42 protein-coding genes and 1 pseudogene are annotated in these 44,475 nt (G+C 62.0%); 27 read left to right on the forward strand and 16 right to left on the reverse strand.

Annotation, left to right across the window (positions count from 1 at the left end):
- From VES88_18340 to VES88_18355, 4 genes and pseudogenes are all read left to right on the forward strand, one after another.
- A partial coding sequence (locus tag VES88_18340) for a hypothetical protein (GenBank protein HYN83445.1) occupies positions 1–513 on the forward strand: 513 nt, incomplete at its 5' end.
- A gap of 14 nt (positions 514–527) precedes the next feature.
- Positions 528–782 (forward strand): hypothetical protein, encoded by a 255-nt coding sequence (locus tag VES88_18345; protein HYN83446.1) that lies wholly within the window; start codon positions 528–530, stop codon positions 780–782.
- Between the two features lie 844 nt (positions 783–1,626).
- A pseudogene (locus VES88_18350) lies at positions 1,627–2,162 on the forward strand (reverse transcriptase domain-containing protein).
- A gap of 120 nt (positions 2,163–2,282) precedes the next feature.
- A complete protein-coding gene (locus VES88_18355; protein ID HYN83447.1) occupies positions 2,283–2,666 on the forward strand; it encodes a group II intron maturase-specific domain-containing protein in 384 nt (127 codons plus the stop codon).
- Positions 2,667–2,962: 296 nt separating this feature from the next.
- Here the strand turns inward: VES88_18355 and VES88_18360 are convergent, their stop codons facing one another.
- Positions 2,963–3,628, reverse strand: coding sequence for a tetratricopeptide repeat protein (locus tag VES88_18360; GenBank protein ID HYN83448.1), 666 nt, complete (start codon positions 3,626–3,628; stop codon positions 2,963–2,965).
- A 604-nt stretch (positions 3,629–4,232) separates the two neighbouring features.
- Here VES88_18360 and VES88_18365 point away from each other — a divergent pair.
- Genes VES88_18365 through VES88_18380 form a run of 4 tightly spaced genes read left to right on the forward strand, consistent with a single transcriptional unit; the run spans position 4,233 to position 9,083 of the window.
- A complete protein-coding gene (locus tag VES88_18365; protein HYN83449.1) occupies positions 4,233–4,724 on the forward strand; it encodes a tetratricopeptide repeat protein in 492 nt (163 codons plus the stop codon).
- Positions 4,721–6,493, forward strand: a complete 1,773-nt coding sequence (locus VES88_18370) for a tetratricopeptide repeat protein (GenBank protein HYN83450.1) — start codon at positions 4,721–4,723, stop codon at positions 6,491–6,493. Before VES88_18365 ends, VES88_18370 begins: the two co-directional genes overlap by 4 nt.
- The gene (locus VES88_18375) at positions 6,490–7,419 is read left to right on the forward strand and encodes a glycosyltransferase (protein ID HYN83451.1); all 930 of its coding nucleotides are present in this window, start codon (positions 6,490–6,492) and stop codon (positions 7,417–7,419) included. The genes VES88_18370 and VES88_18375 overlap by 4 nt, the downstream gene beginning before the upstream one ends.
- 26 nt (positions 7,420–7,445) lie before the next feature.
- Positions 7,446–9,083, forward strand: a complete 1,638-nt coding sequence (locus tag VES88_18380; protein ID HYN83452.1) for a glycosyltransferase family 39 protein — start codon at positions 7,446–7,448, stop codon at positions 9,081–9,083.
- Between the two features lie 9 nt (positions 9,084–9,092).
- Here the strand turns inward: VES88_18380 and VES88_18385 are convergent, their stop codons facing one another.
- A complete protein-coding gene (locus VES88_18385; GenBank protein ID HYN83453.1) occupies positions 9,093–10,319 on the reverse strand; it encodes a hypothetical protein in 1,227 nt (408 codons plus the stop codon).
- Between the two features lie 80 nt (positions 10,320–10,399).
- Positions 10,400–11,983 (reverse strand): hypothetical protein, encoded by a 1,584-nt coding sequence (locus VES88_18390; protein ID HYN83454.1) that lies wholly within the window; start codon positions 11,981–11,983, stop codon positions 10,400–10,402.
- 719 nt (positions 11,984–12,702) lie between these two features.
- Between VES88_18390 and VES88_18395 the strand changes: the two genes are divergently transcribed.
- The 5 genes from VES88_18395 to VES88_18415 all read left to right on the forward strand — a co-directional run bounded on the left by VES88_18395 (position 12,703) and on the right by VES88_18415 (position 18,222).
- Positions 12,703–13,857 carry a helix-turn-helix transcriptional regulator gene (locus VES88_18395; protein ID HYN83455.1) on the forward strand — a complete coding sequence of 385 codons (1,155 nt, stop codon included), beginning with the start codon at positions 12,703–12,705 and terminating at the stop codon, positions 13,855–13,857.
- 306 nt (positions 13,858–14,163) lie between these two features.
- Complete coding sequence (locus VES88_18400; GenBank protein ID HYN83456.1) at positions 14,164–15,330, forward strand: helix-turn-helix transcriptional regulator; 1,167 nt, start codon at positions 14,164–14,166, stop codon at positions 15,328–15,330.
- A 271-nt stretch (positions 15,331–15,601) separates the two neighbouring features.
- Entirely contained in the window at positions 15,602–16,846 is a 1,245-nt protein-coding gene (locus VES88_18405; protein HYN83457.1) for an ATP-binding protein, read from the forward strand.
- Between the two features lie 144 nt (positions 16,847–16,990).
- On the forward strand, positions 16,991–17,365 hold the full coding sequence (locus tag VES88_18410; protein ID HYN83458.1) for a BlaI/MecI/CopY family transcriptional regulator: 375 nt from the start codon (positions 16,991–16,993) through the stop codon (positions 17,363–17,365).
- Positions 17,366–17,970: 605 nt separating this feature from the next.
- Positions 17,971–18,222 (forward strand): BrnA antitoxin family protein, encoded by a 252-nt coding sequence (locus VES88_18415; GenBank protein HYN83459.1) that lies wholly within the window; start codon positions 17,971–17,973, stop codon positions 18,220–18,222.
- Here the strand turns inward: VES88_18415 and queG are convergent.
- Positions 18,219–19,268: a tRNA epoxyqueuosine(34) reductase QueG gene (queG, locus tag VES88_18420; GenBank protein HYN83460.1), complete on the reverse strand. Its 1,050-nt coding sequence runs from the start codon at positions 19,266–19,268 to the stop codon at positions 18,219–18,221. The two genes, VES88_18415 and queG, sit on opposite strands and share 4 nt — an antisense overlap.
- A gap of 4 nt (positions 19,269–19,272) precedes the next feature.
- Entirely contained in the window at positions 19,273–19,530 is a 258-nt protein-coding gene (locus tag VES88_18425) for a hypothetical protein (protein HYN83461.1), read from the reverse strand.
- Between the two features lie 294 nt (positions 19,531–19,824).
- Between VES88_18425 and VES88_18430 the strand changes: the two genes are divergently transcribed.
- From VES88_18430 to VES88_18440, 3 genes are read left to right on the forward strand one after another with little or no spacing between them, the layout of a single operon-like run.
- Positions 19,825–20,322, forward strand: a complete 498-nt coding sequence (locus VES88_18430; GenBank protein HYN83462.1) for a metallophosphoesterase family protein — start codon at positions 19,825–19,827, stop codon at positions 20,320–20,322.
- The gene (locus tag VES88_18435) at positions 20,315–20,977 is read left to right on the forward strand and encodes a 4'-phosphopantetheinyl transferase superfamily protein (protein ID HYN83463.1); all 663 of its coding nucleotides are present in this window, start codon (positions 20,315–20,317) and stop codon (positions 20,975–20,977) included. The genes VES88_18430 and VES88_18435 overlap by 8 nt, the downstream gene beginning before the upstream one ends.
- 58 nt (positions 20,978–21,035) lie before the next feature.
- Positions 21,036–21,851, forward strand: a complete 816-nt coding sequence (locus VES88_18440) for a hypothetical protein (protein HYN83464.1) — start codon at positions 21,036–21,038, stop codon at positions 21,849–21,851.
- Here VES88_18440 and VES88_18445 read toward each other — a convergent pair.
- Positions 21,828–22,460 (reverse strand): nucleotidyltransferase family protein, encoded by a 633-nt coding sequence (locus tag VES88_18445; protein HYN83465.1) that lies wholly within the window; start codon positions 22,458–22,460, stop codon positions 21,828–21,830. The two genes, VES88_18440 and VES88_18445, sit on opposite strands and share 24 nt — an antisense overlap.
- Complete coding sequence (locus tag VES88_18450) at positions 22,457–23,659, reverse strand: XdhC family protein (protein ID HYN83466.1); 1,203 nt, start codon at positions 23,657–23,659, stop codon at positions 22,457–22,459. The genes VES88_18445 and VES88_18450 overlap by 4 nt, the downstream gene beginning before the upstream one ends.
- Before the next feature lie 51 nt (positions 23,660–23,710).
- Between VES88_18450 and VES88_18455 the strand changes: the two genes are divergently transcribed.
- The 8 genes from VES88_18455 to VES88_18490 all read left to right on the forward strand — a co-directional run bounded on the left by VES88_18455 (position 23,711) and on the right by VES88_18490 (position 31,432).
- Positions 23,711–24,814 (forward strand): alpha/beta fold hydrolase, encoded by a 1,104-nt coding sequence (locus VES88_18455; GenBank protein HYN83467.1) that lies wholly within the window; start codon positions 23,711–23,713, stop codon positions 24,812–24,814.
- An 88-nt stretch (positions 24,815–24,902) separates the two neighbouring features.
- Positions 24,903–27,002 carry a xanthine dehydrogenase family protein molybdopterin-binding subunit gene (locus VES88_18460; GenBank protein ID HYN83468.1) on the forward strand — a complete coding sequence of 700 codons (2,100 nt, stop codon included), beginning with the start codon at positions 24,903–24,905 and terminating at the stop codon, positions 27,000–27,002.
- Positions 26,999–27,466, forward strand: coding sequence for a (2Fe-2S)-binding protein (locus VES88_18465; GenBank protein HYN83469.1), 468 nt, complete (start codon positions 26,999–27,001; stop codon positions 27,464–27,466). Before VES88_18460 ends, VES88_18465 begins: the two co-directional genes overlap by 4 nt.
- Positions 27,463–28,287: a xanthine dehydrogenase family protein subunit M gene (locus VES88_18470; GenBank protein HYN83470.1), complete on the forward strand. Its 825-nt coding sequence runs from the start codon at positions 27,463–27,465 to the stop codon at positions 28,285–28,287. Before VES88_18465 ends, VES88_18470 begins: the two co-directional genes overlap by 4 nt.
- A 223-nt stretch (positions 28,288–28,510) precedes the next feature.
- A complete protein-coding gene (locus tag VES88_18475) occupies positions 28,511–28,807 on the forward strand; it encodes a type II toxin-antitoxin system Phd/YefM family antitoxin (GenBank protein ID HYN83471.1) in 297 nt (98 codons plus the stop codon).
- Positions 28,804–29,085, forward strand: coding sequence for a type II toxin-antitoxin system RelE/ParE family toxin (locus tag VES88_18480; GenBank protein HYN83472.1), 282 nt, complete (start codon positions 28,804–28,806; stop codon positions 29,083–29,085). Before VES88_18475 ends, VES88_18480 begins: the two co-directional genes overlap by 4 nt.
- Positions 29,085–30,401 (forward strand): allantoinase AllB, encoded by a 1,317-nt coding sequence (allB, locus tag VES88_18485; protein HYN83473.1) that lies wholly within the window; start codon positions 29,085–29,087, stop codon positions 30,399–30,401. Before VES88_18480 ends, allB begins: the two co-directional genes overlap by 1 nt.
- Positions 30,401–31,432: a glycosyltransferase gene (locus tag VES88_18490; protein HYN83474.1), complete on the forward strand. Its 1,032-nt coding sequence runs from the start codon at positions 30,401–30,403 to the stop codon at positions 31,430–31,432. Before allB ends, VES88_18490 begins: the two co-directional genes overlap by 1 nt.
- Positions 31,433–31,446: 14 nt before the next feature.
- Here the strand turns inward: VES88_18490 and VES88_18495 are convergent, their stop codons facing one another.
- A complete protein-coding gene (locus tag VES88_18495; protein HYN83475.1) occupies positions 31,447–32,703 on the reverse strand; it encodes a DUF5996 family protein in 1,257 nt (418 codons plus the stop codon).
- Positions 32,704–32,727: 24 nt separating this feature from the next.
- Here VES88_18495 and alc point away from each other — a divergent pair, with 24 nt between their 5' ends.
- Entirely contained in the window at positions 32,728–33,744 is a 1,017-nt protein-coding gene (alc, locus tag VES88_18500) for an allantoicase (GenBank protein HYN83476.1), read from the forward strand.
- Between the two features lie 11 nt (positions 33,745–33,755).
- Here the strand turns inward: alc and VES88_18505 are convergent, their stop codons facing one another.
- Positions 33,756–34,304, reverse strand: coding sequence for a Uma2 family endonuclease (locus VES88_18505; GenBank protein HYN83477.1), 549 nt, complete (start codon positions 34,302–34,304; stop codon positions 33,756–33,758).
- Positions 34,305–34,486: 182 nt separating this feature from the next.
- On the opposite strand from VES88_18505, the gene uraD reads away from it, so the two are divergent.
- Together uraD and uraH are read left to right on the forward strand one after the other, a co-directional pair.
- Positions 34,487–35,005 carry a 2-oxo-4-hydroxy-4-carboxy-5-ureidoimidazoline decarboxylase gene (gene uraD / locus VES88_18510; GenBank protein ID HYN83478.1) on the forward strand — a complete coding sequence of 173 codons (519 nt, stop codon included), beginning with the start codon at positions 34,487–34,489 and terminating at the stop codon, positions 35,003–35,005.
- The gene (uraH, locus tag VES88_18515) at positions 35,002–35,331 is read left to right on the forward strand and encodes a hydroxyisourate hydrolase (protein HYN83479.1); all 330 of its coding nucleotides are present in this window, start codon (positions 35,002–35,004) and stop codon (positions 35,329–35,331) included. The genes uraD and uraH overlap by 4 nt, the downstream gene beginning before the upstream one ends.
- Positions 35,332–35,376: 45 nt before the next feature.
- Here uraH and VES88_18520 read toward each other — a convergent pair whose 3' ends face one another.
- The 7 genes from VES88_18520 to VES88_18550 form a co-directional block, all read right to left on the reverse strand.
- Entirely contained in the window at positions 35,377–36,732 is a 1,356-nt protein-coding gene (locus VES88_18520; protein ID HYN83480.1) for a sorbosone dehydrogenase family protein, read from the reverse strand.
- Positions 36,733–36,799: 67 nt separating this feature from the next.
- On the reverse strand, positions 36,800–38,014 hold the full coding sequence (locus tag VES88_18525; protein HYN83481.1) for a urate hydroxylase PuuD: 1,215 nt from the start codon (positions 38,012–38,014) through the stop codon (positions 36,800–36,802).
- Positions 38,011–39,396, reverse strand: coding sequence for a hypothetical protein (locus VES88_18530; protein HYN83482.1), 1,386 nt, complete (start codon positions 39,394–39,396; stop codon positions 38,011–38,013). Before VES88_18530 ends, VES88_18525 begins: the two co-directional genes overlap by 4 nt.
- Positions 39,397–39,403: 7 nt before the next feature.
- The gene (locus VES88_18535; protein HYN83483.1) at positions 39,404–39,619 is read right to left on the reverse strand and encodes a type II toxin-antitoxin system Phd/YefM family antitoxin; all 216 of its coding nucleotides are present in this window, start codon (positions 39,617–39,619) and stop codon (positions 39,404–39,406) included.
- Between the two features lie 54 nt (positions 39,620–39,673).
- The gene (locus VES88_18540) at positions 39,674–39,988 is read right to left on the reverse strand and encodes a hypothetical protein (protein ID HYN83484.1); all 315 of its coding nucleotides are present in this window, start codon (positions 39,986–39,988) and stop codon (positions 39,674–39,676) included.
- A 39-nt stretch (positions 39,989–40,027) separates the two neighbouring features.
- Positions 40,028–41,743, reverse strand: a complete 1,716-nt coding sequence (locus VES88_18545; GenBank protein ID HYN83485.1) for a hypothetical protein — start codon at positions 41,741–41,743, stop codon at positions 40,028–40,030.
- Between the two features lie 104 nt (positions 41,744–41,847).
- Positions 41,848–44,394, reverse strand: a complete 2,547-nt coding sequence (locus VES88_18550) for a protein kinase (GenBank protein HYN83486.1) — start codon at positions 44,392–44,394, stop codon at positions 41,848–41,850.
- Positions 44,395–44,475 lie beyond the last annotated feature (81 nt).

The raw sequence follows: 44,475 nt of genomic DNA on the forward strand, positions 1-44,475 counted from the left end.
CGCCGGGTGCAACCGGAGCGACTGGTCCCACAGGTGCGACGGGTGATCCGGGCGCAACTGGAACAGCCGGAACGCCGGGTGCAACCGGAGCGACTGGTCCCACAGGTGCGACGGGTGATCCGGGCGCCACTGGAACAGCTGGAACGCCGGGTGCAACTGGAGCAACTGGAACAGCCGGAACGCCGGGTGCAACTGGAGCGACTGGTCCCACAGGTGCGACGGGTGATCCGGGCGCAACTGGAACAGCCGGAACGCCGGGTGCAACCGGAGCGACTGGTCCCACAGGTGCGACGGGTGATCCGGGCGCCACTGGAACAGCCGGAACGCCGGGTGCAACTGGCGCCACTGGAACAGCCGGAACGCCGGGTGCAACCGGAGCAACTGGCGCAACTGGCGCGACTGGCGCTGGAGCAACTGGAGCAACTGGAGCAACTGGCGCAACTGGCGCAACCGGTGCAACCGGAGCGACGGGCGCGACTGGTACTAACGGAGTCTCCGGCATCCAAGTCGTGACCGCCAGTACCACAATGGCCTCGAGCACGAACGAGGACGTGCTGGTGCAGGCGACAGCAACATGTCCGGCCGGGAAGCGTGTCACGGGCGGTGGGGGCGAAATCACCACGAGCAATACAGATATCCGGAGCCAGGTCGTGATGTTCCGGACATTCCCGACCCCCTCCCCAACATTCAACTCTTGGACGGCCTCGGCAGTTATCATCAGCGGCTTCAGTGGCCAGTCGGTCACGGTGACGACGTACGCGATCTGCGTGAACGCGATCTAGCCTGAACTGAAATCATGTGTTGAACCGCCTCCATGGCCCTTGGCCGTGGGGGCGGTTTGGCGTTTCGGTGTGCCCAGCATGACCATTCACTTGGAGGTGAAAGTCCTCTGGGGAGTTGATCGCAGCAACCCGAGCGAACCGCAAGGTGATGAGCGTGAGCGAGTCACTGAAAGAAGCGGAGTAGCGAGACCTGCGGGCCGACGAACAGGAATCGGATATGAGGCGTGGCCGACAAGGGCGAGCGGGCCGATGGCCGCAAAGCTCTCGCGATCAAGAGTCAGGCTGCGTAGATCCGGCGCTCGTGTAGGGACAGTGAATGGGATTACCTAGGGAGATCTCGCTTTACATCTGAAAGGGTGACGTAGCGTCGGGCAATTGACGCGACGGAGCGAGAAGTCAGCAGAGGCCATAGTAGCGGGGGACTTCGGGGAAGGTGGACCGCTCCACTCGCGAAGGGCCGAACAGAGAGGAGAGCGATACGACCGTGCACCACGCCGAGGTCATGCAGATGTCGAACGCTCAGTTCGAGCTGCCGCTGGAGGACAGGGGTGAAGCCCCGATAGGAAAGCGGAGCGGTGAAACCACGCTGGCGATGCGAGGAGACGTGCGCTCAGCAGACGACGACTTGCAGATGATGGAGCGAGTTGTCGGGCGGAGGAATCTGCTGCGGGCATTGAAGCGCGTGCAGCAGAATCAGGGAAGTCCGGGCGTGGATGGATTGACGGTGGAAGCACTCCCCGCCTATCTGCGTGAACACTGGGGGGTAATCCGCGGGCAATTGCTTGCAGGTCGCTACCAGCCGAGCGCGGTTAAGCGGTGCGAGATTCCGAAACCGGCCGGCGGGATGAGGCAGTTAGGCATTCCGACCGTGCTTGATCGGTTCATCCAGCAGGCCGTGTTACAGGTCTTGCAGCCAGAGATCGATCCCACTTTCTCGGAACACAGCTACGGCTACCGGCCGGGGCGGAGGGCACACGATGCAGTGTGTCAGGCGCAGCGGTATGTGCAAGGGGGCCGCAGATGGGTGGTCGATGTAGACCTGGAGAAGTTCTTCGACCGGGTTAACCACGATGTGCTGATGGGGAAGATGGCGAAGCGGATCGCGGACGCACGGGTGCTGAAACTCATTCGGCGTTATCTCGAAGCCGGAATAATGGTGAACGGGGTGGCGCTGGACCGGTACGAGGGAACGCCGCAAGGCGGACCGCTGTCGCCGCTACTGGCGACGTGCTGCTGGATGAAGTGGACAAGGAGCTTGAGCGGCGCGGGCACCGCTTCGTGCGCTACGCCGATGACTGCAATGTGTACGTGCGGTCGAAGCGAGCGGGGGAGCGCGTGATGCAGGGCTTGGTCAGACTGTACGTCAAGCTCAGGTTACGAGTCAACACATCCAAGAGTGCGGTGGCGCCGGTGTGGGAGCGCGCGTTTCTGGGCTACGGTTTCTGGGTAGCTCCGGGACGGGTGGTCAAACGCCGTGTGGCACCAAAAGCCCTGATGACAATGAAAGAGCGCGTCCGGCGGATCACGAGCCGGAACGGTGGACGCAGCATCGAGCGGGTAGTGGCGGCGCTGCGGAGTTACTTGGTGGGGTGGAAGGAATATTTCCGCCTCGCCGACACGCCCGCAGTCTTTGAGGACGTGGACAAGTGGCTTCATCGCCGGCTGCGCATGCTCATGCTGAAACAGTGGAAGCGCGGGCGGACCATGTATCGAGAGTTGCAGCGTCGCGGAGTCGGCGGAGCTGCTCTTTGGATCGCGGCACGCTACGGGCGAAGCTGGTGGCATGTGGCAGCGCACAAGGCGCTCAACATCGCTCTTCCGGGTCGGTACTTCGAGTCACTGGGCGTACCGCGCCTATGTATTCGCGAAACCTCAATACTCTGAACCGCCGGATGCGGACCCGCATGTCCGGTGGTGTGAGAGGGAAGTAGAGGAGCTATCCTCCTCTACTCCCTATCCCGATTCGTTGTCGCGCTCGTCCTGAATGTAGCCTTACCCAGATGCGGCATCCGCGGTGGCGTTGGGTATCACGCGATCAGCGGCGGAGGAGAGAGCAGCTGCAACGCCTTTTAATGAGAGGTATTCCCGCCACAAGCGCCACTGGAACTGCGGCCGCCAGCTACGCAGCGCCGATAGTCACCTTGTTGAAACTCGCTCATTCCGCTATGGCTCGAGCCTGTCTATCGCCCAAGCCTGGCCCTGGCTGTGTCGGCCGTCGCCCGGTCCTTGATCTTCTCGGCCATCGCGAGAACCTTTTCCCAATACGGTCTCGCTTCCGCTGACTTTCCGGAACGTCCGAGCGCGACTGCAATCTGGTAATTCGCACCATAGTGTGTCGGATTCCTTTCAAGCACCTTCCGAAACTGTTCGGCCGCCAGCGCCGGATCGTTCCGGGTGTACAAAAGGCTCAGCCCTTCACTCATCATCCCCGCCTCGCTGACCGTATCGGGTTGTGCCAAACGCATCCGGGCGGTCTGGGCGGTGACCGTATCCTTTACGCTTTCCGCTGCGCCAAGCACAACTATCCAGATCGCCCGGGCCTCGGCGGGTTTTCCGGCGCGGTCGAGAGCTGCCGCAAGCTGGAAGCGAGCACCATAGTGCGTTGGATTCCGCTGCAAGATCCCACGGAATACCTCCGCGGCTTTGTTGGGATCGTTGCGGTTGACGAGCTCAAGCCCCAGCGCCATTTGGGCAGCGTCTGAATTGAGGTCGGGCATCCCGGTCTGGGCCGAATCGCTGCTCGCGGGCGAGCGATCGCCACATCCCGCTACTCCCGAAGCGAGCGCGACAGCGGCGACGATCACCTTGCCGGGTGAGAGCGGGAAATGAGAAAAGAAGCGGATCATTGATCCCTCAGAATTTGGACAGACCGGTTAAAAGTAGAGACATACCGACTGAGAGGCGCAGTGGAGCGGACAGGCCGACCCATCTCGGTCAAGGTAACAACATAGGCAGTTTATCCCATTAGATGATTATTCCAATCGCCGTTAAAATTGGCGACCAATCCAGAATGACCGGCGCCACGGCTACTGGGTCACGTGGTGCGTTGAGCTTTTGACGTAAGCGACCCCGCCGGCGCGCCGAAGGCATGCTTCAGCGGGGCGACCTCTTAGCACGTGAGCAACGCGAAAGCCTTGAATAGATGATCGAGGCCCTCATAAAGGCCTCTTTCATTCCACGCTCTGCGATGCATATCAATGCCAGCGTCCGTTGTTTCATCGCATTTCAGAACTGCATCCTTATCATTTTGCTGTATGCGTATTGCGTCGAACCGCCGCCGAAACTCCAACCATATCAGGCGCATACTTACTAGCAAATGGGACCCCGGGGGCCAACCTGCCGGGGTTCTTCTTCACACGACCCGAGTACGGTCTCTGATTGCAATTTCGCCGGGCGCTTCTTATCCTTGCCCGATTCGCCTTTTTGACGCACTCAATCGGTAATCCTGCTATGCCAATAGAGCCAGATCGACAGCAATCCGAAGCGAACACTCCAGCTGCCAAACCCTGGTGGCAAAGAGCCGACGTCATCATTGCCGGCCTCATAGTCCTCGCTGTTCTCGTGTATATCGGCCGCGGCCGGGACAACAACCCGCAAACCTCAAACACGCCCGAACCGGTGCCGGCAGCTGCGACTCCGACAGCACCACCGCTGAGCAAGGAAGCTCAGGCAGCCTTCACGCAGGCCACAAACGAAGGGCTGAACTATTACTACAAGACCAAAGAGTACGACAAAGCCGAACAGTCGTTTCGCAAATCGATCGAGATCGCTCCTGACAACGCCGTGGGGTACAACAACCTTGGCAGCGCGCTGAACGATCAAAAAAAATGGGACGAAGCGATCATTGTCCTCAGTCGAGCCGTCGAGCTGGATCCCAACTTCGCCACCGCACGGAATAACCTCGCCTGGGCGCGCGCGCAGAAGGCTAAGCAGGGGCCGTGAGCCGGGAGGCTTCCCGCAGACCCTTCGTCGCTGCGGCCCTCGCCGCCACCGTTCTGATCCTCTCTGCGTATTCCAACTCCTTTCACAACGGGTTTCACTTCGACGAAGCATACCTAATAGTCAATAACCTGTTCATCCGGGACCTCGCGAACATCCCTCGCTTCTTCACGGATGCCCGGACCTTCAGCACCTACCTTCCAAACGCGAACTATCGGCCTCTAAACGCCGTCACGTACGCGTTCGACTACTGGCGTGCCGGCGGCTTGAATCCAGTGCAGTTTCACGTCACCCAGATCGTCCTGCTGCTGGCGACGGGAACGCTGCTCTGGCTGCTCTACCGCCACATCTTTCGCGACACCGGCGAGACCCGCCCGGCCGAAGGGGCCGCGCTGTTTGCGGCCGCGCTCTTCTGCATCCACACGGGCAATACCCAGACAGTCAACTACATCTCCGCCCGCTCCGAATTACTCTCGGGGCTCGGCGTGCTGGGCGGATTCATTGTCTACATCCAGAAGCCGGAATGGCGCCGGTATTACGTGTACCTGATTCCTCCTGCTGTTGGGGCACTGGCCAAGACACCGGCTGTCATGTTCGCGCCGCTATTTCTCGCCTACCTGCTGCTAATCGAACAGCAGCTCGCCCTTGCGGAAATATTCAGTCGGCGCGGCTGGCCGCAGGTGCGCAGCGTCCTCTTTCGCTCGGTGCCAGCGTTCCTCATGGCCGTCGTGATGTACAAATTCGTGGAGGGGATGAATCCCCCCGGCCAGACCTACGGCGGTGGAAGTCGGATGGATTATCTCGCGACCGAAACCTGGGTCTGGGTTCGGTACGTCCGGCTCTTCTTTTTTCCAAGCGGGTTATCAGCCGATACGGATCTCAAGCCGTTCACGAGCTGGCTTGATGCTCGCGTCTTCGCCGGGCTGGTGCTGCTCGCCGTGTCCGTTGTCTGCATGTGGCGCGCGTCGCGCAGCCGTGAGCTGCGACCGGTGGCGTTCGGGATCGCATGGTTCTGGATAGCTCTGGTTCCATCGTCCACGATCTTTCCCATCGGGGAGACCACTAACGACCACCGCGTTTTCTTCCCGTTCATGGGCTTCACCGCGGCCATAGTCTGGTGGGCCGTCGTGCTCTTCCAACGTGCGGCCAGAAAAAACGCGTCATTTCGACGCGCAATCGGAACGTTCGCATTGCCTGCATGCGCGCTGATCCTGGGAATTCACGCGATTGCTACCTACAATCGAAATCGCGTCTGGCTCAATGAAGAAACGCTTTGGGCTGACGTCACGATCAAGAGTCCGAGAAATGGACGCGGTCTCATGAATTACGGCCTCACGCAGATGCGACAGGGTCGTTACACGGTCGCGAGGGACTACTTCACGAGGGCCTACGTATTCAACCCCAACTACCCGACGCTGCATGTTAATCTCGGGATAGTCACGGACGCGATGGGCGACACAGCGGCCGCCGAGGGATGGTTTCTTCGCGCGCTGCACCTCGATCCGAACTATCAAGCGGGACACAGCTTTTATGCCCGCTGGCTCGCGCGTCACGGCCGCCCCAAGGAAGCCATTTCTCACCTCGAGCGAGCCGTTGTTCTCAGTCCCGGCGATCTTGAGGCGCGTCATGCCCTACTCGAGCTCTACGCGGCGACCGGCGATAACGCAAAGCTCGCTTCACTCGTCCGGGACATCCTGGCACTCGCACCAGGCGATTCCGTTGCCCGTGCATACGCGACGAGAATACCTCCGCAAGTGAACGATACACGATGAGCAGGCAAATCACCGAGTCTCCGCGTATTGCCGTGATCGTGCCTTGTTACAACGAGGAGGTTGCAATAGCCACGGTCGTGAAGCAATTCAAGGCCGCGTTGCCGAGTGCGACCGTTTACGTCTACGACAATGCGTCGACGGATCGCACTTCCGATGTAGCCAGAGCTGCTGGCGCCGTAGTCCGCTTCGAGCCGCGGAAAGGGAAAGGGAACGTGGTTCGCCGGATGTTCGCGGACGTGGATGCCGACATTTATGTCATGGTGGACGGGGATGCGACGTATGACGCCGGGTCTGCACTCGAGATGATCGATCGGCTCGCGAGCGGCAACCTCGATATGGTCGTCGCAAATCGCCAATCGGAGGCAGTGGCCGCATACAGAGCAGGGCATCAGTTCGGGAACCGGCTGTTCAACCGGATACTCGAGACTCTCTTCAACAGCTCGTTTCAGGACATCTTTTCCGGTTACCGGGCCTTCTCCCGCCGCTTCGTGAAATCCTTTCCAGCCGCGTCAACTGGTTTCGACATTGAAACGGAGCTGACTGTTCACGCTCTCGAGTTGTCGATGCCTGTCGGGCAGATTGAATCCCCGTATGGCGCGCGCCCGGAAGGCTCGGAGAGCAAGCTCCGCACGTACCGTCACGGCTCGATGATCCTCTGGCGGATCATGATTTTGTACAAGGAAGTGAGGCCGTTCCAGTTTTTCTCGGCGATCGCTCTCATGCTGGCTGTGACATCGACAGTGCTCGTGTATCCAATCGTGGTCACTTACATCGAGACCGGGCTTGTCCCTCGCTTTCCGACGGCAATTCTGGCAACAGGATTGATGATTCTGGCGTTCATCAGCATCACCTGTGGACTCATCCTGGACAGCGGCCGCCGCGGGAGGCGTGAAATGAAGCACTTGCTGTATCTCCAGCAGTCATAGGCATTCAAGCTGACGCGTTCTCCTGAATGGTGAGCTGGTTGCGCAGGCGCGATCCGTGGGACACAGCTACGCTGATTCTCCTCGTTGTGGTCGCCGTAATAATGTTCCTCACGTTTCGCGACTACGGCGTCTCCTGGGACGAGGAGTTTTCCAGAACGCAGGGCACCGATTTCCTCAGGTGGTACACGTCCGGCTTTCGTGATTACTCGATCATGCGGACTCAGTTGGACGAGTACCTGTACGGCCACTTCTTCAACACGATATCCATACTCGTCTCCGATCATTTGCCATTTGGCCCGTACGAGGGTGGCCATCTGGTAATCGCGATGACCGGGCTCCTCGGGATCTTCTTTGCCTACCGATTGGGCAGGCTTCTCGCCGGACCGATGGCGGGATTTCTTTCCGCATTGATCCTGACGCTCACACCGACGTACTTCGGCCACTCGTTCATCAATCCTAAGGACTTGCCATTTGCAGTCTTCTTTCTGGTGGCCGTGTACTATCTGGTTCGGCTCTACGACGAATTACCGGCCCCTCGAGCCCGAGCCGTCGTAGTCACTGGCATTGCGATTGGACTGGCTCTGGGCATTCGGGTTGGCGGAGTCATCCTGTTCGGATACTTGGTAGTGCTGGTCGGCTTGTGGTATCTGGTTCGGTACACTAGACAGCGCTCACTGAGAACAGCCATCGTAGCGACCGACGTTCGCGACACGCTTGTGGCCATGATCCTGATCGTCGCGCTCGCCTGGGCGGTGATGCTGGTCTGGTGGCCATTCGCGCAGCTCGATCCGATCGCGAATCCGCTGGCGGGCATCCAGAAAAGTGCGAGCTACAGTAGCGCCAAGTGGACGAATTTATACCAGGGCACTTACACCCCGGCCGATTCTCTCCCTTGGCATTATCTGCCTGTCCTGTTTCTGGTCATGCTCCCGGAGTATTACGTCGTTGGAATGGTTGCCGGCATCGCTGGTCTCGTGATGCTGATGATTCATAATCGGCATGGTGACGGCAAAGTGAAAACGGACGCCGTCGCCAAGCTCTTGTTCTGCGTGTTCGCCGCACTCTTCCCGCTGGTTGTCGCACTCGTGGTGCGCCCCGTCGTGTACGATGGGACGCGGCTGTTCCTATTCGTCATACCGCCGCTTGCCGTGCTTTCAGGAGTGGCCATATGGTGGCTTCTTTCGCGGGCGCTCCCGCCGATATCAAGGATGGCGGCAGCCTTGCTTCTCGTAGTCATTGCCGCGGCGACAATCATCGACATGGTAAGGCTCTACCCGTACGAGTACGCGTTCTTCAACCGGTCGTCTGGAGGAATTCGCGGGGCCTACGGCCGATTCGAGACAGAATACTGGGGAGTATCGTACAAGGAAGGGGTCGACTGGCTCAGCAAGAATTACAGGCCTGACGCTCCGCCTGCGTCGATTCGTGTCGGCAACACGAGCAACCCATTTCTCACAGGATACTATTTTTCCGCCGACCGACCATCCACCCGGCGCTTTGTCCAGGTCGGACTCGACCAGAATCCGAACGTGATTCTCTCGATCACGCGGTGGAATCAACATCTCAACTATCCGGGCAGGGTATTGCACGTAGTCGAACGAATGGGAACGCCCTTGCTCTACGTGATCGAAACGAACCCTGCAATCGAGGCACCCTCGTCGTGAGCGTTCCTGCTACTGCGGCTTCTCCTGCAGAATCACCTCGAAGTGCTGACGGGTCGCTCTTCCGTTTGCTGGCACCCCCAGATCGTCATCAGGACCCAGTATTACTTCAAGTACCTTGTATCCGTCTTCACCTCCATCCTCGAAGCTGCGGAAGTACGCGTCCTTGAATCCGAGTATGTGTCCGAACTCGTGAACGAGAGTGCCGTGCGCGATCGAATGGGGCCCCAGAATGATGCTCCGTCCGAATAGGTAGGTAAGATTACCGCCGGTAGTGAGCACCGCGCCGTCAGGAGGGAACCGCTTGACGTGCTCGGGAATTACAATGTGCGCTCCGTTCGCCGGCACTTCTCCATTCGGATATAGCTGCGAAGGCCGCACGCGGCGCACATCCAGCATCACCCGGAACTCGTCCTCGCCATCCCGCACGTACCACCCATCCTCGATCGCGGCGCGTGCCGATTCGACGAAAGCAGAATCAACGATGTCGGTGTACAGGGGAACTGAAAGGATCCATTCGTGTGCACTCGGGTGATCGCGCCGCACAAAATCCGGAGTTGCTGATTTTCGAATTGCCTCAGCAATCCGCCGCGTGAGCGAGTCGGCCCGGGCCCGCAGCATACTGTCGCGATGTTCCCCAGCATGTGACAACGAGTCCAGAAGCGCCTGACGTGTCACCACATCATCCTGGAGGATTCGAGCGTCCCTGTAGCGTTGCGTAAATCGCGCGATTTCGCTCTGCCACAGTCGATTGTACTGAACCGTGCTCGCCATCAGCTTCTGGCCGTCAACGAGCTTCTTGTACTCATCGACGATCAGCTGGTACTGGTTGCGTCGGGCGTCGCTATCCGCCCGCACCGCATTATCGAGCCTCGCTTCAAGAGCGGATAGCCGCTGCTCTCCGCGACTGACCATGCTGTCGGTGCGGCTCCAGCTAAAGGGGGAGAGCGTAAAACGTGAAGCGCTTCGGGCCGGGGGCGGATCCGCCTTCAGGATCGGCAGTATCTGATAGCCGAAGGGAACGGGCGCCGGCGGCATGATCGCCTGCCGAAGCTCGGGTGCGTCCTTGTCCAGTGTTGAGCCGAACGTGTTGAAGAAGCGCTCCAACCGTTCCCGATGGACTTGATACCGCTGCTCCACTTCATCACCGCGGCGAAGATAGGGCGCGCGCGCTAGGGTGGTTGGCGTCGCCGCGGATGGCGTGCCATCAGTTTGCGCGGAAGCCTCCGCAGCTGTCACGGGTATCAACCACAGAACCACTATGCGTGCGCGATGACAGCTTCTACCGCACCTCGATCGCAATGGCTCAGGGCTGATGGTCAGCACGAAGGTGGGATCTCGAACACGTTGTAGTTCTCGTTGATCATTGCGCCGAACGACGAGAATACGAGCTTTCCTCTGTCGAAGAGCCTTGAACGCTCTGCATCGTTCCACCTGAACACGGCCGGCGGATAATTGACGGGCGTTTGGCCTGCGGGGTCGGTGAGCAGGTTGTATGGTCCGATCGCCAGCAGAACCGGCTGACCATTGGCGCATGCCAGGCTATCAGCCAGATCAACCAGCTCTCCGAGCCCGAGGTTTAGCTTGCGGCGAATACCACGATCAAAATGGGCGCGATAGTCGAAGTTTCGCTGCCGCGGCATAAACACTCGGTTCCCGACATAATAGGGCATCGGTTCCATCATGAAGTCGGGCTCGCCTGCAAGAATAGCATTCCGGAGGTGGGGACTCTGGCGGATGAAGGCTGCGAATGCTTTGCTCGATGACACGGGTCGGTCTATCTCGCTTTTCGCTATCCAAGGCAGCGCCGCGGTCTGTACGACGAGAAGCGGGATCAATCCAAGCGGAATCGAGCTAGCGCGCTCGGGCGCGTTGCGACGCTGTGCTTCCGCGGTCGCGATCCAACACAAGGAGATCAGTATGAACGCGAGGAATCCCTCGTGTCTGAGCCCTCCTCCATAAACCAGACGGAATAGCACCTCGAAGCCAAACACCGCCAGGATCGCCGCGGTGAGGCACGGGAGATTTCGGCGTAGTGACCACGCGATAGAGGCAAGTGCAATATCGACAATTACACGAGACGCGAGCTCCGGGTTCATACCAACACTCGCCCACGGAATCTGTTCGGCAGCCGCGATGTTCGTGCCTCCCCATCCCATGAGAGCCAAGCCAGGATCCGAAAGAATCGTCGCGAGAACATCGGTCACGCGCAGCTGGCCAACCGAGAATGCGTACGACATCTCAGGCGGCGGATGGGCGCTCCATAAACCGAAGGCCGCTCCGCCAACGGCGATACAAATCGCTGCGACCGACGACCTGGTCAGGAGGAAGGGCCTGTGGGCCGGGTTGAAAAAATCCATCAGCCACACCAGCAGGAGCAGAAGACTGGCGACGGCAGCATGGACGCTTGTATTAGCGAGCAGCAGGAGGATAATGCCAAGTCGAGTCGGCTGTCTCTTTCTGGTTGAAAAAAAGATGCAGGCCGCGAACATTAGCAGAATGCCGAGGCCATAATTGCGCGACATCACACTGTATTCGTATCCGAGGAACGCGCCGAAGATTGCGAGAACTCGCATCCAGAACGGGAATGGAGCAAACCGCAACATCAGAAATGCAGCCGCTGCGGCAATCGCGAGAGATGCGACCGGCAGGACGAGCGTCGAATGGGTCAGGCCGTATCCAATCCGCAGTATCGCGTACCAAAGGATCGGATGTCCGTCCTCCTGGCTGTCGTGCAAGAGCTGCAACCAGGACCCGGCATTCGTCGCGACCGAAAAAGCACGGACCTCATCACGCCACATCTCGTGCTGCGTAGAGACGGCTGCGGTAAATGCGACAAACGCGACGAGCCACGGCCTCCAGTCGTGCTTGTGTGGATCGGTCAGGGCTTGTGGTTGGGTCAAGAACCGCGGCCGACTGGTTGGGGGCATGAAATCTGGACACCAGAGGCACCCGTGCGCCAGAATACCCCATGCCGTGGAACCGATGAGACAGCGATGACTTCAGCCCCTATCCCGATGCGGCTGTCGCTGATCGTGCCGATATACAACGAAGAGGCGGCGATCGACGAGCTCCGAACACGGCTTGTCCGGTGCTGGACCCGCTCGGGACGTTCGAGGTCATCCTCATAAACGACGGCAGCAAGGATCGCTCGGCCGAAATGCTCGACGAACTTTGCGCGAGCGACCCGCGATTCACCGCTCTCCACTTTTCCCGCAACTTCGGCCACCAGGCAGCAGTAACCGCGGGGTTGCATGCATCGACGGGCGAGTGCGCGGTGATCATCGACGCGGATCTCTTCCAGAGGGGGATTAAGCCCTTTCTAAAGGTCGGAATCGGGGCGCGGACCGCGTGCCCGGACCACCTCTTGCAGACATCCGGGCCGGGCCTGAATTTCACCGTGGCAGGGGATGGACTTTCACGGCTCGCCGCTCGAAGTCAGCCGTCCGCTGGCGCCCATCTGGACAAGCATGGGCTCCCTTGCGTATTTCCAATTAACTGCGGCGGCCTCTCTCGAGAGGCCGTCTTTTCGTCCAGAACCGTTGCGTCCCTTCTCCTGCATTCGTCAATCATGGCACCAGGGCATTCCCGACGCATCGCGCAACAATCGAAACAGGATAAAATGAGCAGCGTCACACGGCCCCTGCTGTCCCGGCTGCCGTCCGAGGAAATCACGCCCATCGGCTTCACCCAGCGCGAGCAGGACGCGCTGCGCGCAGCCTTTGCCGTGCTGCTCTCACCACTCGATTCGATCAATGCACAAACCTGGCGCGGCGAAGTCGGCCGGATCCTCTGCGACCTGCTCGGCGCCGACCGCGCCTCGTTCCAGCTCGAGATGCCCGGCATCCCGCGGCTCTACAGCGAGGACTATCCTCAGGCGACACTCGATGCTTACGTCGACTACTACAAGGACATTGACATCGGCCGGCACCGCCGCGATGCACTGGGCGCCGAAGTTTGGAACCGCTGGCTCCTGCACGGACGCGACCTGCGCAGCTTCTGGGAGAGCGAGATCCACCACGACTTCCTGGTCCCGAATCGCATTCTCGATTCGATGGGACTGACGGTGAAAGTTCGCGGCGCATCGATGCCCGCCACTCTGTTCTTCCACCGCGACAAGCCCGGCACTGCGGAGTTCAGCGAGCGCGGAATCGCTCTGCTCTCGATGCTGCTGCCCGCGTTCAAGGCGGGTGTCCGCGACATCGTCCGTTACTCGCACCAGCGCCAGAGTCTCACGACTCACCTCGACGAGCTCACAACCGGAATCAGGATCTGCGATTTCGACGGATCGACGGTGCACCAGAATCCAGCGTTCACGACTGCGCTCGCCGCGGAAGAATCTCCCAAGCGATTGGAGAGAGCAATCAGCGAGATCATCACGACACTCGTTCAGCTGTCGGGCGAGCCGAGCGACATCGGCGCCGCGCTGGCAGGCGACCGTATCACGCAGGAGATCCATACCAATACCGCGAGCTACCAGCTTCGAGGGACCTTCCTCGGCCGAGAGCTGCTCGGCGCCGAGCGACGGATTGCGATCTCGCTCGAGCGGCTCGCGCCCGACACGCCGCTATCCGACAGCACACTGCAGGCGCGCTTCAAGCTGACGCCGAGGGAGCTGGAGATCGCGCGCCGGCTGTCGCAGGGACAGTCGACCAGGGACGTTGCGCACGCCTGCGGCATCAGCATCCACACCACGCGACGGCACACCGAGAGGATCTTCAACAAGCTCGGCGTGAGGAACCGCTCGCAGCTGGGGCCCAGGCTGAGGGGCGAGTAGAGCGGACGCTTCCGGTAGCCGGCCAGCGGTAACCGGCGACCGGCAGCCGAGGCCCGGAGGTCGGCATCTTGGCCCCCGCGGCCGGTGATTTCAAACCGATGGGCGCTTTAGGCCCCGCGGCAACCATCTTGCTCTCCTGCGGGCTGCTGGGCCGGGAAAGGTCTGGAAATAATCCAAGAGGATGCTTACAATAGGATTCCTCCCCGACTACCCCTGGCCACGGTTGGCTTCGTGTCCAGTGTCGTTGCATCTCATGTAATCCGGGCGTCGTTGTTCTGGAAAGTTGCGGCACCGAACCGAGAGCGGATGACCCACGCGAGTAGCGAGTGGAGAAAAATCAGAAGAGAGCCGGAGCGGGAGACTGAAAGTCCTCAAGTCCCGCTCAACCCTCGCGCGCAGACTGCGCTGCAGTCGGCGCTTGCCGTGCTTCTCTCACCGCTCGACGCGGTCGACGCCAACGCCTGGCGTGGCGATGTAGCACGCACGCTCTGCGAGCTGCTCGGCGCGGACAAGGCATCGTTCGAGCTGGAGATGCCCAAGATTTCGCAGATGTACAGCGAGGACTACCCGCAGGCGACGCTCGACGCGTACATGCAGCATTACCGGGCGATCGACACCGGGCGCATCCAACGCGAGAAGCTCGGTCTAGAGGTGTGGAACCGCCAGCTGCTGCACGGCCGGGCGCTTCCGGATTTCTACAAGAGCGAGATTCACCGCGGGTTTCTGGTGCCCAACGGAATTCGTGATTCGATGGGCCTCACTGTCGAGGTGCCGGGTCTCCCCAAACCCGCGACGCTTTTCTTCCATAAGGAGCGGACGGGCACGACTCAGTTCGGTGTTCGCGGGCTCGCGTTCCTCGGCTTGCTGCTTCCAGCCTTCAAGGCGGGCGTCCGCGATCTCGTGCGCTACTCGCACCAGCGCGTGAGCCTGTCGAGCCACCTCGACTCGCTGATCGAAGGCATACGAATCGTGGATCTGGAGGGACGGGCCATTCACCAGAACCCGTCGTTCACCGCGACTGTCACCGGCAAGCCCGTCGAGCCCGAAGCCGAGGCGGCAATTGCGGAGATCGTCGCCGAGCTGGGCACGTTGACTCGCGACCGTCACGGGAACGTCATGGCTCTTGCCGGGGCTCAGGTCAGGCGTGAGATCGTCACCCCGACGTCGAGCTATGAGCTCCGCGGGAGCTTTCTGGGGCGCGAGCTGCTGGGAGCCGAAGTCCGGGTGGCGATCTCGCTGCAGCTGATCATCTCGCCCGCCGGGCTGTCCGACGAGGCGTTGCAGAAGAGGTTCGGGTTGTCGGAGCGCGAGATTCAGGTTGCGCGCTGCCTTGCGCGCGGGGAATCGACGAAGGAGATCGCGCTGTCGTGCGGCATGAGCCCGCATACTGCCCGGCGGCACACCGAGAAGATCTTCGTGAAGATGGGAGTTCGGAACCGGTCGCACATCGGGCCACGGCTTCGGGGCGAGTAAGCTCCCCGGTCACCGGTAGTCCGTTACCCGTATCCGTACCAGTTGGCCGTTACCTGCTCGCAGTTCCTGCTTGCAGCTCCCCGCTGCGTGCCAACCCCCAGAGCTACCCGCGCCGGCTTCCAGCCTAAGTCTGTGTGGGACAGCGAATTAGGGGTTACTGTCCAATTCCAAAGTTTAGGTTTATAAAGTAAAATACTTCTCTTTATAAACTTCCACGAATTACATTATAACCTGTGCCGCAATACAGCGCACCCGTCCCGCGGCCGGTAATATGGCAAAGCAAAACCCGTTTCGAATCCACGGAACCGTCGAAGGCGAGTACTTCACCAATCGCCAGGGCGAGCTGGAGAAATTCGCCGGAATCCTGAGCGAGCCCGCTGCGAAGATGGTGGTGTACGGCCCGCGCCGCATGGGAAAGAGCTCCACGCTCGACAACGTCGTGCGGTCGATCAACAAAGGGGGCGGCCACGCGCTCATCGCCGACATCTCCACCGCCTCCACCGTCACCGACATCGGCAACCGGATTCTCGCCAGCGCGACACGGTCTATTGGAAAGGGGTGGCGTGACCTTGCCAGGGATCTCGTCGGTCGCCTTCAGGGAAGCATCAGGCTCGCGCCCGATCCGACGACGGGATTCATGCTCCCAAGCTTCGATGTCGGGCTTCGCCAAGCGAGTCTCGAGGCGCAGCGCGAAAGTCTCGCGCAGGTTCTGGACGGGCTCGAAGCCCTCGCCGCATCGAAGAAGACGAACGTCGGCCTCGTCCTCGACGAATTCCAGGACATCACGAAGTTCGGCGGGCAGGACGCCGAATGGCACCTGCGCGGCATCGTTCAGCGGCACAAGCAAGTGAGCTATATCTTCGCCGGGTCGGAGGAGCACCTCATTCGCGCGATGCTGGGCAGCGGGCGTGCCTTCTACAAGATGCTCGACCAGCATCACTTCGGGCCGATCGACAGGGACCACATGTCCAGCTGGATCGATCAGCGAATGCAGACGGCCGGCCTCACCTCGAGCTTCGCGGGCGCCGCGTGCGTGAATCTCACCGGTCCGCGCACGCGGGACATCGTGCAGCTCGCCCGGAAGTGCGTGGACAGGGCGGTGGAGAATACCATCGGCTATGAAGAAGTCGCGGCCAGCTATGTGGAGCTGATCGAGGATCAGGACGACAGCATCCGCAACTGGTGGGACACGCTCACTTCGCTGCAGCAGAACGTGCTGCGAGCCGCCGCCGGCAGCTCGGCCGGGCTCACTACCGCAGACACCCGGAAGAGATTTTCACTGGAGAGCTCAGGGAGCATCACGAACGCAGCCGCGGCGCTTCTCGACGAGGGCCACCTCGTCCGCACCGACAGCGGATCGGGATATGTGTTCGACAGCCCGTTCGTTCGCGGGTGGGTGATCATTCATGCCCTCCCCGACATCGGTGTCGAGCTCGCCGCGACTCACATCGCGTCAGAGACCGCGGAGTACCTCGCCGCCGCCAGTCAAGCGCCGGGGAAAGAAGCGCTGAGCTGACGGGAGTGCCCGTATCAGAAGGCTCGGGGCCCGTTTGCCTCAGCGACCAGCTACGGGAAAACTAGTTGACAACCCGCCGCCGGTACCGTAGCCTACTAGGAAGCCCGTAGTAACGGAGACGCTACCCAACCCTTCGACGGCAGCATGGCCGACATCTATTTCCCCCCCCGTGAGCTCGAAGTGATGAGCGTCCTCTGGCGCCTCGGCTCAGCCACGGTCGCCGACGTCCGCGACGCGCTCGACGACGAGCTCGCCTACACCACCGTCCTCTCACTGCTCCAGATCCTCGAGGAAAAGGAATACGTCCGGCACGAGCCGGACGGCCGTGCATACCGCTATTTCCCACTGGTCGAAGCTGAAAAAGCGGGCGGTAGCGCACTAACGAGAATTCGCGACGCGATCTTCCACGGCTCGGCGGAGCGGATGTTCGCCCAGATCGTGTCGGACCGGGAGCTGAGCAGGAAAGATCTGAAGCGAATGCGACGAATGTTGAAAAGGCGCCTCGAGGAGAAGCCGTGACAAGCGTTTTGATCGTCTACGGACTCGTTGTGGACATGCTGCTCTGTGCGACGAGCGTCACTACTCGGAAGAGCGGTGGGTTAAATAGGCCCTAGCTTTTAGCTGCCACGGTCCACTCCAGGACGTCGTCGTTCAGCTCCAGAACGTCGTCGTTTAGCTGCGCCGCGTAGAAGTGATTGCACGGAAAGTTTTCGCATGCTCGAGTAATTAACCCACCCCATACCGTTGTCACCTAGACTCTTGCCGATGATGTATATACGTCTGTATATTCACAGTGCGATTCACTTGGGACCCGCTAAAGAACGAGGCCAATCTTCGTCGGCGCCAATTCGACTTCGAATTCGCCACGCAGATCTTCGAGGGCACGACGCTGGAACGCGATGATACGCGACGGGATTACGGCGAGCGACGCGTGATAGCGACTGGGGTCACCGATGGGTTCTGCCTTACCGTTGTATATACCGATCGGCGCTTTGAATCCGGAGAAGTAGAGAGACGCATCATTTCCGCACGTGGGAGCAATAGAGGAGAGCGAAGAGCCTATGCCCAAGCATTCCCCCCAACGACCGAGCCGAGGCCGGGCAAACCTTGAGTATCTAAGGCGGATGAGCGACGCAGAAATTGCTCGGACCTCGCCTCCCGAGCTCGCGAATTTGCCGGCCGATTTCTGGGATTCGGCGAGGCTTGTTGTACCCGTGCGCAAGGAGGCCATTTCGCTGCGCGTGGACGAGGACGTGCTCGCCTGGTTCAGGAAGGCGGGTCCTCGCTACCAATCACGAATGAATGCCGTATTGCGGAGCTACGTCGCCGCCATGAGACGACGCCCCACCGGGTCAGGAACCAAACGGAGCGGCTAGCCGAGCCTCGCCGTTTGGGTGAAGCGCTCTTGAATCCTGTCCACTGCCCACCCAACATGCTCGCGCACGAGGGGGTCCTCGTCTGATAGTGCTTCACTCAGCGCCGGTATTGCTTCTGGCGATCCGCTGTTCCCCAGGGCTACGGCAACGTTTCGAAGAAAGCCAGACCGCTTCGCGCGCTTGATCGCGGAGCCGCGCGAGAATTCGCGCCAGCCCGCATCGGACATTCGCATCAGCTCGGTGAGCCGCGGCGCCTCCATCCCGGCGCGCGCCGCCAGTGCCGGCTCGGTCAGCTCACGCGCGAAGCTTACGTTCCATGGGCAGACGTCCTGACAGATGTCGCACCCGTAGACGAGCTCGCCCAGCGATTCGCGCAGATCCTCAGGAACTGCCTCGCGCGATTCGATCGTGAGATACGAGATGCAGCGCGTAGCATCGAGCACCCGCGGCTCCACCAGCGCCTGAGTCGGGCAGGCGTCGAGGCAGCGCGTGCACGTTCCGCAGCGATCCGCCTCGAACGGTGTGTCCGGCTCGAGCTCGAGATCGACCAGCAGGGACCCGATGAAGAAGAACGAGCCGATCTCCGGATTTATGAGGTTCGTATTCTTGCCAAACCAGCCGAGCCCGGCTTTGCGAGCCAGGTCGCGCTCGAGAATCGGGCCGGTGTCGACGTACGACTTGCCCCGCACCGGTCGCCCGAGCAGCTCTTCGATCCACTCGTGAAGCAAGTCGAGCTTCTTCCACATCACCTCGTGGTAGTCGTCACCCCGCGCATATCGGGCGATGGGACCACTGGGCGATTTGCCGCCGTAGTTCAGTCCGACGACGATCGCGCTCGTTGCACTGGGAAAAGGAAGCCGGGAATCGCGCCGCTTCTCCGCGCCGCGCGGCAGGTACGTCATCTCGCCGGCATAACCGCGCCCGAGCCAATCCTCGAACGCCCCCGCCGTCCCGGCCGGCCCGAGCGCGGCGACGCGAACCAGATCGAACCCCAGGCCGAGCGCCTGCCCCTTGATGAGATTGGTCAGCAGCCCGCGGTCAGTCACCTTGCTAGGTGGCAGTTGTAGTTGAAGCTGCCCAGCGAACGTACCTCTCCACTTCCTCAGGACTAGGCACGGCGTCGAAATCCCCGTAGGCCGTGTACATCCGCCACCTGAGGTATGTCGTATCGGGCAGCGGCAGGAACGGCGGGCGCGCGTACCACTCCAGCGCCCGGAACCGCCACGCTACCACCAGCAGGTCGCGGGCGAGAGTGGGACGAATCACCGAGCGGAGCGCGAGGGCGAGGGAGAGCCGTTCCCATGTCATACCGCGAATAATACGGCGATTTGCGTAGGGGAGGCCCGGCCACGCCATTGAATGCTGCGTCTTTTGGCGAAGTGCAACGATCAAAAGAGGGAATCGCGGGTTCGAGGCCAGAGGAATCCAGGTCGCGAGGTCGCAGGTCAGGCCTCAGAGAAGCAAAGGCTCGCACCTCACCTGATACCTGCGAGGCTCGGCTCCTGTCACCTCGCACCCGCGCTCCTCTCCTTAGAAATCAAGACGATTGGAGTCTCCAAGCGCCGGCCTTCCAATACTCGCTGATCAACTATTTTTGAGCGAATGAGCGACCCTGCTACGAGTCCCCCGGTGCGGCATACGATCGGGCTCATCGCCGATACGCACGGGCTCCTGCGGCCCGGAGTGCATAGTGCGCTCGAGGGTGTCGACCTGATCATTCACGCTGGCGACGTCGGCGACGGAGTTCTCGAGGAGCTCGCGGAGATCGCTCCCGTAAAAGCCGTCCGCGGCAATACCGATCCTATGGGCGATCCCGACCTGCCTCTCGGGCTGAGACTCGAGATTGGCGGACTGGTGATTCATGTCAGTCACGGCAACGAGCTCGGCGTGCCGACGCCCGCAAAGGTTCTCGCCGCCTACGAGGGAGACGTGCTCGTCTATGGGCACAGTCACCGGCAGATCGTCGAGCGCGCGGGCGATCGTCTCGTGGTGAATCCGGGTGCGGCCGGCCCGCGACGGTTCAATCTGATGCCGAGCGTCGCGCGGCTCACGATCGTCGACGGATTCGCGGAAGTGGAGATAATCGATCTCGATGCGTGACCTCCCGGCTGACGAAGTCCACCTGTGGGAGACCTCTCTCTCCGTGGACGACAGCGAGGTCGCGCGAATCCTCGACCTGTTGTCTCCGGTCGATCGATGGGCGGCGGATGAGTTCAGCCATGTTCCCGCCCGGAAGCAGTACATCGTCTCGCGCGGAATGCTGCGCCAGCTCCTGTCCGGCTACATCGGCATCGCGCCACAGGAGATTCAGTTCACAATCGAGGGGGCCGGAAAGCCGGTGCTTGCGGGCAAGCGCACAGTTGACTTCAATCTCACGCACTCGGGCGATCTCACGTTGTTAGGCGTCGCGCGGCGGCCGCTGGGCGTGGACATGGAGCGGGTGCGAGAAATGCCTCGTGCAATCGAGCTCGCAAAGCGTTACTACTCTCCCGCGCAGCACGAGGAAATCGCGGCAACGCCGGACGAAGCGCGAAGCCGCAAGTTCCTCGGCATGTGGGTGCGAAGGGAAGCGTACGCAAAGGCGCTGGGCACCAGCGTGTGGCGGGCTCTTGGAGATCGACAGATAACAACCGATCACACGGTGCAGTTCGTCGACTACTCGGCCGAGTACGTTGCGGCCATCGCTGCTCCGGGGAATGACTGGAAGATCGTTCGATGTGGAGCGATCCCGTCGCCGAAGCACAGAGTTTTGTAACGATTCAAAGGCTGGTGCCGGGATCGCTCAAATCCTTGTAAACTCTGCGGTCACAACAATGAGAGTCCCGCTCGGCAGTTTCCTGCTGTTTGCTGCAGTTGCCGGAGCTTTACCGGCCGCTGCCCAGCCTGTCGCTGCTAATAGAGCTTCCATCGTCCGTCTGGTCGCGCGGGATTATTCGTTCGAGACCCCGCTGCGCCTGCCTTCAGGCATTGTCAGAGTCCGCCTGGTGAATCGCGGCTCGGAGCCGCATTACGCCGCTTTCTACCGGCTGGGAGGAGGCAGGACGGCGACGGACTTCTTCACGTGGCGGGCAAGTCGCTCACCGGCGCCCAGCTGGCTGACCTTCACGTCCGGACCCGCGCCCGTCGCGCCTGGCGATTCGACCGACCTCACCGTGCGCCTGCCGCCCGGTCATTACATGATTCTCTGCGGATACCCCGGAAAGGATGCCGTGCAGCATCTGGACAAGGGAATGTTCCGAATCGTCGACGCTCATCCGGTGCGCCGGCGATCGAGGAGCCCCGCCGGATACCCGACTGTCGCGCGGAAGATCACGATCTCGGAATCCGATATTTCCCTCGATCAGCCCGTCCCGGCGGGATGGCGGGAAATCGGAATCGAAAACACGGGGTCTACCGCCGAGCAGGGGTTGATCGTTCGTCTGCCCGCGGGGGTCAAGGTGGCGGACGAGCAGCGCTGGTTCGACGAAGGGTTTCGCTCACCTCGTCGGGGCGTGCCCTGGGGAGGCGCGCTTCTCGTCGCACCCGGAGAGCGCTATGTCATCACGCGGTATTTCGAGCCGGGACGATACGCTTTGATCTCCCGCCTCACCGGCAAATGGCGGAGTCTACTCTTTGTCGTCGCGCGGTAGGCGACTCTTGCGGCGTCCCGCGGAGCGCGTGAGGCGTTCCGCGTCGGATGGCGTGTCCACGTCGAGCGCGGCATGGGCCATCGGGATTCGCTTCACCTGACCGATCCGCTTGCGAAGCCAGGCGCCGGCGCCGGCGTCGCCCTTGAGCGCCATCAGATCGGGAACGTGCTCACGGCCGATCACCACCGGCACTCCGATCGTGTCGTCGTACTCGGAGGCGATGATGCGATCGTCGGCGTTGAACGCATCGAGCAGCTGTGTGAGAGCCGCTGCGTCGATGAGCGGTTGATCGGCGAGCATCACGAGCGCGCCGTCGCACGAGACGTTCTGATAAAGAGCGCGGAGGCCGGTGGCCAGAGATGAAGCGAGCCCGGTCTCCCACTCGTCGTTCATGACCAGCGTCACCGACGGCAGCATCGCAAGCGCCGGCGTTATCTCCTCGGCCTCCGCGCCGAGCACGATGATCACGGGCGACGCGCCGGCTTCAACGGCAGCGATGGCGGCGCGCCGCACGAGCGGCTCACCCTCATTGATGATGAGCTGCTTCGAGTAGCCGAGCCTCGTGGACGGGCCAGCCGCAAGAATCACGGCGCCGACGTTGCGCTTCATCTGTGACTTCCCAGGTTTGCCTTTCCGTGCAGGGGTCCGGCCTTATCTCTTAGGTGCCCTGCGCTCCGCGCGTTCAGCACCGCAGAGATTTCCGACACGATGGCGAGCCCGATCGCATCGGGGCCCTCGCCTCCGATATCGATTCCAACGGGAGCGAAGAGCGGCCCGCCCGGCGCTACAGGCGCGCCTCTCCGCCCGCTGAGATCTGCCAGCATTCGCTCGGTGCGCGCGCGGGGGCCGAGCACGCCGATGTACGCCGCGCCACTGTCGAGAAGAGCTCCGACGTAATCCGTGTCGCGGCTGATATGGTGGGACATGACAACTGCCGCCGTGCGCGGAGTCAGGCTCACCACATCGGCAAGGCGTGAAGGTTCGGCGGATTCCACCACACGCGCTCCGGGGAAACGCGCGGCGTGTGAAGCGTCAACAGGGCGATGATCCACGACCGTCACATCCCATCCGAGCTCGGAGCCGAAGCGAGCTATAGGGATGACATCGGGCCCGCTGCCACAAATCACGAGCCGTACTGCGGGGGCCACCACCTCGAATGCGACTTCCACCGGACCGTACTCGCGATACAGTCCGTGGCGTCCGGCGGTGAGGGCCTCATCGCTGTCGGCCGTGGCGCTCGCGAGCGTGTTGCCGCTCCCCCATTCGCCGCTTTTCTCGATCCTGTTGCCGGTGAACAGCGCGTGCGCTCCAATCGATGGGGCAGCCCCTGCAGTCTCGCTGTCGCCGCCCAGAATTGCCTCAGTGTCGACAAACGACGTGTTGGCGCCGGCAGGAGCGACACGTATCACCGTCGCCAGGACGGAAGGTTGATCCGCGTCGAGAGCGCGGCTCAGAAACTTTGCGAAATACTTCGCGCGCGGGGGCTGGAGCGGCTCGAGCAGCACGTCGATCAATCCGTTGCAGCCGAGCCCGAGTCCCCAGGGGGCGTCTTCGTCGTCGCGCGTGTCGTACCTCACCACCTCCGCGCGGTCGGTTTCGTGTACCCGCCGTGCATGCTCGGCGAGGTCGGACTCGAGACAGCCGCCGCTGACGAGTCCGACAGTCGACCCGTCAACCCGGATGAGCATGCGAGCGCCCACGCCACCGTAGCTCGAGCCGGTGACGCGAGCGACGGTTGCCAGAACGACCGACTCACCCGCGGCCGAGGCGCGCGAGAGAGCGTCGACGATTGCGCGATGGGTTGTCACGTATCGAATATGATCGAGTATGAAACTGGTCGAAATCCCGGAGGAGCCTAAATGATCCGATTTGGCTACGTCGTTACACTCCCAGTGGTGGCGGCGATGGTGCTGCCCGGTCGATTGAATTCCGCTGCGGCACTTCCATGCACGACAGCCACGCCGGCGTGTACAGAGTGGGTAACGATGGCCGGTGGCCCAGGGCGGACGCTCGTCTATCGCACCTATCCCCTCGACTCCCGGAACGAGGCCATCACCCGCGCGTTCATTCTTGTGCATGGCGCGGGCCGCGACGCGCACAATTATTTCCGCCACGCACTTGCCGCTACGTTTCTCGCGGGCGCCCTCGAGAACACGATTGTCATCTCCCCTCGATTCGCGGCAAACGAGGGAGGCAGCTGCCGCGACACCCTTGCCGCGAACGAGATCAACTGGAGCAGCTGCAGCGGCGAGACGTGGCGCTCCGGCGCCGGTGCGCTCAGCAATCGTCAGATCACGTCGTTCGATGTCGCCGACGAGATTCTGAGGAAGCTCGCCCGCAGGGAGACCTTTCCGAATCTGCGGAGCATCGTGATTGCCGGTCACTCCGCGGGCGGGCAGTACGTGAATCGCTACGAGATGGCGAATCAGATACACGACCGGCTTGTAGTGCCGATAACCTACGTCGTGGCGAATCCGTCCTCGTACGCTTACCCCGACAGTCTGCGGCCGAGGTCGAGCGCGCTTCCGCAGAACGTGGCGTCGCTGCCGCCGGGATACATTCCGCCGCCGCAGGCGAATCCACCGCCGCCATTCGGACGCTACGGCGATTCGGAGGACTGCACGACATACGACACGTGGCCGTACGGTTTGAGGAACCGCACCGGGTACACGGCAAAGCAGTCGGTCGAGCAGCTGCGGAAACAGCTTGCCGCGCGGCCGACGACTTACCTGGTGGGCGAGCTCGACATTCTGCCATTGTACGGCTTCGACAGCTCGTGCCCCGCAATGGCGCAGGGGCCGACACGGCTTGCGCGCGGGCTCGCGTTCGGCCGGTACGTGAACGAGAGCTTCGGTGCGAAGCACAGCACTTTGGTTGTACCTGCCTGTGGCCACAGCGCGCGGTGCATGTTCACATCTGACGTTGTATTGGCGGTCATATTCCCGAGCAAGAGCGGGAACTGAGAACCACAAGCGGGTCGCGTGTGGTTCTCAGTTCCGCTTTTGCTGTTACCGCCTTGCTCGCGACCAGCGCAACCAGCATTATCACGAAATGCCCTCAGTAGGTAACAGCGTAGCCCGCAAGGATGGTATCGGAAAGGCAACCGGAGCCGCGCGCTACGCGGATGACCTCGTTTTTCCGGGAATGCTGCACGGGCGCACCGTTCGCTCGACAATCGCCCGCGGGCGTGTGCGGTCGATTCGGCTCGATTTCGATACGACCGGCTTCACTATCGTCGACTACCGCGACGTTCCCGCAACGAATGCGGCGGATCTCATCGAGAAGGACCAGCCCTTCCTCGTGGAGGAGGAAGTCCGTCACATGGCTGAGCCCATCGTGCTTCTCGCCCACGAAGATCGCGAGAAGCTCCTCGCCGCGAATGTCGTCATCGAGTACGACGAAGAGGAGCCGCTGTTCGATGCTGAGAAATCGGACACGGTCTTCAAGGAAATCGACATCCTGAAGGGGGACGTAGCCTCTGCCCTTGCGGGCGCCGACGTCATTGTCGAGGGGACGTACCGCACCGGGCACCAGGAGCACGTTTACATCGAGCCCAACGCAGTGATTGCGGTGCCCGAGGAAAACGGCGGTGTGGCGATCTACGGCTCGGTGCAGTGCCCGTTCTACGTCATCAAGGCGCTGCGATGTCTGCTCGGATCAGCGCATCCGAATGTGCGCGTGATACAGACCGAGACCGGCGGAGGCTTCGGCGGCAAGGAGGAGTATCCGTCGATGATCGCCGGACACGCGGTGATGCTCACGCTGAAGTCGGGCCGGCCGGTAAAGCTCATTTACGATCGTGTCGAGGACATGATCGCGACCACGAAGCGCCATCCATCGATCGTTCGACATCGCACGGGCGTGATGCGCGACGGGCGAATCGTTGCGATGGACATCGACGTTCTCATGGACGGCGGCGCGTACGTGACGCTGAGTCCCGTTGTTCTCTCGCGCGGATGCATTCACGCGGCGGGTCCGTATCGCTGTGACAACGTTCGAATCTTCGGCCGCACTGTGCTGACCAACACTCCCCCGAACGGCGCATTCCGCGGATTCGGTGCGCCGCAGACGGAGTTTGCCGTCGAAGTCCACATGGAGCGAATTGCCGAAGCGCTCGGAATGGATCCTGTCGAGCTCCGACGAAGGAACGCGCTGCAGCCGGGCGACACCACCGCCACGGGCCAGATCATGCGGGAGGATTGCAGCGCGCTGATGGTCCTGGACGAGGCCGTGCGACGAACGGATTTCACTCGCAAGCGTGAGGAATTCCGCGGGACGAATCGCGCGATCGGTCTCTCGCTCTTTTATCACGGCGCGGGATTCACCGGCAGCGGTGAGCTGCACCTCAAGTCGAAGGCTCGGCTCGATGTGACGCGCACAGGTGTCCGGATTGCAGTCGGCAGCACCGAGATTGGCCAGGGCACGCGCACGATGCACGCGCAGATTGTATCGGACGCTCTCGGAGTTCCCTATGAGCTCGTCGAAGTAATGCAGCCCGACACCTCTCTCGTTGCCGACAGCGGCCCGACGGTTGCCTCGCGCACCTGCATGGTGGTCGGAAAGATTCTCGAGGAATGCGCGCTCGAGATGAAGGAGAAGCTCGCTGGGACTTCGCCGGCCGAGTATTACGCGCACTACGGGGAGATGTCGGTGGAGCGGATGTATACGCCGCCCGACTGGATCAAGTGGGACGACTCGACTTACCGCGGCGATGCGTACGCGACATTCGGGTGGGGATGCGACGTGGTCGAGCTGGAGCTCGATCGCGACACATTCGAGGCCCGGCCGATCAAGCTCACCGCAGTGCAGGAGTTCGGGCGTCCGATTCATCCCGCGCTTGCTCGCGGGCAGATCGAAGGCGGAACTGCGCAGGGACTCGGATACGCGCTGCTCGAGCGTGTAGTGATGCGCGACGGCGCGATGGCCAATGCGCAGCTCACGAACTACACGATCGCAACGACTCTCGACATGCCGGAGCTCGACGTCGTGATGATGGAGAATCCGTACCCGGGCGGACCGTTTGGCGCAAAAGGGCTCGGCGAGCTTCCGATGGACGGGCCCGCTCCCGCGGTGGTGAATGCGCTGAGGCATCTCGGACTCGACGTGCGCGAGATTCCGGCGACACCCGAGCTGATCGCCGCCTGCGCTTGAAGTTCGTCCTGAACGGTCAGCCCACCGACATCGCCGCGCACCCGGCGGCGCGGCTCATCGACGTGCTCCGCGAAGACCTCGGCCTCACCGGAACGAAGGAAGGCTGCGGAGAGGGAGAGTGCGGCGCGTGTACCGTGCTCGTGAACGGCGAGCCGGTCTGCTCGTGCATCATACCTGTTGCCCAGGTCGCCGGGACTGAGGTGACCACAATCGAAGGACTGGGCGGAGACCATCCACTGCAGCACCACTTCATGAACGAGGTGGGCGCCCAGTGCGGGATCTGCACGCCGGGAATGATCATGGCGGCGCTCTCGCTCGGTCCCGCGCCGACGCTCGACGATGTGAAGGTGGCGCTCGCCGGGAATCTCTGCCGCTGCACGGGCTACTCCGCCATCTATCGCGCGATAATGAAGTGGAAAGGGATGCCTTTGCCCGAGGCAGCCGGAAGTCTCGTGGTGGAATGAGAACCGCGATGTCGCAGCTCGACCTGCGAACTGCCGCTTCACTCGACGACGCGCTTGCGATTCTGCGGGATGACCCCAGAGTTCCCGTGGCCGGAGCGACGGACATGTACGTCGCGGTGAACTTTGGAACGCTTGAGCCGCGGAAACTGCTGGACATCTGGGCACTCGACGAGCTGCGCGAGATTTCCGTTGTTGGCGAGACTCTCGTCATCGGCTCGCTCGTGACGTACACATCCCTCATTCGGTCGGCGGTCATTGGCAAGCGCTTGCCGATGCTCGTCGAGGCTTCGCAGCAGGTCGGCGGCGCGCAGATCCAGAATCGCGGCACCATCGGCGGCAACATCGCGAACGCATCGCCCGCCGGGGACTCACTTCCCGTGTTTGCGGCGATCGACGCGGTTATTGTTTTGCGCAGCGCGAGCGGCGAGCGGCGCATTCCCTTCGGCGAGTTTTACACCGGGTATCGGAAGACCGTGATGCGCCCCGACGAGCTGATCGTTGCAGTCGAGGTCGCTCCGGTAGAAGGGAAGCAGTGGTTCCGAAAGGTGGGGACGCGGGCCGCGCAGGCAATCTCGAAGATTGTCGTAGCGGCGGTGCGGGCACCGGCGCCACGGATTGCGTTCGGAAGTGTCGCGCCGACGGTCGTGCGCGTTCCAAGGACGGAGAAGGCGCTCAGCGATGGTGCCTCGATTGACGATGCGGCGCGAATACTGGGCGACGAGATTGCTCCGATTGATGACCTTAGATCGTCGGCAGAGTACAGACGCCGGGTATCGATGAATCTCCTGCGGCGCTTCTGGGCGGACACTGAAGGCGCGTGACATTCTACCGAGAGAACCACAGGTGCCTGGCGAGAGGAGCCGAGGTCGCAGGTGGCAGGTCAGGCGCCAGTGATAGTTTTCTGAAACCTCCCTGCTGCCTCGGCACCTGGACGCTTTCAGCCAGGCACCTGTGATTCTCTCCGTTGATTTCGTCCCAGGCATCGCTTGACCGGCGTCAGATTAGTACGTACGTTCCAACGTACGTATCACCGAGGTGGCCGCCATGATTCCGAAATCAATTACTCCGACTGATCTACGCGCGAATCTTTACGCGGTTGTGCGCGAAGTCGCCTCGAAGGGCCAGCGCTACCTGGTCACCCCAAGCGACGGGGAGAGTGTCGTCATCTGCTCGCGTGAGGAATACAACGCGTTGGTGGCGGAGCGCGCGCTGTTGCGTGATCTTCGCGAAGCAGAGGCGGATGTGGCCGCCGGGCGTACGCATACGCTCGCCGAGGTACGCGGCTTCATGTCCAAACAGCGCTCCAGGTCGCGACGGGTTAAGGGTAATCGCTCTGCATGAAGGTCGTCTGGGCCGAACACGCCCGGAACCGACTCGCCGATATCTACAGGTACATCGAGCGTGATTCACCGTCACGGGCTGCTGACTTCTGCGAGCGGTTGATCGAGGCGACCGAGCAGCTCGCCAACCATCCGTTCAGCGGCCCGCTTCTGCCGGAGGATGGCGCGTATCGCCTGCTCATCGTGGATGAGTATCGTATCGTCTATCGTGTCGCTGACAAGATCGCCTACGTCATGACGATTGTTGCACCGGGAATGCTCTACGAGCAGTCGCTCTGATGCATCTTGTAATTCGAAGTCAGCGTGTCGTCACACCCGATGGGATGCGTCCCGCTTCGGTTCACATTGTCGACGGGCGCATCGCACGCGTTGGCGCCTGGTATGACATTCCGGCCGACGTGAAGCCGGTTGATGCTGGCGAAATGATCGTGATGCCTGGCCTGGTCGATACTCACGTCCATGTGAACGAGCCCGGGCGAACCGAATGGGAGGGCTTCGAGACTGCAACTCGCGCGGCCGCGGCGGGCGGAGTTACGACAATTCTCGACATGCCGCTCAATTGCATTCCTGCGACCACCACGGTCGCTGCGCTCGAGGCAAAGCGCGACGCCGCTCGCGGGAAGACTTCCGTAAACGTCGAGTACATTGGCGGTGTGGTTCCGGGAAACAGCCGCGACCTCGAGGGGTTAGGCGGGGCCGGCGTTCGCGCCTTCAAGTGCTTTCTCTCACCGTCCGGAGTGGACGAATTTCCCGCCGTGAGCGAAAGCGATTTGCGCGAGGCCTTCCCGATTCTTGCGCGCCTCGGTGTCCCGCTCATGGTGCATGCCGAGGATCCGTCGCGTCTTACCGGTAATGGCAAGAGCTCGCGCGTCTACGCGGACTACCTGGCGTCGCGTCCCGTTACCGCCGAAGAGTCGGCGATCGCGCTGCTCGTTCGGCTGCTGGAATGGTGTCCGACACGCGTGCATGTGGTGCACCTCTCCTCTGCGCAGTCCCTCGCGATTATTCGTGCCGCGCGCGATCGCGGGCTGCCGATCACCGTCGAGACGTGCCCGCACTATCTGACGTTCGCGGCCGAGGAGATTCCGGATGGCGCTACCGAGTACAAATGTGCTCCGCCGATTCGCGCGGCCGCGGAGCGCGACGCATTATGGGACGCTCTCATCGGCGGCGAGATCGACCTTGTCGCCTCGGATCATTCACCGTGTCCGCCGGCGATGAAGGAGACCGCCGGTGATTTCTTTGCCGCCTGGGGCGGAATTGCCTCGCTTCAGCTCTCGCTGCCGGTAGTGTGGACCGGTGCGCGCATGCGCGGTGTGACGCTCGAGCGGATTGCGGAATGGATGAGTGCAACGCCCGCGAAGCTCGCGGGTCTCGAGGGAACGAAGGGTGCGCTGGCACCGGGCTTCGACGCGGACATAGTTGTGTGGGACCCGGATGCGACCTTTGTTGTCGAAGCCGTTAAGCTTCACCACCGTCACAAGGTGACGCCTTATCTGGGGCGCACACTCTATGGGACGGTGCATTCAACGTTTGTCGGAGGACGGGCTATGTACGACGCGCCAATCTCGATCGGAAAAGGGATCGGAGCCTGATGGCAGAATTGCCATTAGGCTCGCCGGAACCCGTCACCACGTTCCCGCTGGCCAACGACGTCGTTCTCATTCCCGTCTTCAACGACTGGGAGTCGCTTGCGCTGCTCATCCCTCAACTCGATAAGAGCCTGTCGTCCGCCTCGCGCACAGCTGAGCTCATTCTCGTGGACGATTGCTCGGTTGTGCGGCCGGCGGAGCTCGCGATTGCCGAGCCGTTGACCGCAATCAGGTCGATCGACGTGGTGACGCTCGCGCGCAATCTCGGTGACCAGCGCGCAATCGCGATCGGGCTGAGCTACATCGCGATGCGTCGTCCCTGCCGGGCAGTGGTGGTGATGGACGGAGACGGCGAGGATATGCCGAGCGATGTGCCGCGTCTGCTCGACGCTTTCGACCAGACGGAAGGAAAGCGCGTCGTGTTCGCGAAGCGCACGCGGCGCCCAGACGATGCGCTGTTTGCGTTGTTCTATCGTCTCTATCGAATGGTCCACTGGTTGCTCACCGGCATTCGCGTCGAAGTAGGCAACTTCAGCGTCGTTCCATACGCGGTGGTGCGCAAGCTCGCCGTGGTTTCAGAAATGTGGAACCACTATGCGGCGGCGGTCACTCACGCACGCGTGTCGACGACACTCGTTCCGACCGTGCCCGGAAAACGACTCGCGGGCCCCCCGGCGGTAAGCTTCGTTTCGGTCGTCGCGCACGGGCTGAGTGCCATGTCTGTCCTTGCCGAAACAATCGGAGTTCGTCTGCTCGCGACGACGGGCATTCTGATGGGGCTGCTCTACATTGCGCTCGTCGTCGTCGGGTCCATGCGGTATCTCACGGACCTCGCGATTCCCGCGTGGACTACTGTTGCACTGGGCGTTCTTGCCGTGCTGCTGATTCAGACGGCGATACTCTCGATGGTTTTCATGTTCATGATCCTGATCGGGCGCGCGAGCGTGTCCTTCGTTCCGGCGCGAGAGTACGAGCTGTTCGTGGACTCTGTGAAGCGCGTCTGGGAAAAACGTGCGCTAGCTCGGGTATTGTAGGGGCGGCAGGGAGATCAGCGCTTGACCAGATCCGAGTAGCTCGGGTGCGAGCGAATGTATGCCGCGATGAATGGGCAGCTCGGCACTACCTCGAGGCCTTCTTCCCTGGCGTAGTCGAGCGCGTGCTTCGCGAGCGCGCTTCCTATCCCTCGTCCCTCGAGGGGGGGCGGTACTTCGGTGTGAGCCAGCCAGATCCTGTTGTTGCGCCGGCGGTACTCGACGAAAGCGATGCGTCCTTCGATCTCCGTTTCGAAACGCGATCGTTCCGGCTGCTGCGTGATGTGGAGCTCGGGAGTCGCGTCCCTTGGCTCTTCAGCTTCGACAGGCTCACGCTCCAGCGCGGCGCGATCCCATCCGCCGGCATTTGCGCCCGCTTCGTACGTGGTCTGTAGGAACTGCAGCAGCGTTGTCTCGGGGAACGCCGCCGTGCGCACTGCCTCGTACGGCAGTATGAATTCCCTCATTTCAGTATGGTAACGCGCCTCCTCGGGCTCGAGAGTCGCTTCGGAAAATCCTGCCGGCTCGGGGTAGGCGTAAGCGTAATAGACAGGCTCATCGACGCCGAACAAACCTCCCGGCCAGAACCCGGCGCTCACCATCTCCTGCGAGTAGCCTTCGCGCATCACCCACGCCGGAACATTCAGCACCGGTCCTGAGAACGTCGGCCCCGGGCGACCGGAGAATCTGGTGAGCGCGAGATCAAAGCCTCCCCAGAAGAAGTGCGCCGGACTCGTTTTTCCGACGAAGCGTGAGCGAAAATCACTGAAAACGCGCATCGATCCTATCAGGATGCGCCAGACACGATTCGCGTACTCGGGATCGTAGGACGCGTGCTTCTCATCCTCCGGGAAGGGAGTCACGTCCTCGACCTCGACCGGGACGGGATAAATGACCAGGTCGATGCCGACTGACTTGAAGGCGTCGAGATACTCCCGATAGAAGGTCGCGACACTCTTCGGCGCGAGGGAAATGCGCGCATTCTGCCGCTCGGAGGTTCGAACCTCGAGTGCGTGATCGACGAAATCGACCTCGACCTCAAGCGCCAGCCTGTCGGTGTAGATCGTTGACGTCGTCATGCCGCGCGGTGTCAAATACAATGTCGTGTTCCACCAGTGATTAACGAGCGGCGTGAGCGCGAGACGTGTCTTGCCGACCATCTGCAGCCACCGCTGGAGCGTGGCGTAGGTGTCGCGCCATTCGGCCAGAGGAAGAGCGGGCCATCGCTCGGCGGTCATTTGCGGAGAATACGGCGGGATGCCTTCACTGTCCATCGGCTCGAGTGTTAGAGTATGCGCATGACAGTTGCCTCAGCGTCCGACGCGCACCCCTTCACCGAGCTGCCCGACCTCGCAGCCGAACGACTGGGCGGGGCGGTGATCGCGGCCAACGACGATTTCTTTGCGCCGAAAGAGAATCTCATCAAGCCTGCCGCTCCCGAGTGGAGAGAAGGGGAATACACGGATCGCGGCAAATGGATGGACGGCTGGGAGACCCGCCGTCGTCGCGCGCCCGGCCACGACTGGGCGATTATTCAGCTCGGCGTTCCTGGAATTGTCCGCGGTGTTGTGATCGACACAAGCTACTTTACCGGGAACTATCCCGAGGAAGCGAGCATCGATTCGGCCGCGGTCGATGGCTCTCCGTCAGGCGAGCACATGATGAGCGAGCAGATTCAGTGGGCGCCCGTGCTGCCGAAGTCACGGCTCAAGGGCAATACGCTCAACTATTGTCCCGTCGAGGCCAACAATCGCCGAGTGACGCATCTTCGACTCAACATCTTCCCTGACGGGGGTGTTGCCCGGCTTCGCGTGCACGGTGAAGTGGTCCCCGATGAAGAAATCTTTACCGCTTTGAGAGAGATAGACCTTGCTGCCCTCAGAAACGGAGGGCTCGTCGTCGCGTGCAGCGACATGCACTACGGGAATCCCCAGAACATGCTGCTGCCCGGCAAGTCGACACATATGGGAGACGGATGGGAGACGAAGCGCCGGCGCGGGCCGGGAAATGACTGGGCTGTTGTGCGTCTCGCCCGCCGGGGAATTGTCGAGCGCATCGAGCTGGACACCGATCACTTCAAGGGAAATGCGCCGGGTAGCTGCATGATCGAATGCTGCGACGCGAGCATCACGCACGGAGTGTTCGACTCGGAGCACGGGGAGTGGAGCGAGCTGCTGCCGCAAACGCCGCTCGAGCCTAATGGACAACATCACTGGGAGGGGATTGTGCCGAAGCCGGCAACACACGTCCGCTTGAACATCTTTCCGGACGGTGGCGTTGCCCGGCTACGGCTATTAGGAAGGGTCGAGCGCTGACGGGCCTGTGCTCAGAGCCTTTTAGGCTTACCGGACTTTCTTCGGATAGTCTCGAAGAGCTCAGGCACGTCGATTGTAAGAGGCACCCACTCGTTGTCGGGAAGCCACACGAGCGAGTCTCGGCAAACTTCAGGGGATTCGCGCCCTTGCGTCCAGCGCTCGATTATCCGCGCGTCGAGGTCGAGAATCCAGTACTCGGGCACACCGGCGTCGAGATAAAAATCTCGCTTTACGATCCGGTCAGTGCGTACGCTGCTGGGCGAGATAATCTCGATCGCAAGCAGCAGACGTTTGAAGTCAGCCCAGGTCGGATTTTCCACGTTATCCGCCACGCTGTCCGGATCGAGAACGAATATGTCTGGCTGAGTGATAGAGTCCGGAACGAGCTCCAGGTCGGCAGGCGACGTAAGGGGAAGGCCTATGTCGCGCTCGTTGAGGTACGTTTTGACAATAAATGCGAGCTCGGCTACGGCCACTTGATGCGGGACTCCCGGGGAAGGAGTCACGATCAACTCTCCATTGATGAGCTCGTAGCGCGGCCAATGGCGCGTCTCGTCCATGAGAGAGCGTACTTCGGCTGTGGTCCAACGGCGGCGATGGATCGCGGGCATACCCATAGTTTGCTCGGCGGACGGAGGAAAATGCAAGTGGCCACCACCCACGGTACGTCTCTCCGCATTCGGCTTCGGTATTGTTTCGCCGCAGGCATAATCGAGACAACGCTGAGCGCAGGAGAATTCGCTTGAGCATCACCGTCGCCGATCTCGATGGAATCCCCGGACGAACCGCTGCAAGTCTACTCGTCAACTGCTGCGGGTCGTCGCGATGGGTGTCGGAAATGGTCGCCGCTCGCCCGTTCGGATCGCGCGACGCCGTTTTCTCCGAGGCCGATCGAATCTGGACCTCACTCGATGCAAGCGACTGGGTCGAGGCCTTCGCGCATCACCCGCGGATTGGAGAACGCACGGCGGCTCGCTCGCATGGTGGGCAGAAAGATGAGTGGGCGGACGAAGAGCAGGCCGGAGTCGGCGATGCGGACGACAACGTTCGTGACGCGCTCGCCACGTCGAACCAGGAATACGAGCGGCGCTTCGGCTACATCTATATAGTATGTGCCACGGGGAAGACGCCCGAGGAAATGCTCGAGCTCGCGCGCCGGCGTTTGTACAACGATGGCGCGACTGAGCTTCGCCTGGCAGCCGAAGAGCAGCGGAAGATCACGCGGATTCGATTGCAGAAGCTTCTGGAGGAAGAGAAATGAGCGGCATCACGACGCACGTGCTCGACACATCACTCGGGAAGCCCGCGGAAGGAATTCGCGTGAAGCTCCAGTACGAAGGAGCAGTCGTCGGCTCGGGGCTCACCGATCGTGACGGACGAGTACGCGAGCTCGTGTCCGGCGGAACGCCGTTACAGGAAGGCATTTACAAGCTGACGTTCTCGGTCGGTGAATACTTCGAGGCGACGGGCCGTGATGCGTTCTACCCGGAGATCGTCGTCAGCTTTCGAATTGCCGCGGGGTCGGGACACTATCACGTTCCGCTGCTCCTGAGCCCGTTCGGCTACTCCACGTATAGAGGAAGCTGAATCGTTCGTTTCTTCGGGCCTCGGTGACCGGCTACCGGCCACCGGTCACCGGCTACCGGTAACTCTCCACACGGCATTCCCCACATCATCGGCGACTAAGAGGGCGCCTCGCCTGTCGATAGCGACACCCACCGGCCGTCCCATCGCATCACCGTTATCCCTGATGAAGCCGGTCAATACGTCGATCGGCTGACCCGACGGGCGACCGTTGGCAAACGGAACGAAAATCACCTTGTAGCCGCTCCACGGCTTGCGATTCCAGGAGCCGTGCTGGCCAACGAACATTCCGCGGCTGAAGCGCGCGGGAAGAGCAGCTGCACCCGACCAGGTCAAGCCGAGCGATGCGGTGTGCGGACCGAGCGCGTAGTCGGGTACGATCGCCTTCTCGACCAGATCGGGGCGCTGCACTTCGACGCGAGTGTCAACGTGCCTGCCGTAGTAGCTGTAAGGCCATCCATAGAATCCGCCGTCTCGAACCGAAGTCATGTAGTCGGGAACGAGATCGCTGCCGAGCTCATCGCGCTCATTGACCGCTGTCCATAGAGCGCCGGTCTCGGGCTCCCACGCGAGACCTACCGGATTCCTGAGGCCCGAGGCGAACACGCGGTAGGTGCCGGTGGCCGGATCGATCTCCAGCACAGCCGCGCGGTCTTCTTCCTTCTCTATCCCGTTCTCGGCGATGTTGCTGTTGGATCCCACGCCAACGTAGAGCTTCGTGCCGGCGCGGTTGGCGATGAGACTCTTCGTCCAGTGGTGATTGAGCCGGCCACCGGGGAGATCGACGACTTTGACGGGCGCGGCCCTGATCTGCGTGACACCGGGCGAATAGGGCACGCGCACGACGGCGTCGGTATTTGCGACGTAGAAGGAATTGCCGACGAGAGCCATTCCGAACGGGGAGTTGAGATTGGAGAGAAACACCGTGCGAATCTCGGCGACTCCGTCACCATCTCCGTCTCGCAGCAGCGTGATTCTGTTCGCGCTCGGCACCGCGCCGCCGGCTTTCTTCGAGAAGATCCCGAAGAAAAAGCCCCTGATGCCCTTTCCCGCGTCCGGTCTCTTCGGCGCATTCGTCTCGGCGACAAGCACGTCGCCGTTGGGGAGTACGTAGAGCCACCGCGGGTGATCGAGCCCGCGAGCGAACGCCGTGACTCGCATTCCGCCTGCGGCGACAGGCGTTGCATTCGGTGCCCACCCTTTCGCCGTGACGACGTTGACGAGTGGAATGATTGACGTTCTGGGCGGCGGGAGCGCCGGGTTCGGTCCAGTGCCGGCGGCTACGGGAAGCCGCGCAGAAGATCCGCAAGCAGTGAGGACAGACATGCCCGCAAGAGCGACAGCAGCCAGTGAGCTGAACTTCGCGATCTTGAACATGCTGTAACAGTTTGCGGCAAGAATCACGCGAGTTGGGTCTGGAGCCGACCGTTGTCCCCTCTCGCGCGGTGAACGGCGCACCGCGAGCGGCAGGCTAGTTCCCGCGTCCTCCCTGTGCTATCCAGCGGGCGAGGATCGCCCTCTCCGCCTCCGTGATATGGGTCTTGTTGGCCGGCGGCATGGTGCGCGTCATTACGGCCCGCTCCCGGATGCGGGCCGCGCGGGCGATGATCTGCTCCGGCGTGTCGAACGCGACTCCGCCGGGCGCAGCACCGAATGTCAAATCGCTCGGGCTTACCGAATGACACACCGTGCAGCGCCGATCTATCACGTGACGCGCATCCGCGAATGATACCGGCGCCGTTGATGCCACGGCGACTCTGTTCGTCGGCGTGAAGGTGATGTGCATTAGTACATACAGAATGGCGACGCTCGCGGCGATAACAGCGGCTAGCGCGGGCTTCCACCGAGGATACGTCCAGCGCAGGTTGAGGACATGGCGCACCGCCGCGCCGGCCACGCACAAAACGAGCAGCAGCAGCCAGCTCAGACTGTGTCCATAGACTGATGGGAAGTGATTGCTCACCATCAGCACGATCACTGGAAACGTGAAATAATTGTTGTGAATCGAGACGCGCTTCGCCCGGGCGGACAGCGCGGCGCTGGTCGACCCACCACGGCCTTCGATTACCGATGCCTCCAGCTCCCGCTGCGACGGAACGATCGTCATTGCAACGTTGCCGGCCATGATCGTCCCGAGCATCGCGCCGACATGGAGGAATGCCGCGCGCCCGCTGAGCAGCTGAGTCAATGCGATCGAGATCGCGACGAGCCCGAGAATCCACACGATCATCGCGAGCGCGGGTGCACGCGGAGCGACGACGCGTTGCATCGCCTCGTACAGCGCCCATCCGACAACGATTGCGGCGAGCCCGACGAGGCTTGCCTGCGCGTGAGTGAGGTTCGCTACGCCGGGATCAGCGAGTACGGCGCGATCGCTCAGATAATAGACGACGAGCAGCAGCGCGAAGCCGCTCAGCCAGGTTGTGTACGCCTGCCATTTGAACCAGTGCATCGGGCGCGGAAGCGATTCGCCCTCGAGCAGGGTTTTCTCGACGTAATAGAAGCCGCCGCTGTGGAGCAGCCAGATCCGCCCGAGCGGCGAGCGCGTTTGTCCGGGGCCGGGCGCCGGCTGAAGACTGCGGTCGAGCCAGTTGAAGAGGAGTGAGTTGCCGATCCACATGATGCCCGCTATCACGTGAACCCAGCGGGCGACGAGGTCGAGGAGCTCCGAGACCGAGGCGCTCAGCCTGAGTCTCCCGCCGCTCCTCCGGCGCCGACATCACCTCGCGCGCGGAGAATCTTCACGAACGAGCGCGTCCGGAGCTCGTCTGCGGTGAGCCCCGTCATCTCCAGCGCCTCTTCCTCGGTGATCGCGCCCGAGTTTATCCCGCGCAGGAAGAAATTGAGCAGCCCCTGTCCCGTCGCCGCGTCGTCGAACACATCGCCAATCAACGTCGCCTGCGCGCCCTTGCCGACGAAGTTGCTCAATCGTTCGCCGGCAGCGTCGATTCCCTCGAGAAAGAAGCTGTAAAGAGCCGCATAACGCGTGACGAGCTGCGCGGGATGGAGGTCCCATCCCTGATAGAATCCGCCCTCGAGCGAATGGCGCACGTCGTCGAAGTGCATTCGCCACGCTGCGTGCACGCTCTCCGAGTTCTCGAATTTCTCGTCGACGCTGAGCGGCAGCCCACCCTTCTCCTGGCGATGGATGGGCACCGGCAACACGGCCGTCGATCCATCGGACAGCCAGACGTCAGTTCCCGCAAAAGCAACCTGCATGAAGTGCTTCGCAAAATTGCAGGCCGGATGCTGCATGTGCTGATACGCGGCGGTGATGTTGCAGCTGGCCGTGTAGTCGTACGTGCCGAAGTGCGCACCGCGGCAGCGCCCGTCGGCCGCGTCGAGAATCCGGAGCAGCAATGATTTGCCCGTGGAGTCGAGCACGATCTGCGGAGTCTCGATCATGACCTCGAATTGGAGGGTGCCGTCGCCGAGTCCGAGTGAGCGCTCGAGCTCGCGAAGAACCGCAACGGTGTAGTCAACCTGCTCGATGATCGTGATCTTCGGGATAGTGAGAATCCATCGCTCGGGAATTCCGCCGGATTCCACGAGTGCTGTCGTCACCAGATCCAGCGTGCGAATCGCCCGGCCGCGGAGCTCCTCGTTGAGCGGCTTGATGCGCATGCCGATGAACGGGGGAAGCGTCCCGTCCTGCATTCCCTTCGAGACTTCCCGTGCGACGGCCGCGGCGTGATCGTCCTCCTCCTCGTCGGGGCGATTGCCGTACCCATCCTCGAAGTCGATGCGGAAATCCTCGACGGGCTCCGCTTCCAGCTTGTCGCGCACGCGCTGGTAGACGGTCTCAAGCTCGGGGTGATTGAGAATGCCGATCGCTCCTCCGAGCGCTTGAGCGTCATCGGCGTACTCGTCCATCATGCGGCGGGCGACTGCGCCCAGCTTCTGCGCCGAGTCCGCTGCGAAAAGTTGGGCGCCGCCGTAAACCGTGTGCACCGGTTGGCGGCCCGGACTCTCGCCGGGGTGGGCTTTGGCAAAGGCGATGTTCGCGGCGCGAAGCGCGGCTGATGCTTCGCTGAGCATTGTGGGGTTGAGACTAGTCCTCAGAGCCATGGCGCGATCATGTCGGACGCCGTCCTTCGCGGACTGCGGCGAGCACCTGCTCACGGGTCAGTCCGAGGTCTACGGCCGGCACCTCAAGCGGCGTGGAGCGCTCCGGCTTGAGTATGAACACACTGCCGTCCTTGCGCCGGATGCGCACGGAACCTTCGCGGCGCGCGCGCTCCAGAAGCGCTGCCAGGCGCTGCCGCGCCTCAGAGTATGTGTATTCCTTCATGATTCCACCTCCTTGAGTCTCACTCCCGCGGCAACTGCGGCGCGAGCCTGCCCTTTATCCAACGTCAACAACGGCGCTCGCTGCGCCAGCCGCCAAAGTCAGCACGTACGCGTGAAGATTGTAAGTCCCGGCAAGCTCCAGCGCAGCAGAGAGGTCCACATCCATCCGGCGAAGGGGCACCCCGGCGAATACGGCGAGGAGTAAGAATGCCTGCTCGCGAGTTGGCGGACAGGATCGAAACACACCTGCGGAGGCGGAGCCTCCCCCAGCGAGGGGCTGGAGAAGAACTTCCACAGTTACAGTCACGCCACCGGAGTTTGCCAGATCGAAGCTGCTGAGAGTCCCTACAGTTGATGACCCGGTTGGCATGCACTCCCGGGCATAGATGAGGGCATCTGACGACAGAAATTACCGAGTGCGAGCGAAGGTCTTGGGATTTCCCGTTGCCGTGTCGCGCCCGCTGCCACCGCGAGAGTCGGGGGGTGGAAGCTCAGCCGGCTGAGGTTGTTGTTGCGCCAGCAGTACGCCGCCCCCCCGCTCGTCAGGCCGCACGCGTGAGCGAAGCCGAGCGCGAGGCTTGTCAACCGAGGCGATGCTTGTCGTGATTGCTGCTGCCGTGAACGTCACCCACTGGCCGAAAAACGAAGAATCAGGAGCAGAGCTCAGAGTTGTGTTAGTGGCCGAATGGAGGTTTAGACCGCCCGGGACGGTCGCCTGACCGTAAAAGTTGTATCCCCAGCAGACCACGGTCCCATCTGTCTTGAGCGCGCAGGTGTGTCCACCGCCGGCGCTCACCTGAGCGACCGAGGCGAGCCCGCCCGGCACAGTCGCCTGACCTGCAGTGTTGCGTCCCCAGCAGACCACCGTCCCATCTGTTTTGAGCGCGCAGGTGAATTCTACGCCGGCGCTCACCTGTGCGACCGAGGCGAGCCCGCCCGGCACGGTCGTCTCACCGTCAGCGTTGTCTCCCCAGCAGACCACCGTTGCATCTGTCTTGAGCGCGCAGGTGTGGAGGCCGCCGGCGCTCACCTGTGCGACCGAGGCAAGCCCGCCCGGCACGGTCGTCTGACCGTAAGTGTTGAATCCCCAGCAAACCACCGTCCCATCTGTCTTAAGCGCGCAGGTGTGGAAGCTACCGGCGCTCACCTGTGCGACCGAAGCAAGCCCGCCCGGCACGGTTGCCTGACCTGAAGCGTTGTTGCCCCAGCAGACCACCGTCCCATCTATCTTGAGCGCGCAGGTGTGAAGCCAGAGAGCGCTCACCTGTGCGACCGAGGCGAGCCCGCCCGGCACGGTCGCCTCGCCGTAAGTGTTGTCTCCCCAGCAGACCACTGTCCCATCTGTCTTGAGCGCGCAGGTGTGATGCCCGCCGGCAGTCACCCGTGCGACCGAGGCAAGCCCACCCGGCACGGTCGTCTGACCGTAAGTGTTGTCTCCCCAGCAGACCACCGTCCCATCTGTCTTGAGCGCGCAGGTGTGGAAGTCGCCGGCACTTACCTGCGGAGTCGTCAAAAGCGGCTCGACTGCACCGAACGGACTGAACGACTTGACCTTTCCGCCGAGTCCTCCGTGAGCGGCATGCAAGTTGGCCGGGCGCACTAGTCCGATCGCATTGTCTCGAATTGCGAGCAGCGCGGCGTACCATCCATCGCGGTCCGTGCGTGTGGACCTGCTCGCCGAGACATTGGTGCAGCGGAGAAAATCGCTGACTCCGACGCGATCGAGGATCTCGATCGAGCTCCCTACCGTGTGCGCGAGTCGCAGTTGATCGTGCGGCTCCGGAGCGTAGAATGAGCTCGACGGATCGGTCACCTGACACACGCCGACGCGAGCCGAGTCTCCGAACTGCGCGACCTGGGGAGATGTCGTGAAATCGTAGAAGGGCCCATACTGTTTGAGCGACGTTGGAAGAGGCCCGGCGCCTGGTGAGCTCGGTGGCGGCAGTCGAGTGATAGTCACCATCACCTGCTGACTGAAGGTCCCGGCAGGAATCTGGACACCTGCGGCGCCACTGGGTGTCACGACCGTTCCGCCGTCCGGCCCCACAGCCTGTGTAACTGTCTCAGGTTCATTCTCCGGAGCTGTCGAAGTGGAGTCTCCTGAGCAGGTCACGATGATTGGCACGAGGGCGAGTGCACCGACGACGCGCGAGATGCGCGATCGTCGGGCAGGTTTTCCAGGTCGAGATTGGAGTCCGGATCGCCTCGACGTGCCTCTTGCGGGGAACATCAGCTGCCGGTGCCGACCATCTCGCGGTAGCGCGGATCGTTCTCGAGATCGCGCCACCACCAATGGCGCGTCTCGGCCATTCCCTTTCGGTGATCCGGAAAGGCGACGAGGTAGGTCTTCAGGAGACGCAGCGCCTCGGTCTTGTCGCCGAGTATGGTTCGGACCATCGCTTCATCGATGAGCAGGTCGCGCGATGGATCGATGGTCGGGTCTCCCCGAGAGCGCTGGAGAACCCGGCGCGCGCTGTCCGCCAGCCCCGCGCGAGCCAGAGCGGCGGCGACCAGCATCGGTGCCTCGCGCCCCGCGAAGGGCCATTCACTCTCGGGGGTGAGCTTGCGCAACGCACCGACGAGTGCCCACGCCTGACCGATGTCGGGCTTCGTTCCCGGCATCGTCAGGAGCCACAGACGGCATTGAACGAATCGGGGATTGGAGGGAAACCGACTCTGTCCCTCGCTGCACCAGTGGGACGCATCGGCGAACTTCAGGTTGTCATACGCGGTGTTGTACAGTCGCCACACAATGTCCGGCGCTGCCGACAAAACAAAAAAGGCATCCTCTTCGTAGGCGCGGCGCGCAGCGATCGCGGCTTCAACGGGGTCGTTTTTATTGGAGGCGAGGCTGCTGAGGACACTCCAGGCGCTCGCTCTGCCTGGTGCGAACTTGACCGCCGTCCTCAGATCTGCCTCCGCCTGACTCAGCGCTTTTGCCGCCTCCTTCGGATCGGGAATGAGGTCGTTGAGCCACTTCCAGTAACGCAATGTCCCGCGCAGCTCGAGCGCACGCGGGTTGCGCGGCTCGACCTCCAGCGCCCGCTCCGCGTATTTCATTCCCTCGTCGTCCCACCGCGCAATTTCCGGCAGCTGGGCGATGCGTGAATGCAGTAACGCAACCATTCCGCGCATGATGATCGGATCGATCCACTTGCTGTCGCGAGCCTCGGTCAGAGCAAGCAGCGAGTCGGCGAGATGCAACCGCCGAGCGGCCCTCGCAGTGTCGCCCGTGAGTCTGAAGCTCTCCGCCTCCGTGATGATTTTCTCGGCCCGCTTCGCCAGCATCCAGGCCTGCTCGTCTCGTGTTCCTGCCTTTCGCTCCTGGAGGCGGATCTCTTCGCCAAGGCGCTTCCGCAAAAAGTCACCGACGTCATGGACCAGCTTCTCGCGCAGCCCCAATGGATTCGCCGATGGATATTCGAAGCTCGCTCGCTCCAGTTCGTCTCCCGTCGAACCATCGGTCAGCGCGACCGCGACGCGTAACCTGTCGCCGGCGGGCTCGACGCTTCCTCCAACCAGTGTTCCCGCTTTCAGCAGGCGCGCGGCGCCGTCCAGGTCGAGGTCAGCGCGCCGTATCTCCTGCATTCCGCTCTTTGATATGACGTCTAGCGCGGGGACGTCCTGGAGCTCGGTTATCAGCGCCTCAGTGAACGCATCGGCGAGGTATCCGAGTTCGTGAGTCGGGCTAAGATCGCGGAAATACAGAACGGCGACTCGTCGTGGGTCGAGTGCCGGTCCCGCTGGCGGCGAGGTGCCGGGGCCAATCCGCATCCATGCCTGCCACGCCGCCAGGATCAATACCAGTGGTATCACTGCGGCAACCGCGAGACGTAACAAACGCCGGCGCTGGCTAATCTTCCGCGCCGGTTGCGGAGCGTGCAGCGCGGGTGGGGCGGGCGGAGCGTGCAGTGAGTCCGCCATCTCGGCCGCGCTGTCGAAACGATCTGCTGGTGCCCTGGCCAGTGCACGAGCAACCGCACTTTCGATTGATTCGGGAACGCCGTCGCGAACCTCCCTCAGCGGCGGAGCCGACGCGGCAAATCGTCGCGAGATGATCACCTGAGCCGTCGGTCCGACGAAGGGTGGGATGCCGGCGATCATCTCGTACAGCACGCAGCCGATGGAGTAGATGTCGCTGCGGGCGTCGAGGTTCCGGTCGCCCAGCGCCTGCTCCGGACTCATGTACGCCGGCGTGCCGACTCCAATGCCGGTGGAAGTGAGACGATCCATTCCCGATTCAACGATCGCGCGCGCGATTCCGAAATCGAGCACGTACACGCCGTCAGCACCAATGATGATATTTTCCGGCTTGATGTCGCGGTGAATGATGCCGAGGCCGTGTGCGTATTTGGTGGCGTCGATGATCTCACAGGTAATCTTGATTGCTGCCCGGATGGAGAGCTGCTTTTCGCGGGTCAGCCGGGCGCGCAGTGACTCCCCTTCGATGTAGGTCATCACGTAAAACGGGAGATCGCCCATCATCCCCGAATCGAGAACTTTGGGAATGCGCGGATGCACCATGTCGGATGAGAAGGCGATCTCGCGCAGGAACCGGTCGATGACGACGCGACTGCCAAGCTCCTGTCGGAGCACTTTCATGGCGACGCGGGTGCCGTTTCTGTTATCGGTGCACAGATAGACTGTGGCCATCCCGCCGCGGCCGAGCTCGCGCTCGACCACGTAGTGCTCTGCTATCTGTGTGAGCGGCGGAAGACTGGACTCGTCGGAGCTGTCAGATCCGCGCGACGAAATCCAATCCGTATGGGATGGCATAGACGACACCTGTTGGACAGGCACGGGATGACCAGCCTACATACTGCGGCTGCTCACCGGATCGCGCAACATGATGGCCCG

The organism is Gemmatimonadaceae bacterium, from assembly GCA_035633115.1.
GTDB lineage: Bacteria > Gemmatimonadota > Gemmatimonadetes > Gemmatimonadales > Gemmatimonadaceae > UBA4720.

What these genes read in the sequence shown, in the direction of transcription:
- VES88_18345 (HYN83446.1), top strand. Translation starts at nt 528, where the DNA reads ATGGCCTCGAGCACGAACGAGGACGTGCTGGTGCAGGCGACAGCAACA.
- VES88_18355 (HYN83447.1), top strand. Translation starts at nt 2,283, where the DNA reads ATGAAAGAGCGCGTCCGGCGGATCACGAGCCGGAACGGTGGACGCAGC.
- VES88_18360 (HYN83448.1), bottom strand. Translation starts at nt 3,628, where the DNA reads ATGATCCGCTTCTTTTCTCATTTCCCGCTCTCACCCGGCAAGGTGATC.
- VES88_18365 (HYN83449.1), top strand. Translation starts at nt 4,233, where the DNA reads ATGCCAATAGAGCCAGATCGACAGCAATCCGAAGCGAACACTCCAGCT.
- VES88_18375 (HYN83451.1), top strand. Translation starts at nt 6,490, where the DNA reads ATGAGCAGGCAAATCACCGAGTCTCCGCGTATTGCCGTGATCGTGCCT.
- VES88_18380 (HYN83452.1), top strand. Translation starts at nt 7,446, where the DNA reads ATGGTGAGCTGGTTGCGCAGGCGCGATCCGTGGGACACAGCTACGCTG.
- VES88_18395 (HYN83455.1), top strand. Translation starts at nt 12,703, where the DNA reads ATGAGCAGCGTCACACGGCCCCTGCTGTCCCGGCTGCCGTCCGAGGAA.
- VES88_18400 (HYN83456.1), top strand. Translation starts at nt 14,164, where the DNA reads ATGACCCACGCGAGTAGCGAGTGGAGAAAAATCAGAAGAGAGCCGGAG.
- VES88_18405 (HYN83457.1), top strand. Translation starts at nt 15,602, where the DNA reads ATGGCAAAGCAAAACCCGTTTCGAATCCACGGAACCGTCGAAGGCGAG.
- VES88_18410 (HYN83458.1), top strand. Translation starts at nt 16,991, where the DNA reads ATGGCCGACATCTATTTCCCCCCCCGTGAGCTCGAAGTGATGAGCGTC.
- VES88_18415 (HYN83459.1), top strand. Translation starts at nt 17,971, where the DNA reads ATGAGCGACGCAGAAATTGCTCGGACCTCGCCTCCCGAGCTCGCGAAT.
- VES88_18425 (HYN83461.1), bottom strand. Translation starts at nt 19,530, where the DNA reads ATGACATGGGAACGGCTCTCCCTCGCCCTCGCGCTCCGCTCGGTGATT.
- VES88_18430 (HYN83462.1), top strand. Translation starts at nt 19,825, where the DNA reads ATGAGCGACCCTGCTACGAGTCCCCCGGTGCGGCATACGATCGGGCTC.
- VES88_18435 (HYN83463.1), top strand. Translation starts at nt 20,315, where the DNA reads ATGCGTGACCTCCCGGCTGACGAAGTCCACCTGTGGGAGACCTCTCTC.
- VES88_18440 (HYN83464.1), top strand. Translation starts at nt 21,036, where the DNA reads ATGAGAGTCCCGCTCGGCAGTTTCCTGCTGTTTGCTGCAGTTGCCGGA.
- VES88_18445 (HYN83465.1), bottom strand. Translation starts at nt 22,460, where the DNA reads ATGAAGCGCAACGTCGGCGCCGTGATTCTTGCGGCTGGCCCGTCCACG.
- VES88_18455 (HYN83467.1), top strand. Translation starts at nt 23,711, where the DNA reads ATGATCCGATTTGGCTACGTCGTTACACTCCCAGTGGTGGCGGCGATG.
- VES88_18460 (HYN83468.1), top strand. Translation starts at nt 24,903, where the DNA reads ATGCCCTCAGTAGGTAACAGCGTAGCCCGCAAGGATGGTATCGGAAAG.
- VES88_18470 (HYN83470.1), top strand. Translation starts at nt 27,463, where the DNA reads ATGAGAACCGCGATGTCGCAGCTCGACCTGCGAACTGCCGCTTCACTC.
- VES88_18475 (HYN83471.1), top strand. Translation starts at nt 28,511, where the DNA reads ATGATTCCGAAATCAATTACTCCGACTGATCTACGCGCGAATCTTTAC.
- VES88_18480 (HYN83472.1), top strand. Translation starts at nt 28,804, where the DNA reads ATGAAGGTCGTCTGGGCCGAACACGCCCGGAACCGACTCGCCGATATC.
- allB (HYN83473.1), top strand. Translation starts at nt 29,085, where the DNA reads ATGCATCTTGTAATTCGAAGTCAGCGTGTCGTCACACCCGATGGGATG.
- VES88_18490 (HYN83474.1), top strand. Translation starts at nt 30,401, where the DNA reads ATGGCAGAATTGCCATTAGGCTCGCCGGAACCCGTCACCACGTTCCCG.
- VES88_18495 (HYN83475.1), bottom strand. Translation starts at nt 32,703, where the DNA reads ATGGACAGTGAAGGCATCCCGCCGTATTCTCCGCAAATGACCGCCGAG.
- alc (HYN83476.1), top strand. Translation starts at nt 32,728, where the DNA reads ATGACAGTTGCCTCAGCGTCCGACGCGCACCCCTTCACCGAGCTGCCC.
- VES88_18505 (HYN83477.1), bottom strand. Translation starts at nt 34,304, where the DNA reads ATGGACGAGACGCGCCATTGGCCGCGCTACGAGCTCATCAATGGAGAG.
- uraH (HYN83479.1), top strand. Translation starts at nt 35,002, where the DNA reads ATGAGCGGCATCACGACGCACGTGCTCGACACATCACTCGGGAAGCCC.
- VES88_18530 (HYN83482.1), bottom strand. Translation starts at nt 39,396, where the DNA reads ATGGCTCTGAGGACTAGTCTCAACCCCACAATGCTCAGCGAAGCATCA.
- VES88_18535 (HYN83483.1), bottom strand. Translation starts at nt 39,619, where the DNA reads ATGAAGGAATACACATACTCTGAGGCGCGGCAGCGCCTGGCAGCGCTT.
- VES88_18540 (HYN83484.1), bottom strand. Translation starts at nt 39,988, where the DNA reads ATGCCAACCGGGTCATCAACTGTAGGGACTCTCAGCAGCTTCGATCTG.
- VES88_18550 (HYN83486.1), bottom strand. Translation starts at nt 44,394, where the DNA reads ATGCCATCCCATACGGATTGGATTTCGTCGCGCGGATCTGACAGCTCC.